60 protein-coding genes (2 of these 60 cut by a window edge) are annotated in these 57,671 nt (G+C 36.5%); 33 read left to right on the forward strand and 27 right to left on the reverse strand.

What is annotated here, in order from left to right; genetic code table 11:
• A protein-coding gene (locus tag BAZ10_RS07965; protein WP_078771601.1) for a metallophosphoesterase crosses the window boundary here: on the reverse strand, positions 1-991 show its beginning. Its footprint begins 2,723 nt before the window's first position; only the first 991 of its 3,714 coding nucleotides appear in the window; the start codon lies at positions 989-991; its stop codon lies beyond the left edge, outside the window.
• A 26-nt stretch (positions 992-1,017) separates the two neighbouring features.
• Here BAZ10_RS07965 and BAZ10_RS07970 point away from each other — a divergent pair, with 26 nt between their 5' ends.
• A complete protein-coding gene (locus BAZ10_RS07970; protein WP_078771602.1) occupies positions 1,018-2,184 on the forward strand; it encodes a Pycsar system effector family protein in 1,167 nt (388 codons plus the stop codon).
• Here BAZ10_RS07970 and BAZ10_RS07975 read toward each other — a convergent pair.
• Positions 2,181-3,407 (reverse strand): tyrosine-type recombinase/integrase, encoded by a 1,227-nt coding sequence (locus BAZ10_RS07975; protein ID WP_078771603.1) that lies wholly within the window; start codon positions 3,405-3,407, stop codon positions 2,181-2,183. The two genes, BAZ10_RS07970 and BAZ10_RS07975, sit on opposite strands and share 4 nt — an antisense overlap.
• Positions 3,408-3,889: 482 nt before the next feature.
• On the opposite strand from BAZ10_RS07975, the gene BAZ10_RS07980 reads away from it, so the two are divergent.
• Both BAZ10_RS07980 and BAZ10_RS07985 read left to right on the forward strand, forming a co-directional pair.
• Positions 3,890-4,075 (forward strand): hypothetical protein, encoded by a 186-nt coding sequence (locus BAZ10_RS07980; RefSeq protein ID WP_078771604.1) that lies wholly within the window; start codon positions 3,890-3,892, stop codon positions 4,073-4,075.
• Positions 4,076-4,088: 13 nt separating this feature from the next.
• Entirely contained in the window at positions 4,089-6,110 is a 2,022-nt protein-coding gene (locus BAZ10_RS07985) for a hypothetical protein (RefSeq protein ID WP_078771605.1), read from the forward strand.
• A gap of 129 nt (positions 6,111-6,239) precedes the next feature.
• On the opposite strand, the gene BAZ10_RS07990 is transcribed toward BAZ10_RS07985, so the two are convergent.
• Positions 6,240-8,561 (reverse strand): GAF domain-containing protein, encoded by a 2,322-nt coding sequence (locus tag BAZ10_RS07990; protein WP_078771606.1) that lies wholly within the window; start codon positions 8,559-8,561, stop codon positions 6,240-6,242.
• 489 nt (positions 8,562-9,050) lie between these two features.
• On the opposite strand from BAZ10_RS07990, the gene BAZ10_RS07995 reads away from it, so the two are divergent.
• Together BAZ10_RS07995 and endOF3 are read left to right on the forward strand one after the other, a co-directional pair.
• Positions 9,051-10,058 carry an endo-beta-N-acetylglucosaminidase family protein gene (locus tag BAZ10_RS07995; RefSeq protein ID WP_078771607.1) on the forward strand — a complete coding sequence of 336 codons (1,008 nt, stop codon included), beginning with the start codon at positions 9,051-9,053 and terminating at the stop codon, positions 10,056-10,058.
• Positions 10,059-10,174: 116 nt separating this feature from the next.
• Positions 10,175-11,164, forward strand: coding sequence for an endo-beta-N-acetylglucosaminidase F3 (gene endOF3 / locus BAZ10_RS08000; RefSeq protein ID WP_078771608.1), 990 nt, complete (start codon positions 10,175-10,177; stop codon positions 11,162-11,164).
• A gap of 190 nt (positions 11,165-11,354) precedes the next feature.
• On the opposite strand, the gene BAZ10_RS08005 is transcribed toward endOF3, so the two are convergent.
• The 17 genes from BAZ10_RS08005 to BAZ10_RS08085 form a co-directional block, all read right to left on the reverse strand.
• The gene (locus BAZ10_RS08005) at positions 11,355-12,734 is read right to left on the reverse strand and encodes an NADH-quinone oxidoreductase subunit N (RefSeq protein ID WP_078771609.1); all 1,380 of its coding nucleotides are present in this window, start codon (positions 12,732-12,734) and stop codon (positions 11,355-11,357) included.
• Between the two features lie 11 nt (positions 12,735-12,745).
• A complete protein-coding gene (locus BAZ10_RS08010) occupies positions 12,746-14,233 on the reverse strand; it encodes a complex I subunit 4 family protein (RefSeq protein WP_078771610.1) in 1,488 nt (495 codons plus the stop codon).
• Position 14,234: 1 nt separating this feature from the next.
• Entirely contained in the window at positions 14,235-16,133 is a 1,899-nt protein-coding gene (gene nuoL / locus BAZ10_RS08015; protein WP_078771846.1) for an NADH-quinone oxidoreductase subunit L, read from the reverse strand.
• Between the two features lie 6 nt (positions 16,134-16,139).
• A complete protein-coding gene (nuoK, locus tag BAZ10_RS08020; RefSeq protein ID WP_009087746.1) occupies positions 16,140-16,472 on the reverse strand; it encodes an NADH-quinone oxidoreductase subunit NuoK in 333 nt (110 codons plus the stop codon).
• A 1-nt stretch (position 16,473) separates the two neighbouring features.
• Positions 16,474-16,968, reverse strand: a complete 495-nt coding sequence (locus BAZ10_RS08025; protein ID WP_034868780.1) for an NADH-quinone oxidoreductase subunit J family protein — start codon at positions 16,966-16,968, stop codon at positions 16,474-16,476.
• Positions 16,968-17,507: a NuoI/complex I 23 kDa subunit family protein gene (locus BAZ10_RS08030; RefSeq protein ID WP_034868781.1), complete on the reverse strand. Its 540-nt coding sequence runs from the start codon at positions 17,505-17,507 to the stop codon at positions 16,968-16,970. Before BAZ10_RS08030 ends, BAZ10_RS08025 begins: the two co-directional genes overlap by 1 nt.
• Before the next feature lie 121 nt (positions 17,508-17,628).
• Positions 17,629-18,660 (reverse strand): NADH-quinone oxidoreductase subunit NuoH, encoded by a 1,032-nt coding sequence (nuoH, locus tag BAZ10_RS08035; RefSeq protein WP_078771611.1) that lies wholly within the window; start codon positions 18,658-18,660, stop codon positions 17,629-17,631.
• 3 nt (positions 18,661-18,663) lie between these two features.
• Complete coding sequence (locus BAZ10_RS08040) at positions 18,664-19,662, reverse strand: 2Fe-2S iron-sulfur cluster-binding protein (RefSeq protein WP_078771612.1); 999 nt, start codon at positions 19,660-19,662, stop codon at positions 18,664-18,666.
• A gap of 41 nt (positions 19,663-19,703) precedes the next feature.
• The gene (locus BAZ10_RS08045; RefSeq protein ID WP_078771613.1) at positions 19,704-20,552 is read right to left on the reverse strand and encodes a hypothetical protein; all 849 of its coding nucleotides are present in this window, start codon (positions 20,550-20,552) and stop codon (positions 19,704-19,706) included.
• Positions 20,553-20,570: 18 nt separating this feature from the next.
• Positions 20,571-21,929, reverse strand: coding sequence for an NADH-quinone oxidoreductase subunit NuoF (gene nuoF / locus BAZ10_RS08050; protein WP_024568348.1), 1,359 nt, complete (start codon positions 21,927-21,929; stop codon positions 20,571-20,573).
• A gap of 10 nt (positions 21,930-21,939) precedes the next feature.
• Entirely contained in the window at positions 21,940-22,449 is a 510-nt protein-coding gene (locus BAZ10_RS08055; RefSeq protein WP_078771614.1) for an NADH-quinone oxidoreductase subunit NuoE family protein, read from the reverse strand.
• Positions 22,450-22,543: 94 nt separating this feature from the next.
• Complete coding sequence (locus BAZ10_RS08060) at positions 22,544-23,767, reverse strand: NADH-quinone oxidoreductase subunit D (protein ID WP_059154209.1); 1,224 nt, start codon at positions 23,765-23,767, stop codon at positions 22,544-22,546.
• 75 nt (positions 23,768-23,842) lie between these two features.
• Positions 23,843-24,343 (reverse strand): NADH-quinone oxidoreductase subunit C, encoded by a 501-nt coding sequence (locus BAZ10_RS08065; RefSeq protein ID WP_078771615.1) that lies wholly within the window; start codon positions 24,341-24,343, stop codon positions 23,843-23,845.
• Between the two features lie 4 nt (positions 24,344-24,347).
• Positions 24,348-24,896 carry an NADH-quinone oxidoreductase subunit B gene (locus BAZ10_RS08070; RefSeq protein WP_009087725.1) on the reverse strand — a complete coding sequence of 183 codons (549 nt, stop codon included), beginning with the start codon at positions 24,894-24,896 and terminating at the stop codon, positions 24,348-24,350.
• Between the two features lie 36 nt (positions 24,897-24,932).
• Positions 24,933-25,298 carry an NADH-quinone oxidoreductase subunit A gene (locus BAZ10_RS08075; protein ID WP_078771616.1) on the reverse strand — a complete coding sequence of 122 codons (366 nt, stop codon included), beginning with the start codon at positions 25,296-25,298 and terminating at the stop codon, positions 24,933-24,935.
• 118 nt (positions 25,299-25,416) lie between these two features.
• Entirely contained in the window at positions 25,417-25,599 is a 183-nt protein-coding gene (locus BAZ10_RS19255) for a hypothetical protein (RefSeq protein ID WP_078771617.1), read from the reverse strand.
• A 26-nt stretch (positions 25,600-25,625) separates the two neighbouring features.
• Positions 25,626-26,750, reverse strand: a complete 1,125-nt coding sequence (locus BAZ10_RS08085) for a GNAT family N-acetyltransferase (RefSeq protein ID WP_078771618.1) — start codon at positions 26,748-26,750, stop codon at positions 25,626-25,628.
• Positions 26,751-26,855: 105 nt separating this feature from the next.
• On the opposite strand from BAZ10_RS08085, the gene BAZ10_RS08090 reads away from it, so the two are divergent.
• The 11 genes from BAZ10_RS08090 to BAZ10_RS08140 all read left to right on the forward strand — a co-directional run bounded on the left by BAZ10_RS08090 (position 26,856) and on the right by BAZ10_RS08140 (position 35,449).
• Complete coding sequence (locus tag BAZ10_RS08090) at positions 26,856-27,545, forward strand: zinc metallopeptidase (protein WP_078771619.1); 690 nt, start codon at positions 26,856-26,858, stop codon at positions 27,543-27,545.
• A gap of 244 nt (positions 27,546-27,789) precedes the next feature.
• On the forward strand, positions 27,790-28,188 hold the full coding sequence (locus BAZ10_RS08095; RefSeq protein ID WP_078771620.1) for a hypothetical protein: 399 nt from the start codon (positions 27,790-27,792) through the stop codon (positions 28,186-28,188).
• A 46-nt stretch (positions 28,189-28,234) separates the two neighbouring features.
• Positions 28,235-29,302 (forward strand): F0F1 ATP synthase subunit A, encoded by a 1,068-nt coding sequence (gene atpB / locus BAZ10_RS08100; RefSeq protein WP_078771621.1) that lies wholly within the window; start codon positions 28,235-28,237, stop codon positions 29,300-29,302.
• Between the two features lie 52 nt (positions 29,303-29,354).
• Positions 29,355-29,564 carry an ATP synthase F0 subunit C gene (atpE, locus tag BAZ10_RS08105; protein ID WP_009087709.1) on the forward strand — a complete coding sequence of 70 codons (210 nt, stop codon included), beginning with the start codon at positions 29,355-29,357 and terminating at the stop codon, positions 29,562-29,564.
• An 88-nt stretch (positions 29,565-29,652) separates the two neighbouring features.
• The gene (locus tag BAZ10_RS08110; protein WP_009087706.1) at positions 29,653-30,147 is read left to right on the forward strand and encodes a F0F1 ATP synthase subunit B; all 495 of its coding nucleotides are present in this window, start codon (positions 29,653-29,655) and stop codon (positions 30,145-30,147) included.
• Between the two features lies 1 nt (position 30,148).
• The gene (gene atpH / locus BAZ10_RS08115; RefSeq protein WP_078771622.1) at positions 30,149-30,688 is read left to right on the forward strand and encodes an ATP synthase F1 subunit delta; all 540 of its coding nucleotides are present in this window, start codon (positions 30,149-30,151) and stop codon (positions 30,686-30,688) included.
• A gap of 15 nt (positions 30,689-30,703) precedes the next feature.
• On the forward strand, positions 30,704-32,281 hold the full coding sequence (gene atpA / locus BAZ10_RS08120) for a F0F1 ATP synthase subunit alpha (RefSeq protein WP_009087699.1): 1,578 nt from the start codon (positions 30,704-30,706) through the stop codon (positions 32,279-32,281).
• A gap of 77 nt (positions 32,282-32,358) precedes the next feature.
• On the forward strand, positions 32,359-33,231 hold the full coding sequence (gene atpG / locus BAZ10_RS08125) for an ATP synthase F1 subunit gamma (protein ID WP_059343729.1): 873 nt from the start codon (positions 32,359-32,361) through the stop codon (positions 33,229-33,231).
• Positions 33,232-33,296: 65 nt separating this feature from the next.
• The gene (locus tag BAZ10_RS08130; protein WP_078771623.1) at positions 33,297-33,707 is read left to right on the forward strand and encodes a GNAT family N-acetyltransferase; all 411 of its coding nucleotides are present in this window, start codon (positions 33,297-33,299) and stop codon (positions 33,705-33,707) included.
• Between the two features lie 94 nt (positions 33,708-33,801).
• Entirely contained in the window at positions 33,802-35,160 is a 1,359-nt protein-coding gene (locus BAZ10_RS08135) for a hemolysin family protein (protein WP_078771624.1), read from the forward strand.
• Positions 35,141-35,449, forward strand: coding sequence for an ATP-dependent Clp protease adaptor ClpS (locus tag BAZ10_RS08140; RefSeq protein ID WP_034868812.1), 309 nt, complete (start codon positions 35,141-35,143; stop codon positions 35,447-35,449). The genes BAZ10_RS08135 and BAZ10_RS08140 overlap by 20 nt, the downstream gene beginning before the upstream one ends.
• A gap of 40 nt (positions 35,450-35,489) precedes the next feature.
• Here the strand turns inward: BAZ10_RS08140 and BAZ10_RS08145 are convergent, their stop codons facing one another.
• Together BAZ10_RS08145 and tamL are read right to left on the reverse strand one after the other, a co-directional pair.
• Positions 35,490-37,673, reverse strand: a complete 2,184-nt coding sequence (locus BAZ10_RS08145) for a glycosyl hydrolase family 95 catalytic domain-containing protein (RefSeq protein ID WP_078771625.1) — start codon at positions 37,671-37,673, stop codon at positions 35,490-35,492.
• Between the two features lie 24 nt (positions 37,674-37,697).
• Entirely contained in the window at positions 37,698-40,295 is a 2,598-nt protein-coding gene (gene tamL / locus BAZ10_RS08150) for a translocation and assembly module lipoprotein TamL (RefSeq protein WP_078771626.1), read from the reverse strand.
• On the opposite strand from tamL, the gene BAZ10_RS08155 reads away from it, so the two are divergent.
• On the forward strand, positions 40,284-41,012 hold the full coding sequence (locus BAZ10_RS08155; protein WP_165689709.1) for a TrmH family RNA methyltransferase: 729 nt from the start codon (positions 40,284-40,286) through the stop codon (positions 41,010-41,012). The genes tamL and BAZ10_RS08155 overlap by 12 nt on opposite strands.
• A gap of 136 nt (positions 41,013-41,148) precedes the next feature.
• Here BAZ10_RS08155 and BAZ10_RS08160 read toward each other — a convergent pair whose 3' ends face one another.
• The 4 genes from BAZ10_RS08160 to cmk form a co-directional block, all read right to left on the reverse strand.
• On the reverse strand, positions 41,149-41,595 hold the full coding sequence (locus BAZ10_RS08160; protein ID WP_078771627.1) for a hypothetical protein: 447 nt from the start codon (positions 41,593-41,595) through the stop codon (positions 41,149-41,151).
• A gap of 3 nt (positions 41,596-41,598) precedes the next feature.
• Positions 41,599-41,907, reverse strand: a complete 309-nt coding sequence (locus tag BAZ10_RS08165; RefSeq protein ID WP_059323502.1) for a phage holin family protein — start codon at positions 41,905-41,907, stop codon at positions 41,599-41,601.
• Positions 41,908-41,987: 80 nt separating this feature from the next.
• On the reverse strand, positions 41,988-42,332 hold the full coding sequence (locus BAZ10_RS08170; RefSeq protein WP_009087681.1) for a YtxH domain-containing protein: 345 nt from the start codon (positions 42,330-42,332) through the stop codon (positions 41,988-41,990).
• Between the two features lie 163 nt (positions 42,333-42,495).
• Positions 42,496-43,164, reverse strand: coding sequence for a (d)CMP kinase (gene cmk, locus BAZ10_RS08175; RefSeq protein ID WP_078771628.1), 669 nt, complete (start codon positions 43,162-43,164; stop codon positions 42,496-42,498).
• A 255-nt stretch (positions 43,165-43,419) separates the two neighbouring features.
• Here cmk and pyrH point away from each other — a divergent pair, with 255 nt between their 5' ends.
• The 3 genes from pyrH to BAZ10_RS08190 all read left to right on the forward strand — a co-directional run bounded on the left by pyrH (position 43,420) and on the right by BAZ10_RS08190 (position 46,421).
• The gene (pyrH, locus tag BAZ10_RS08180; protein ID WP_009087679.1) at positions 43,420-44,124 is read left to right on the forward strand and encodes a UMP kinase; all 705 of its coding nucleotides are present in this window, start codon (positions 43,420-43,422) and stop codon (positions 44,122-44,124) included.
• Positions 44,125-44,192: 68 nt separating this feature from the next.
• On the forward strand, positions 44,193-44,747 hold the full coding sequence (gene frr / locus BAZ10_RS08185) for a ribosome recycling factor (RefSeq protein WP_078771629.1): 555 nt from the start codon (positions 44,193-44,195) through the stop codon (positions 44,745-44,747).
• A 90-nt stretch (positions 44,748-44,837) separates the two neighbouring features.
• Positions 44,838-46,421 carry a sulfatase family protein gene (locus BAZ10_RS08190; RefSeq protein WP_078771630.1) on the forward strand — a complete coding sequence of 528 codons (1,584 nt, stop codon included), beginning with the start codon at positions 44,838-44,840 and terminating at the stop codon, positions 46,419-46,421.
• A gap of 13 nt (positions 46,422-46,434) precedes the next feature.
• On the opposite strand, the gene BAZ10_RS08195 is transcribed toward BAZ10_RS08190, so the two are convergent.
• Entirely contained in the window at positions 46,435-46,665 is a 231-nt protein-coding gene (locus BAZ10_RS08195) for a hypothetical protein (RefSeq protein ID WP_078771631.1), read from the reverse strand.
• Positions 46,666-46,765: 100 nt separating this feature from the next.
• Here BAZ10_RS08195 and BAZ10_RS08200 point away from each other — a divergent pair, with 100 nt between their 5' ends.
• From BAZ10_RS08200 to BAZ10_RS08260, 13 genes are all read left to right on the forward strand, one after another.
• On the forward strand, positions 46,766-47,647 hold the full coding sequence (locus BAZ10_RS08200; protein ID WP_078771632.1) for a WYL domain-containing protein: 882 nt from the start codon (positions 46,766-46,768) through the stop codon (positions 47,645-47,647).
• A gap of 227 nt (positions 47,648-47,874) precedes the next feature.
• Positions 47,875-48,192 carry a hypothetical protein gene (locus tag BAZ10_RS08205; protein WP_078771633.1) on the forward strand — a complete coding sequence of 106 codons (318 nt, stop codon included), beginning with the start codon at positions 47,875-47,877 and terminating at the stop codon, positions 48,190-48,192.
• A 162-nt stretch (positions 48,193-48,354) separates the two neighbouring features.
• A complete protein-coding gene (ureA, locus tag BAZ10_RS08210; RefSeq protein WP_034868837.1) occupies positions 48,355-48,657 on the forward strand; it encodes an urease subunit gamma in 303 nt (100 codons plus the stop codon).
• 11 nt (positions 48,658-48,668) lie between these two features.
• Positions 48,669-49,037: an urease subunit beta gene (ureB, locus tag BAZ10_RS08215; protein ID WP_078771634.1), complete on the forward strand. Its 369-nt coding sequence runs from the start codon at positions 48,669-48,671 to the stop codon at positions 49,035-49,037.
• Positions 49,038-49,039: 2 nt separating this feature from the next.
• Entirely contained in the window at positions 49,040-50,761 is a 1,722-nt protein-coding gene (gene ureC / locus BAZ10_RS08220; protein ID WP_059323496.1) for an urease subunit alpha, read from the forward strand.
• Positions 50,762-50,851: 90 nt separating this feature from the next.
• Positions 50,852-51,526: a hypothetical protein gene (locus BAZ10_RS08225; RefSeq protein WP_078405361.1), complete on the forward strand. Its 675-nt coding sequence runs from the start codon at positions 50,852-50,854 to the stop codon at positions 51,524-51,526.
• A complete protein-coding gene (gene ureE / locus BAZ10_RS08230; RefSeq protein WP_078403614.1) occupies positions 51,516-52,028 on the forward strand; it encodes an urease accessory protein UreE in 513 nt (170 codons plus the stop codon). Before BAZ10_RS08225 ends, ureE begins: the two co-directional genes overlap by 11 nt.
• Entirely contained in the window at positions 52,021-52,719 is a 699-nt protein-coding gene (locus tag BAZ10_RS08235; RefSeq protein WP_034868847.1) for an urease accessory protein UreF, read from the forward strand. Before ureE ends, BAZ10_RS08235 begins: the two co-directional genes overlap by 8 nt.
• A gap of 31 nt (positions 52,720-52,750) precedes the next feature.
• The gene (gene ureG / locus BAZ10_RS08240; protein ID WP_034868849.1) at positions 52,751-53,389 is read left to right on the forward strand and encodes an urease accessory protein UreG; all 639 of its coding nucleotides are present in this window, start codon (positions 52,751-52,753) and stop codon (positions 53,387-53,389) included.
• Positions 53,390-54,178: an urease accessory protein UreD gene (locus tag BAZ10_RS08245; RefSeq protein ID WP_078771635.1), complete on the forward strand. Its 789-nt coding sequence runs from the start codon at positions 53,390-53,392 to the stop codon at positions 54,176-54,178.
• A gap of 12 nt (positions 54,179-54,190) precedes the next feature.
• Complete coding sequence (locus BAZ10_RS08250; RefSeq protein ID WP_078771636.1) at positions 54,191-54,892, forward strand: hypothetical protein; 702 nt, start codon at positions 54,191-54,193, stop codon at positions 54,890-54,892.
• Between the two features lie 20 nt (positions 54,893-54,912).
• Positions 54,913-55,800 carry an urea transporter gene (locus BAZ10_RS08255; RefSeq protein ID WP_078771637.1) on the forward strand — a complete coding sequence of 296 codons (888 nt, stop codon included), beginning with the start codon at positions 54,913-54,915 and terminating at the stop codon, positions 55,798-55,800.
• Positions 55,801-55,868: 68 nt separating this feature from the next.
• A protein-coding gene (locus tag BAZ10_RS08260; protein WP_078771638.1) for a TonB-dependent receptor crosses the window boundary here: on the forward strand, positions 55,869-57,671 show its 5' portion. The gene runs 450 nt beyond the window's last position; 1,803 of the gene's 2,253 nt are visible here — the first part of the coding sequence; it begins with the start codon at positions 55,869-55,871; its stop codon lies off the right edge, out of view.

A 57,671-nucleotide genomic window follows, 5' to 3' on the forward strand; every position in this document is an offset into this window, starting at 1 on the left:
TAGAACCTGATCCACTGATAATCTGACGGATATTTCTTTCCTCAAGGTATTGCAGATTATGATCGTGACCGGATACAAAAATTATATTTTGATTATCTTGTGCAAGACTTTTCAGCCGCTTTACCAACGCTGTATATCTGGCATTATTAAGATCCTGAGGGCTCATACCCGATGTCGCACGAATTACATTGATGAATGAGCCTATAACAGGAAGCGGAACTTTATCACCAATAGGATAAAGCTGCTTTTTTAATGAAAAATATCCGGCATGGCTACCACTACTGATTAGAGGGTGGTGTAATGCAACCACAATAGGTTTATTCTGATTTTTATTCAGTAAACTTTCGAATTCATCAAAAAAATCATCCCGCGTTTTTATGCTGCAATCTGCATTTATCCCCGGGTTTTCATCCCAGTTTTGAAGATACCATTCACTGTCAATAGTAATAAGGGTAAGATCATTATTTAGCTTTACCTTGTCTATAGGGCATCCCTTCTTAGGTAGAAAAGCTTTTTTATCATCTAAATATTTTGTAACCGCTTTTTCCTGAGCTTTTAAGCCATTCAAGCCATGATGCCAGTCATGATTTCCGGGTATTACAATTGTATTCCCTTTGTAATCTTTAGCTATTTTTAGCTGATTTTCCAGTTTAAGCTTTGCCAGGTCATAACCCGGATCTTTTTCATCGGGCATTCCCAAAGGATAAATATTGTCTCCAAGAAATAAGAGCGTAGAATTAGGAGAAGCCTCTTTAAGCCTTTTCTGAAGAATATTTAATGTATTCTGTGCCTGAGGCTCGTCTGCATTTCCAGCATCACCAATCAGGAAAAACCGGTGGGCAACTTTAGAAGAATCCTGTACAGGTATCTCGGCAAGATTTTTCCCCTTTTGTACAGTGTATGTGGCACATGACTGCAGTGTAATTCCAAAGATTGAAACTTTTAAAAAATTGGAAAGCGTATTTTTTAGCATATAAACTTTGAAATGCATAATTTTATCTAATCAAATTCGACAAAATGACTCTAGTTCAAAAAGCAGGTTTCTTTATCGAAAACTTATTCAAAGATAAGTTATCTCCGGCATTTCTATATCATAATTATAAGCATACGCAGGAAGTTGTTGCAAATGCTGAAATTCTTGCCAATGCGGATAATCTGAATGAGGAAGAGAAAGAAATATTGCTGGTTGCGTGTTGGTTTCACGACAGTGGGTATACAGAAGATATTATGCTGCATGAAGAGAAAAGTTGTGAGATTGCAGCAGAATTTTTAAAAAAAGAAGGTGTAAACGATGACTTTATCCGGAGGGTAAAGGAATTGATTATGTCCACAAAAGTCTGTTGTAAACCGGATAACCGAATTGAAAATATTATCCGTGATGCAGACAGTAGTCATCTGGCAAGTGAAGATTATTTCACTTACTCGGATAATCTGAGAAAAGAGTGGGAGCAAACGCTGGGGAAAGACTTCAGTAAAAAGAAATGGAATTTAGATAATTTACGTTTTTTCAGGTTTCATCAGTTCAATACAGATTATGCAAAGCAGAATTGGAACCCTATAAAAGAAAAAAACCTTCAGAAGATTGAAAATATGTTACAGGAGCAGGAAAATATAAAGAAAGATAAAAATAAAAAAGAACCTAAAAAGGAAGCTAAAGCAGACAGAAGTATAGATACAATGTTCAGGATTACACTGAGCAATCATACAAGGCTAAGTGATATTGCGGACAGTAAAGCCAATATATTACTTTCGGTAAATGCTATTATTATTTCTATTGCATTATCTACACTCTTACCCAAACTGGGATCTGAGAAGAATGAGTATTTAGTAATGCCAACTTTTATTATGCTGCTGTTTAGTGTTATCACAATTATATTCGCAATACTTTCCACAAAACCTAAAGTTACCAGTGGTGAGTTTACGAAGGAAGATCTGAAAAACAGAAAGGTGAATCTTCTATTCTTTGGTAACTTCTACAAAATGAATCTGGACGATTATACACCAGCTGTACGGGAGATGATGGAGGACCGCGATTATCTGTATGATTCTATGATCAGAGATTTATATTATCTTGGAGTTGTTTTAAACAGAAAATACAGATTGCTTAGTATTACCTACCAGATCTTCATGGTTGGAATTATTATTTCTGTAATCGCTTTTGTTTTGGCTTTCTGGACGAGTTAATGTATTATGGCATGCTTATTAAAATATGATGCGAGGCTAACCGCTCGCTCTTTATCCATATGATTGATGTATTGAAGAAAAATTTGTTCTGAAGAATGGCCAGTGGCTCCCATTAATAAAGGGGTAGGTATTTTTCCGTAAAAATTAGTTGCAAAACTTCTTCTACCTATATGACTGGATATAGCTTGCCATTTTTCTAGGAATAATTGTTTTGTTCTGAAGCCAATTCTTTTTTTTACATTTAGTATAGTATTAATGCCAGCATATTTGGCAATTAACCGAATATCTCTGTTGTAATCTCCAATATTCATATGTCTGGGGAAACAATTTCCGTTTTGTTGCAGAATATTAATAATTGCAGGATGAAGAGGAAGTAAGATTTCTTTTTTTGTTTTTTGCTGTATAAATTTAATACATATTATATCCTCTATTTTGGTTATTTTCTCCTTTGAAAAAGCCATGAAGTCAGAAAATCTTTGTCCGGAATAACAACTGATTATAAGCCAGTTTCTGGCTGGTATTAAAGCATCAGGGAGTGTTGTTTGTTTTATTTTTTTAATTTCTTGTTCTGTAAGGAACAGTACTTCTTTAGATACTTTTTTTTGTTTCAATTCAAGCTCTCTTACAGCAGTTTTTATTCCCTTTTTTTCTACAAAATTCAGAATAGTTTTTACAAAATTTAATGTTCTTAAAATAGTACTTTCACTATAGGCTTCATTTCTTCCATATATAATGAATCTGTTAATGAATTCCGGATTTATATCTTCAATGGATTGTTGTTTAATAATAAAACCTTCAAACTTGCGGATTAGATTAAAAAAGACCATGTATCGTTTATAAGTGGAATGACTTATAGATACTTTCTTGTTTTGAATATAAATCAACATAAAGTATAATAATGAGTTTTCAGGATAATGAGTATGGTTTTCCGAACAAATATTCAAAACTATTTTAGAAATGCTATACTTACTAAATGATTTTTTATTTTGAATTCTTTCATTTAGATATTTTGAAAGCTCAATTTTCAAAAAGTCAAGTTTATAGTTAAGTTCTTTATATTTCTTTATGTAAATATTTTTGGGGCGGGATTTATCATGATTCCATTCTTCTTTACAAATACTGAATGGTGTTCTCAGTTTAAAAAATTGGTTATTGAAGGTAGTGATTGTTAAGTTTATATTTTTAACTAATCCTGTATTTGTTAATTGAAAATTAAATTCCATTAGTGTGAGTTTTAGTTTTATTCGGAATTAATTTACAACTAATAAATTAAAAAAAAGTAGTCTTTATTAGACTACCTTATACTGTAAATATAAATCTTTTTTATCAATATACAAGTAAATGATTAAAAATTGTAAATCAGTATGATACTGCTTTTTGAAGTTTCATTTTTTATGATATCAATAATATTTGGAATAAAGTATTATTCTTGGTGCTTTCTAATATTTTCTTGAATTAATTTATTGTATTGCAAATCAATAAATTATAAAAGTAGTCTAATAAAGACTACTTGTAAAACACAAATATAATCTGTTGAATTAAGGACTTGGTGAAAAAGCGATATAGAATAATAAATACTATATAAAATAAAATCATCATTTGTTTATGTTAAAAATTGCTATGGCAATTTTTAGGCGGGTAATTAATTTTTGCCCGCTTTTTTCAGATTATATGTAAGCAAGAAAACCAATTAAAATTAAATACTATGATTGAAAAAAAAGAAATTGTAAAGAAAGATTATGTACCACCAGAAATTCTTGAAATTAGATTTATAGAGACAGAACAAGGTGTAGCCAATAGTTCCTCACAAATAATTCCGGGAGGTTCGGGTAATCAGCCTGCTGTTACAGATTGGGTCGAAAAAAAAGATGAAGAAAGCTGGGAATTTTAAAAATTAATTAATTATGGAAAAAAATTATATTAATAAAGGAATATTATCAATACTTTCTATGGGTTTGTTGTTCTCAGTGCTGATTGTATTTGTCAGATGTTCAGCAGACAACAGTATAGTTCCTAATGAAGGAGTTGGTATGAAGATGGTAATAAAAGTAGATGGCGTAACAGGAGATGTGATTCAGCCATTGGGTAAATCTGCAGTGGCTTCTGCTACTAGCTCTTTAAGCATTGTAAAAAACATTAACATGTCTGGTACATCGGGCAATAATATTGGTTTTGTAACAGAAGTACAGGCACAGCAATCTCCAATGGTAGCTAATGATAATTCTAGACTTATGCAATCGGCAATAGCTACGGATGGTAAACTTATCAGTAACCTTATTGCAGCTACACAAAACATGACGACTACCTATACTTACCGTATACTTATTTATGATAATAATACTGGTGAGCTATGGAATACTGTACAAGCCACGGTAGGTACGGAGATAAGACTAGATGTTGCAAAGGGAGGATCTTATACATGGTATGCATATTCTTATAATGATACAAGTAATATTCCTGCACCGGCAAATACCGCAAACCCTACAATAGATACGGCAATAGACAAAGATCTGTTGTATGCTACAGGGAGCATTAATATACCTGTTACCCCTTCGGGGCAATATCAGGCATATCCTGTAAATATTCTTTTTAATCATAAAGTAGCACAGGTAAAAGTAAGAATAGACGCTACTGTATTAGCTCAATATGCTACGATAAACGGTATTAAAGCAAGCTTCGTAGAGAATAATTACATAAAAACAGGAACATTTGATATCAAAGGAAACAGTATGGGCAATTTACAGGTTGTTCCTACGACAGATATTTTTACAACGACATCCCCAACTAATATTTGGGAGGCTGTTTATTATACAGCAGATCCGGTATCTCTAGCATCATATAAAATAAATATCACGGATTTGCCCGTTACTTTTAAAGATGTTGATGCCAGTATGGCAAACAGAAATCTTGCAACCTATAACGGAAATGGTCCAGCGGTTACGCCTACTTTTACCTTTAATTTTACAGGTCCCACAGCCGGACAAACCCTGCTGGGAGTTGCCAATCTTAAGTATACTCCAACTCTGAAAAGAATTGTACACTATTCAGGGGGATCAGCAGCGGTTGGCTATGCTAGTCAATCGGGTACCGGTTGGAAGTTTTTACAATCAGACTATAACTTCGGTACTTCTGCTAATAGTTTAGTTAATGTAGCAAAACCATGGCCTGGAACAACAGCTAGTTCCACTACGGCTGCGCCGGCTAACTATACTTCTTCTGAGACTACTTTTAGAGGATATTTAACGGCTGCGAATAAACCAGATATTGTAATAATGGGTGTTTTAGGAGATATAACATTGGCCAGTACACGGACAGCTCTAGTAAATTATATTAATGGTGGTGGTGTAGTTATAATGCTGTACGAAAATACTAGTTACGCGAGTAGTTTTCTAAATGAACTTTTAGGAGTAACTAATATTACTCAGAGAACTTTATCTGGAGCGGGTTCTATGTATCCTACTAATAATACAAATGATGAAATACTGAATGGTATATTTGGAGATGCACGCTTACAATATTGGGGAGAAGATGCCAATTTTTCACAAGGAATATTAAATCTGCCTACCACCGAAGCTACAATTTATGCCTATGGTCAGGCTATTAACGCTACTTCGAATGCGAATAATGCTAATGCTGTTAGTATGTTTAAGTTAAAGAATAAAAGTCTGTTTTTTGTAGGCGATGGTGGCTTCACTTCTAATATAGAGGGAAATGCTAGCTCCATTATTTGTCCGTTCAGAACCGATTATACCAATACTTACCGACCCGTACCTAAGCCTTATGGTGGTGCCGGAGCTGGTTATACAGCACAAAGTAAAAGTGCTTATAATAGCATCATATTTGGTAATGTAATGCAATGGGCTATAAAGCGAGCCGAATACTATGGGTACAATCAGTGGAAATATAAAAATCCACCAACACCATGATATTAAGAAAATGAATTTATAATATTTTCTAAACAATCATCATCATTTTGTTTTTCCAAAACTACAATGTTTTGCAGGATATCTGAAAAGGTATCCTGTTTTTATTTATAAAATCTATATGTGGACGAGTTAATCCGGAAGCTGACAAGTCATTTCTACAACCTTATTTCTATTAATACCTACCCGTATCGCTTTTAATCCACTTGCTCCTGGTAATTCTTCTACTTCCAGTTTTTCAACCTGGGAAGTCAGGTATCCTTTTTCCTGTAGTCTTTGTATATAGGAATAGTATTCCTTTTCATCCTCGTTAGAAGAATATACAATACAGATTTTTCCGGGTTGTGTAATTCTTTCGGTTGTATTTTTAATATAAGCTTTGTCAATACGTTTCTTGATGACTTCGTAACGCGAATTGTATGCGCCGTCTACATCAAAACGTTTTTCATCCATACGGAAGCGTATAGATAGTGAAACGTTGAATACCAATATAAGAGAATGCACATCCAGATTATAAGGCAGACAGGATTTTATGGATTCATGGGATAATTCCATTTCACATAATGTTTCCAGTTGCCAGAATCTTAACTGATGCAAAATTTCTTTGGAGTAATGCTGGGTAGGATGTATGGATTGGCCTACATATATATTATGCTCTACACCATCGGTTTTGAAAAGTTCAAAATAATGCGGGAAAATAAGCTGAGCTTCCTGTTCTCTTTTTTCCAGAAGACTGGCGAAATTTTTATTAACAGCACTAACTGTTTCATCAAAAGCCTTTCTTCTTTTATAAAGAAGTTGTCCGTTTGAATCCATCAGGCTGAAATAATTTTTTATTTCAGGGGAATCATTTCCTTCCAGTTCAGGATGTACTTTATTGGCCAGAAAGCGTATAACCCTCTGCTCTGTATCTGTTTTTAAACCTATTTCAACCTCTTCTGCAAGAATTTTCAGTCCAAATGAGATTTTCTCATTGACTGCTTTTTCATCTTTCAGATTTTCATAAATAGAGATAAGTCTGTTCAGCTGCTCCAGGAGATCTTCCTGCTGTGCCTTGTTTCGTATGCTGGAAGAAGATTTGATGTCAGTTTGTCCGTATAAAGGATAAACATGATCGAAAGATATTTCTTTCAGACTATATTCCTCATTTCGTAAGTTTCCAAAGAATGCATTTTGTGCTTCATCACGGAATTTCCAGGCAACACTAGGGTGAAGGGAAGTATATTCCTGCTGAATGATAGCATCCAGTTTTGTTTGCCATTCATAATGGAACCTACTGATAGAAAATAGCAAGAAAGGAGTAATAAAGTCCAGCTTTTTTACTTTCAGACTGTTAAATGCACCTTTAATACCTGATGACATTTCCAGAATGGCAAGTAGCTGATTGTCCTTTACCACAGGGATCATAATGAAGCTATGTACATTATGCTCTATAAAATAACTGGAGATAAACTGAAATTTTTCTGAATCGGCGTATTTGTAAACATCAGAAACAACAATAGGTTTGTTGCTTTGTGCTAAAGCCTCATAAGCTTCTTTACCAATTGCATCGAAGCCTAGTTTATCGTAAAGAAACTCTAAAATGGAGCTGGAGAAAAGAGCACGATTATTTTGCAGTTTTTCCAGTCTGTTTTGTTCATGATTAAAGAACATAAATCCGGTACGAAGATCCGGAATCTCGAAATAAGAACGCAGGATAGGCTCGAAGCTATTGTCCAGAGCTCCTGTTTCTGGATCTATACTTAGCAGATTCGACTTTAATTCGGAAAGAGAAAAATCTGGTGTTACATCTGTCAGGCTGATAATAAAGAAGCCTTTTAGTATCCAGCTTCCGGGTGGGAATTTGGTTTTCCAGAGATCTGTATTTTCATAATTGTCCAGAAGAAGTTCAATTTCATCATCATTCAGAAAATGCGCTTTTTCTGTAGGAATAGTCTCCGTGAAATCAGCATTTATGGTTAGACGATAGTGTCTTACAATTCCCAATTTATCCGGGATATCGAAATACAGAGGAGTTGTAGTCTTTATTTCTTTTTTGAAGTATGTATGAATAATTACAACACAATTCATAATGTAGAAATAATCATCATCCAAATCCCGAATTTTGATTTCGAAACTCTGGCCGGCATCTGATAATAGTGTTTTAAACCTTTCTGTGTAGTTAAATGTAAGATTGAAGAAAGGAATACTGGCTGCTTTTATTTCATTGTTGGTTAAAGCAGTTGGAAATAGATTGGCAAGGAGTTGGTGTATAAGTTCTTCATTATTACGAATAACATTTACATCATCGAAGCCTTCTCTTAGTTCAGGAACCTTATCTACCTTTTCTAAAAGCGCACGGGCGTATTCGGATCTGTAAGATTCCGGATCCTGATCCCGTATTTTTTCAAGCACCTCAATATATTTATGAAATGCAATACGCAGTATAAAAGGTGATTCTTTCTCCTGAAACATAGCATGCAAATTTAAACAATAATAGGTAATTTAGGAACTAAACGGTTGTTTAATTTTGGGAATTATGTTATAGATAAAAGCATTTGCAATTCAATTACAAACCCTGTAGGTATCAGGGATTTATAGGCTATTTGGTCTTGTTTGAAACCCTGGTAATCAAGTATAATTCAGGAAAATAATCTGGAATTATAATTAGTCTGAAGAGAAAATAACCAATCTCCGGACTTGTTTTATATATTTTTTGGATTTTATGTTATAAAAATATTTTAAATCGGGAAATATCTTATTGTTTGATAATATTTTGCATTGATTTTTTCTGCCCGGAATCCTTTCATAAAAATATTTATTATATTAATACTAGGTGAAAAGTCTTTTGTTGTGCGGTTTTACAAATATTTGTATTGATTAATAATGAAAAGAATAAAAAATATTTGTTTTTAATAATTTTTATTTAATTTTATATAAAACTAAATCACAAAAATTAATTAGATGAAAACCGCAAATTTTTCTTTTGCATTATGCCTTTCTGTGGTTATAATGTTATTTATCAAATGTACAAGAAGCGAACAAGATCTGTCAGTAACTAAGGATGCCTCTGCGCAGAAATCAGGAGTTACAGTATCAGCACTTAATCTAAGCAATCTTATTGCTTACAAAAACAGTGATCACCAGATTTCGGCTGGTTATTACAGAACATGGAGAGACAGCGCTACAGCAAGTGGAAATCTCCCGAGTATGAGATGGTTGCCGGATAGCCTGGATATGGTAATGGTATTTCCGGATTATACACCTCCGGAAAATGCATACTGGAATACTTTGAAAACTAATTACGTTCCTTATCTTCATAAACGGGGAACTAAAGTTATTATAACATTGGGAGACCTGAACAGTGCAACAACTACGGGTGGGCAAGACTCTATAGGCTATTCTTCATGGGCTAAAGGAATTTATGATAAATGGGTTGGAGAGTATAACCTGGATGGAATCGATATTGATATAGAAAGTAGCCCAAGCGGAGCAACGCTGACTAAATTTGTTGCGGCAACCAAAGCATTGTCTAAATATTTCGGTCCTAAATCGGGTACAGGAAAAACATTTGTATACGATACCAATCAGAATCCTACTAACTTCTTTATTCAGACTGCTCCGCGATACAACTATGTATTCCTTCAGGCATACGGTAGAAGCACAACTAACCTTACAACAGTTTCCGGACTTTATGCACCATACATCAGCATGAAACAATTTTTACCTGGTTTCTCTTTCTATGAAGAAAATGGATATCCTGGAAATTACTGGAATGATGTAAGGTATCCTCAGAACGGAACTGGCCGTGCATACGGTTATGCCCGTTGGCAGCCTGCAACAGGTAAGAAAGGTGGAGTATTCTCTTATGCTATAGAAAGAGATGCACCACTAATGTCTTCCAACGACAACACTCTCCGTGCACCAAACTTCCGAGTGACAAAGGATCTGATCAAAATTATGAATCCTTAATAAGTTTTATACGAACCCCGGAACAATACTGATTTCATAAATTTTGCATTGAATTATTTTCATTGCAGTATGGGATGGTTTCTATTGTAACACTAATTATTAAATAAAAACAGACTATGAAAAAAATCTTTTTTACCCAGTGCTCAATACTTCTATTGATACTGGGATCATGTTCCAAGATGACAGAGGATATGACACCTGAGTCAGTTAATAAAGAAGCATCGGTTAAAAATGCTGCTGCTTTGGCGGGCTCTAATGGTGTCTGTATTGCTTATTATATTACTGATGGAAGAAATCCGACATTCAAACTGAAAGATATACCGGATAAAGTAGATATGGTAATACTTTTTGGACTGAAGTACTGGAGCCTGCAGGATACTACCAAACTACCGGCAGGTACTGGAATGATGGGTAGTTTTAAATCTTATAAAGACTTGGAAACTCAGATACGTTCTCTTCAAAGCAGAGGTATTAAAGTATTACAGAATATAGATGATGATGTAAGCTGGCAGTCTACTAAGCCGGGAGGTTTTGCCTCCGCTGCTGCATACGGAGATGCTATAAAATCAATTGTTATTGACAAGTGGAAACTGGACGGGATAAGCCTGGATGTAGAACATACCGGAGCAAAGCCTAATCCAATACCAGCATTTCCGGGTTATGCAGCAACAGGTTATAACGGCTGGTATTCCGGAAGTATGGCAGCAACACCTGCATTTCTGAATGTAATAAGTGAACTGACTAAATATTTCGGTACTACTGCACCAAATAATAAACAATTACAAATCGCTTCAGGTATCGATGTATATGCATGGAATAAGATTATGGAAAATTTCCGCAATAATTTTAATTATATTCAGCTACAATCTTATGGTGCTAACGTAAGCAGAACACAGCTAATGATGAATTATGCTACCGGTACCAATAAAATCCCGGCCAGTAAAATGGTTTTTGGCGCTTATGCTGAAGGCGGAACAAATCTGGCTGCTGATGTTGAGGTTGCTAAATGGACACCTACGCAGGGAGCTAAAGGTGGAATGATGATTTATACTTATAATTCTAATGTTAGCTATGCCAATGCTGTAAAAGATGCAGTGAAGAACTAATGCCCATAAATAAAACTGGTTAACCAAACAGGTTAACACATAGAGCCAATACAATAATTCGTGAGTTTGTTAATAGAGTGGGGCTTCAGAATTTCTGAAGCCTTACTTGTTTATAATTATTAAGAAGAGGCTAATAAAAAAGGCTGTCTTATTATAAGACAGCCTTTTTTATTAGATAAGAATGGATTGATTATCCTCCAAACTGTATATTAAAAAGATCAGGATAAACTCCTAATACGATAATTGCAATTGTAATAACTACTGCCAGGATGTTGTAAGTAAGACTTACTTTTTCGCTGGTTTTGAAAGTTGTTTCTTTAAAGAAGAACATCGCAATAATAGGTCTCAGGTAGTAAGCGATACTTAACGCAGAACCCAGGATTGCTACTAATACTAAGAATGCAGCACCATTCATTGCCTGACTGAATAAACTGAATTTCCCAACGAAACCTGCCGTTAATGGAATACCAGCCATAGATAATAATGAAACTGTAGCTACAATAGCCAGTAAAGGTTCTGTTTTAGCAAGACCTTTGAATGCATTGTAAGATACTTCTCTTTTTACTTTTTCTACCCAGATTAGTGTTAAGAAAGCACCAATAGTAGATAGAGAATATGCTAAAAGATAGAAAGCCATTTTCTCTAAAGAGTTTTCATTCATTCCGAAGAATATCAAACCGATATATCCGGCATGCGAAACACTGGAGTAAGCAAGCATTCTCTTCATGTTAGTCTGAGCAAGTCCCATACAGTTAGCCAATAGCAATGTAATGATTACAAAGCTTCCCATAATGTTTAACCAGTTACCATAGGTTCCTGCGAAACCAATAACCATTAACTTGAATAGTGCACCGAAAGCTGAAATTTTAACTACGGTTGCCATAAAAGAGGTAATGATAGATGGTGCTCCCTGATATACATCCGGGCTCCACATATGGAATGGTGCCAAAGAAGTTTTAAACGCCATTGCACAAAGCATAAGGATAAAACCTAAAATAAACATTGGGTTTTTCCCGGACTGAAGGCTGAATTTGTGAATCTCTGTAAGATCAAATGATCCAGTACTTCCGTAGATCATAGCAATACCGAAAAGTAAGAATCCGGTAGCAAATGCACCTGTTAAGAAATACTTCATAGAAGCTTCAATAGAGCGAAGATCTGTTTTATTAGCTCCTGCCATTACATATAAAGGAATAGAAAGAATCTCAATTCCTAAGAATAATGTAACAAGGTTTTTGAATCCAAATAATGTAATACCTCCACATAATGATAAAAGCATTAATGCATATAATTCGGACTGGTGACTTCTGTGATTGTTGAATGCAAATCCTCCAAGAAAGAAGATAAGCAGTGTAACAACAATAGAAATCTGTGTTAATAGTCTTGCAGGTTTATCATACAAGTACATGTTATCGTACTTCAGGAAAAAGCTACAGTCTGGCATATAGCTTACATAGAAAGCTATTAAAAGCCCTAAAATACCAATATATCTTGAGAATTTGCTTTGGTTGAATACCCCGGCAAAAAGCGATAATACTGCTGTTATGAAAATTATAATAAATACCGTCATTTTCCTTTCAATTAATTATTCATTGATTTGAAGATAAACTCCAACGAACTATGTACCATCTCCAGAATACTATTTGGGAAGATCCCGAAAAGTATTACAAATACAACCAGCGAAGCCAGTACAGAGAATTCTACTCCCGAAACATCTTTCATGTTAGCAAGAAGAACTTCGTCTCCTTTTCCAAACATTGCTTTTCCGTACATTCTAAGCATATATACAGCACAAAGTATAACAGTAAGACCTGATATAATAACCGCTGTTGTATTATAATCTGAAATAGACTTTAATAAGATAAATTCACCGATGAAACCATTAGTTAACGGAACTGCCATAGATCCGAATACAATGATCAGGAACAGAACTGCAAACTTAGGTGCTACCTTAGCAAGTCCACCCATTTGTCTGATATCTCTTGTTTTGAATCTTCTGTATAAGATATCCGCACAGTAGAATAAACCAACGATATTTATACCGTGGGCGAAAGCTTGTATAACAGCACCTTCAGCACCTTCGGTAGTGAAGCGTCCGTTAAGGGTAAGAATTGCAGAAGCAAAAATACCCGCTACAATTAGTCCAATGTGAGAAAGAGAAGAATAAGTGATGATTCTTTTAATATCGTTTTTAACAATAGCGATTAATGCACCGTAAACGATACCTATAATAGCCAATGTTAATACAATCTGACCTGAAATTCCCAGAATAGCTCCAGGTGCAATCGGAAGAAGATATCTTAAAACTCCGAAGATTGCCATTTTCAGCATGATACCGGAAAGAAGCATTGTTCCTTCGGTAGGAGAGTAAGTATAAGTATCCGGCTGCCATGTATGGAACGGAAATACGGGTAATTTTACAGCGAATGCTACAAAAATAAACCAGAAAACTATAGTTTGTTGGGTAACGTTAAGATCTGAGTTATACATATCCAGTAGTGCAAAAGATGCAGAGTGGTTGTATACGTAGATAAGACCACCTAACATGAATAATGAACCGATAAATGTATACACGAAGAACTTAGTCGTGAAACGAAGCTTCTGATCTTCCTGACCCCATAGTCCACAAATGAACCAAATCGGGATAAGAGTTACTTCCCAGAAAGCATAGAACATTAAACCATCTAACGAAGTAAATACTCCGATAAGACCGAACTGCATTAATAAGATTAATCCGTAGAAAGAATTCTTATATTTTACAGTCTGACTAAAAGAAGACAGTATAATTAATGAAGTTAATATAGTGGTTAATAAAATAAACAGCATTGATAAACCATCAACACCCAAATGTAAAGAAGTCTTCAGGAATGAAGATTCCGGGGTGTTGATTTGATACTGTAAGTTCTGGCTGTCTATAGTTGCTGCAAAGTCTAGTCCTGAAAGCATATAGAATGACAAAGCCATTTCTAAAAATGCCAGTACTAAAGCTATGTACTTAGCGCTTGGACTTTTCCATGCAAAAACCAGAGCAGATCCAATAACTGGTATTAGTAATAGTGCTAATAACATCTTATGAATTCAATAAAAAGTTAACAATTAATATAATCCCTACTGCCAATGACATAATCAGCACATAAGTTTCTACATTTCCATTCTGAAGGCGCTTGAAAGATTTTCCAGAATCTTCAGCTCCGTTTGCAATAAAGTTTACAATACGATCGAGTACAGCTTTATCAAACATTGATGCTGCTTTACCCATTCCTTCAATAGGCTTTACAATCATTGCATTATAAATCTCATCAATTTTTAACTTCTGAGCAGAAAGTCTTTCCCATCCAACATATTTGCTGTCTGGTAATGCCATTTTCTTTTTGTTTACATAAGTATTTCTTACAATAAACCATACAATAAAGAACATGGCAACAGTAATGGCTAATAAAATCCATTCTGTAGCTACGCTTACTTCCGGTAATTCGATCGGAGAGATGATTATTTTGTTTAGCCAGTGTGCCAGTTTTTGGGAATGGTCATGGGAAACAAAGTGCGGAAGGTTGAAGAAACCACCAACAACTGAAAGAATAGCCAGTACAATTAGTGGTAAAGTCATATTCAGCGGACTTTCATGTAAATGATGTTCTTGTTCTTTTGATCCTCTGAACTCTCCAAAGAAAGTAAGGTATAAAAGACGGAACATATAGATAGCAGTCATGGCAGCACTTACAAAAGTAAAGAACCATACTACAGGGTTTTTAGCAAATGCAGTTACAAGGATTTCATCTTTAGAAATCATCCCCGATAAGAATGGGAAACCTGTAATAGCAAGGGTACCGATAAGGAATGTCCAGTAAGTTACCGGGATTTTCTTTCTCAGTCCACCCATATGTCTCATATCCTGCTCTCCGCTCATGGCGTGGATTACAGAACCCGATCCTAAGAATAATAAAGCTTTGAAGAAAGCATGTGTCATCAGATGGAACATTGCCGTTGTATAAGATCCGGCACCTAAAGCGATGAACATAAAACCTAACTGTGATACAGTAGAGTATGCCAATACCTTTTTAATGTCGTTCTGTCTTAGCGCAATGAACGATGCAATTAAAGAAGTTGCTAAACCGATGTACATAATGAACTCCATTGTACTAGGTGCCAACGTATATAAGAAGTTAGAACGTACAACCAAGTAGATACCAGCTGTAACCATAGTTGCAGCGTGGATTAGTGCAGATACCGGTGTTGGACCTGCCATTGCATCCGGTAACCATGTGAATAACGGAATCTGTGCAGATTTACCCATTGCTCCGATAAACAGAGATACAGTGATGAAAAGAATAATACCACCATTATACTCGAACTTAGAAGCATTCTGAGCAACTGTCAGATAATCGATTGCGTTAAGCTGGTAAGCGATAGCGAAGATACCAATTAGTAAACCAAGGTCACCAATACGGTTCATGATGAAAGCTTTTCTTGCAGCTTTTCCATATTCTACGTTATCATACCAGAAACCGATTAGTAAGTAAGAACAAACTCCTACACCTTCCCATCCTATGAAAAGGATTAGATAGTTACTTCCCATTACTAATAAAAGCATGGAGAAGATAAACAGGTTAAGGTAAGTGAAGAATTTGTAGAAACCTGCATCATGGCTCATATAACCGATAGAGTACAGGTGTATTAAAGAACCAATTCCGGTGATGATTAATACCATCATCAGTGATAACTGGTCTATTTGTAATGAAAAGTTAATTGGAACTCCGTCAATCTGAAACCACTTGAACAAACGTACAATAGTAACAGAAGAGTCCGCAGTGTAATCGGAGAAAATTGAAGCAGCCAGAACAAACGAAACAAAAACAACAAGAGTTGCTAGTCCGCCTACTACTACTTTAGGCAAATGCTTTCCGAATAAGCCGTTAATCAGAAACCCTATTAACGGTAAAATAAGTATAGCTATAATCAAATTATCCATCAGCAATTATCCTTTTAATTTGTTAAATACACTTACATCCACAGAGCGGGTATTTCTGTACATCATCGTTAAGATTGCCAATCCTACAGCAACTTCGGCTGCAGCAACCACCATGATGAAGAATACCAGTACCTGAGCATGTCCATCTCCTTTGTATGCTGAAAAAGCAGCTAACAGTAGGTTTACCGAGTTCAGCATTAGCTCAACACATCCAAGAATAATAATCGCATTTTTACGGATTAATACTCCTAAAACACCTAAACTGAACAACAGACTGCATAGAATAATATAATGTTCTATCGGAACAGCCTGTAACATCGAATTAGTTACTTCTCCCATTTTATATATCTTTTTTACCGATTAATACTGCACTGATAATTGCGGTAAGAATTAATACACTCGCAAGCTCAAATGGCAATACATACTCGTTAAACAATAATTTTCCTAGGTTTTTGGTAAGACCTACACCATTGTCGGAAACAGCTACTTTAGCAGTCCCCTGGATACCTCTGTAGGCTCCTAATAATCCTGTTAATAATATTCCTGCGGAAATAATTCCGATGAATTTCATATAGTTCTTCTTGCTGGATTCGTCTTTTGCATTCAGATTCAACATCATCAGGATGTATAAGAAAAGTACCATGATGGCACCTGCATATACAATGATCTGTACAATTCCTAAAAACTGGGCATTCAACAAAATATACATTCCTGCAATAGAGAAGAATGTAATAACAAGAGATAAGATGCTATATAACGGGTTTCTTGCAAAAACCATATAAACAGCGCTGGCTAACGCTAACAGTGCTACAAAATAAAAAATATACTGCTCCATTATTCCGGTTGGTTATAAGATTTCTTTTGACGATCAGAAATATCGATACGGTTGTTCATATCTTCTACCAATTTGTCCTTTCCGTATACAAAAGAACCTCTGTTAGTTTCTACATCTACCAATCTGTCTGTTAAATAAATTGCTGATTTTGGACATGCATCTTCACACAACCCACAGAAAATACATCTCAGCATATTGATTTCGTATACTGAAGCATATTTTTCCTCGCGGTATAGATGCTTTTCCTCTTTTGTTCTTTCTGCAGCAGTCATTGTAATGGCTTCTGCAGGGCAAGCTACAGCACAAAGACCGCAGGCCGTACAACGTTCTCTGCCTTCATCGTCTCTTTTCAGGACATGCTGACCACGCCATACTTTTGCAAAAATCCTTCTTTCTTCAGGATAGCTGAAAGTATTATTTTTCTGGAAAGCGTGCTTCAGCGTAATCCCCATACCTTTGAAAATGGCAGGCAGATAGCTTCTTTCGGCTAAAGTCATCTCTTTATTGGAGACTACTTTTGATCTGTTCGTTAGTTTCATCTTATTGTAATTATCAGATGTCAGAGATTAATTTTCAGAGTTCAGAGCTGAGTCTGCTTTCTTTCTATTTATTTCCTTCACCACTAATTCAAAATTTAATAATTCAAAATCCAAAATTGTTTTATACAAACAATAATATTGCACCAGTTACCAATAAGTTAATTAGCGCTAACGGGATAAAAGATTTCCATCCTAAGTGCATTAACTGGTCGTAACGGAACCTTGGTAAAGTCCATCTTATCCACATAAAAATGAATACAAATAAGAAAGCTTTTGCTAAGAAGGCTACGATACTGATAATTCCGGCAGCATTTTCTCCCCAGTTTTCACCAACCCACTGAATTCCCGGATAGTTATAGCCACCAAAGAAAAGGGTAGTAATAAGTGCTGAAGAAATAAACATGTTAACATATTCCGCAAAAAGGAATAATCCAAATTTCATAGAAGAATATTCTGTGTGGAATCCGTTAATAAGCTCTGATTCACATTCTGCTAAGTCAAAAGGTGCACGGTTACATTCTGCAAGAGAGCAAACAAAGAAAATTAGGAATGCTACAGGTTGAAGAACAATATTCCACTTCATACCTCCCCATCCGGCTTGGTTTTCTGTAATAACACGAAGATCCAGAGATCCATTCATTAATACAATAGAAAGAAGTGAAAGACCCATTGCCAATTCGTAAGAAATCATCTGTGAAGATGCCCTTACCGCAGAGATCAATGAAAATTTGTTATTGGAAGCCCATCCACCAATCATAATTGCATACACACTGGTAGATGCCATACCGATAAGGAAAAGAACACCAACATCTATATTTGCTACCTGTACAGGCAAAGATTCACCTCCGATGTTTAACGTTTTCCCCCATGGAATAACAGCTCCTGTAAGTAGAGAAATAAACATCAGGATACCCGGTGCAAGGATAAATAAAAATTTCTCGGCATTTTTAGGAATAAACTCTTCCTTGAAGAAAAGTTTACCACCATCTGCCAATGGCTGCAAAAGACCAAATGGTCCTGCACGGTTAGGTCCGATTCTGTCCTGCATAATTGCGGCAACTTTACGCTCTGCCCATGTTGAGTAAGCAGCAACTGCGATGCATAACACAAACAGGATAACGATAAGTATTGTTGTAAAAAGAATATTTGTCATGATCTATTTTTCGTGTTTGCTATCTATCTCGATTACAGTTTCAGAATCAATGCGCTTATATGAATTTTGCAATGTTCCGTACTTGTTTGTTGAAATTACAGAATGACGGTCGATATGTCTAGGTCCTTCTATAGTCCAATCCTTGGTGTCTTTTCTTTCGAAACGACAGTCGTTACATATAAATTCTTCTACTTCTCCGTAGATATCTTTTCTTGCTGTAACACGAAGAATTTCGTCTCCTTTCATCCAAAGAACAGCTTTTCCGCTACATTTCTCACACTTACAAGTTGCGTTTATCGGTTTGGTGTACCATACACGGCTTGCAAAACGGAACGTTCTGTCTGTTAATGCTCCTACAGGACATACATCGATAACGTTTCCGATAAAGTCATTGTCCAAAGCTTTGTTCAGGTAAGTAGAGATCTCAGCATGGTCTCCTCTGAAGAGGATTCCGTGTTCTCTTTCCGGAGTTAACTGATCAGCTAACAGAACGCAACGTGCACAAAGAATGCAACGGTTCATATTCAGCTTTATATATGGGCCGATATCATCGGCGTCAAAAGTTCTTCTTTCAAACTCAGTACGAGTTTGCTGAAGACCATTTTCGTAACTTAAATCCTGTAAATGACATTCTCCTGCCTGATCACAGATAGGGCAGTCTAATGGGTGATTTACCAATAAAAATTCGGTTACAGCATGTCTTGCTTCCTGTGTTTTAGGAGATTCAAGATTCTTCACTTCCATACCATCCATTACAGTTGTACGGCAGCTTGCTACTAGCTTAGGCATCGGTCTTGGATCTGCTTCAGAACCTTTAGATACCTCTACAAGACAAGTTCTGCAACGTCCACCACTTTTTTCCAGTTTGCTGTAATAGCACATTGCTGGCGGAACAGACTTTCCTCCGATTTGTCTGGCCGCTTCCAAAATAGTAGTGCCCGGAGCAACCTCAGTCGTTTGTCCGTCGATGGTTATTTTGAATTTTTTTATTTCTTCGCTCATATTATATGCTTTAAGCTATATGCATGAAGCAATAGGCTTTGTTATTTATTCTTCTTTGTATTAAATGTATAACCTATTCCGGCAAGAACCTGTCCGAAAACAAAATCCTGTTGAGCCTTGTCTGGTTTATTATTTAATGTTGTCTTAATATCCCACATGTTGATATAACCGGCTTTTCCTTCTAAACGAAGCATCCAGTGTTTAGCAAAAACAAGGTTAATACTCGCTCTGGCATCTGTACCTATCCCTGCTACATGGAAACGGTCACTTCTCTCATTTCCGAATAGTTTTACATTACTTTTCGGGAACATAAAACCTGCTCCAACTCCATAAGACCATACGATATCCCAGTTTTTGCTGGTACTTATCTTTTGGTATTTCTCAATACCTAAGTTTTCGTAATTAAGACCATCTGTATGTTCAAAAGTCAGGAATTGTTCATCCTGTAAATTTACTTGTCCGTTTTGTACCATTCCTGCATATTTCGGATCGGAAATGTGTCCGGAGAAATTTACAGTTTGGTTTTGGTCCATCACATATTTCATGTGATCAATTCCTAAAACAATCGCTAAATTGTCTTTAATAAAATAACCTGCTCTGAAATTATACTGTACTACAGTAAACCATCCCGGGTTAAAATAAACGATTCCGAATTTAGTTGGTCTATCCTGTGCTGATACATTGTTCAGTTGGAAATTATAACCATTTCCTGAAAAATGAATATCAGAATTACTAAAAGCAGCTCTGTTCCATCCAAAGAAAACAAACATTTGTCCTTTCTTTGTTAGTGGAGTGGGCTTTTCTACAATACCTGTATTGCTGTCAAGACTTTGAGCAAAACCCAAACCCGTTCCTAAAAATAGTACTGCAAGCGCAAAAAACTTCTTCATTATCTTTCTAGCAATTTATTAATTTGTAACAGCTGGTGCTGGTAACGGATCAGCATAATGTGCAAGTCCGTAGTTTTGGGTTAAACAAAGTTCAGGGTTTTTCACATGCCATTCGAATTCGTCTCTGAAGTGACGAATAGCTGCTGCTACAGGCCAAGCTGCTGCATCTCCTAACGGACAAATAGTGTTTCCTTCAATCTTACGTTGGATATCCCAAAGCAGATCGATATCTTCCATTGTTCCTTTTCCGCTGTCAATTTTCTTTAATATTCTGTACATCCAGCCAGTTCCTTCACGGCAAGGTGTACATTGTCCACAACTTTCGTGGTTATAGAATCTTGCTAATGTAAGGGTATGTTTTACAACGCACTGATCTTCATCCAGTACAATAAAACCACCAGACCCCATCATTGTTCCTGTTGCAAAACCTCCGTCAGCTAAACTCTCGTAATTCATATAACGAGGTTCACCGTTGATGGTTTTTAATAAAAGATTTGCCGGAACAATTGGAACTGATGATCCTCCGGGAATACAAGCCTTAAGCTTTTTTCCGTTTGGAATACCACCACAGTATTCGTCAGAGTAAATAAATTCTTCTACTGTAATGGTCATATCAATTTCGTAAACACCAGGTTTGTTGATATTACCACATGCAGAAATTAGTTTTGTACCTGTAGAACGGCCAACACCAATTTTAGAATATTCTGCTCCGCTGATATTGATAATTGGAACGATTGCTGCGATAGATTCCACATTGTTCACCACTGTTGGTCTTTCCCACAGACCTTTTACAGCCGGGAATGGTGGTTTCAAACGAGGATTTCCACGCTTACCTTCAAGAGATTCAAGAAGAGCAGTCTCTTCTCCGCAGATATATGCACCTGCACCTCTTTGTACATAGATTTCTAAATCGTAACCTGTTCCTAAAATATTTTTACCTAAGAATCCTTCTTTTTTAGCTTCCTCGATTGCCTCTTCAAGAATATCAGGAATCCATGAATATTCTCCACGGATATAGATATAAGAAGCATTGGAACCTAAACAGAAAGATGAAATAATCATACCCTCTATTAATAAGTGAGGAATGAATTCCATTAAATAACGGTCCTTGAAAGTTCCCGGTTCAGATTCGTCAGCATTTACAACTAAGTGTCTAGGAACACCATCTGGCTTAGCCAGGAAGCTCCACTTCATCCCTGTAGGGAAACCTGCTCCACCACGACCTCTAAGTCCGGAAGCTTTTACTTCCTCCAGAATTTCGTCCGGTGTCATTTTTAAGGCTTTTTCTACTGCATCGTAACCACCTTGCTTTCTGTAGGTGTCGAAGTAGCGAATACCTTCTATATGAGCGTCTTTAAGTAAAAGTTTCTTACTCATTTTATTATTTTTAATCTAAGGCAACAGCTCCCTGACGGCAAAGTTCAAGAATTTCGTCTACCTTTTCTTTTGTTAAATTTTCATGATAAAATTTCCCTAACTGCATCATTGGCGCATAACCACAAGCCCCCAGACATTCTGCCGGCTTTAAGGTAAACAGACCGTCTTCGGTTGTTTCTCCGTCCTTTATGTTCAGTGTTGTACGGATATGATCTAATATATCATCACTTCCTTTCAACATACAAGGACCTGTTCTGCATACTTCCAGTACATATTTACCAACAGGCTTCATATTGAACATTGTATAGAAAGTTGCTACTTCGTAAACCTCGATTGGTCTTATATTAAGCAGCTCTGCAACGTAATCCATTACCGGTACATCCAGCCAGCCGCCAAACTCTTTTTGTGCAACATGCAACAAAGGAATAAGAGCTGATTTTTGTCTGCCCTCCGGATATCTTGCGATAATTTTATTTACCTGTTCTATAACTTCAGGTTTAAAAGCAATTGTTTCGCTCATTTTTGAAATTTTAGATTTTAGATTTTAAATTCTGAAATGAATTCAGCAGTCTAAAAATCAATTTATAATTTATAATTCAAAATTTATAATTCTTCTATGCATCCAATTCTCCTGCAATTACATTAAGGCTACTTAATGTTACAACTGCGTCAGAAATTAAAGAGCCACGTATCATTTCAGGGTATGCCTGGTAATAAATGAAACATGGTCTTCTAAAGTGTAATCTGTAAGGTGTACGGCCTCCGTCGCTAATCATATAGAAACCAAGTTCTCCGTTTCCACCTTCTACACTGTGGTATACTTCTCCTACAGGAATATCCTGCTCACCCATAACAATCTTGAAGTGATAAATAAGAGCTTCCATCTTGGTGTACACATCTGCCTTTTCTGGTAAGTAGAAATCTGGTACATCTGCGTGGTAAGATCCCTGAGGAAGATTTTCATAAGCGTTTTTAATAAGCTTATAACTTTCCATAATCTCAGTCTGGCGAACCATGAATCTGTCGTATGTATCTCCGGCAGTACCAATTGGTACGATGAAGTCGAAGTCGTCATATGAAGAATATGGTTGTGCTACTCTTACATCATAGTCAACACCTGCAGCACGTAAGTTTGGTCCTGTGAAGCTGTAGCTTAGTGCTCTTTCTGCACTAATTGCTCCTGTACCAATAGTACGATCCATGAAAATTCTGTTTCTTTCCATTAAGCTCTGATATTCACCAAATTTCTTAGGGAAAGTTTTAAGGAAATCTCTTAGCAGTTCATGGAATTTTGGACTGAAGTCTCTTTCGAAACCTCCAATTCTTCCCATGTTAGTTGTCATTCTGGCACCGCAGATCTGCTCGTATATATCATAAATTTGTTCACGTACCTGGAACAAATAAGTAAATCCTGTTAAAGCACCGGTATCTACACCAATAACACCGTTACATACCATGTGGTCTGCAATTCTGGAAAGTTCCATCATAATAATACGCATATAGTCTACACGCTTAGGAACTTCGCAACCGATTAATTTCTCAACTGTCATATGCCATCCAAAATTATTGATGGGAGCAGAACAGTAATTTAATCTGTCTGTTAGAGTTGTGATCTGGCCATAAGGTCTTCTTTCAGCAATTTTTTCAAAAGCTCTGTGAATATAACCAACAGTCTGCTCTGAATGAAGAATTCTTTCTCCGTCCATAGTCAGTACGTTTTGGAAAATACCGTGTGTCGCCGGGTGGGTTGGTCCCAGGTTTAGCGTATAAAGCTGTTGGTCGATTTGCTCTTTCGACTCGTATTGGCTAAGTATATTTGATAAATTGTTATCTTTCATTTCGCTATAATTGATGGGCGATAATTGATAATTGATTTTTGGATCAGCAATCAATCATCATTAATCATTTATAAATTATCTTCCGAACATTGAATCGTTCTTGTCTGTACGTGTTCCGTCTTCAAGGCGATATTCTTTCAGCATAGGGTGATAACCCAGATCTTCCATATTTAGAATAGGACGCATATCGGGATGTCCTTTAAAGTCTATTCCATAGAAATCAAAAGTTTCTCTTTCCATCCAGTTGGCTCCGGAATAAAGATCGCTGATGGTTTCTATAGTAGCACTTTCTCTTGGCATGAAAGTTTTCAGTCTCAATCTGAAGTTATTTACCAAACTGTGTAGGTGGTAAACTACTCCTAATTCTTTTTCCTGATTATCCGGGTAATGAACTCCACAGATATCGGTAAGGAATATAAATTCGTATGAAGATTCTTTAAGATAGTGGATAACCTTTTTAGTCTCTTCTTTCTTTAGCTCGATTGTCAGAAGCCCGTAAGGTTCTGATGAGTTTAGAACAGCTTCAGGAAACTCTCTTGAAATGGCTTCAAGTACTAATTCATTTGTTAGTTCCATGGGCTTATTTAATGTTATAAGATTCTAATAGTTCTTTGTACTCCGGAAGATCACGTCTTCTAAGGCTTTCGCTTTTGGCAATTGCCTGTACCTGCATAAAGCCTTCTAAGATCTGTTCAGGTCTTGGAGGACATCCAGGAACATAAACATCTACAGGTATTACTTTGTCGATTCCCTGAAGAACAGAATAAGTATCGAATATCCCACCACTTGAAGCACAAGCGCCTACAGCTACTACCCAACGAGGCTCTGCCATCTGGCTGTAAACTGTTTTTAAAATTGGAGCCAATTTTTTTGAAATGGTTCCGCATACCAATAATATGTCAGCCTGACGAGGGGAGAATACCATACGCTCACCACCAAAACGGGCAAGGTCATAAGTGGGGTTCATCATCGCCATAAACTCGATTCCGCAACAAGATGTAGCAAACGGAAGCGGCCAAAGAGAATTTGCTCTGGCCATACCAATAAGGCTGTCTAGTTTCGTTGCAAAAAAACCTTCTCCGGCATGACCTGGAGGAGGAGTTTCTAATATTTTAACTTCTTTTGACATCTCTTTTTTGTTTTAATCTTCTGATTAAAAATTTAATTATTTATCCCAGTCCAATGCGCCTCTTTTCAATACATAGAAAAATGCAATGAAGAAGATCGCCACAAACGTTACAATGGCCATAAAGCCTTCCACGCCAAACTCTCTGAAATTAACGGCATAAGGATAGAAGAATACTATCTCGATATCGAATAGTACGAAAAGGATTGCAGTAAGAAAATATTTTACAGAAAAAGGCGTTCTTGCATCACCTACAGACGTATAACCACTTTCAAAAGCTTTATCTTTTACTTCTCCTTTTACTTTAGGTCCCAATAAGCTGGATGCGATAATGGTAACTATCACAAAGCCAAGTGCTACAGCAGCTTGTATTAATATTGGGATATAATTTTCTGGCAAGTTCATAATATCTTAATTACTAACTTGCAATAATACTAAAATTATAGGTAAAATTGAAATTACAAAGGCAATGTTTCTCGCTGAAAGCCAGAGGAAAAGGTAATTTAGAATGATTAAAAATAAATTATTTTTTACCTTTTAATCGCTTCAAAATCACAAAGGCAATATATGCGATGTATAGGAATAAAAAACTGGAAAAAACAATATTAATTAAATCATTAAGCTGATCGTCTTTTACACGGAAAAATTGGTTGTAAGCAAAGAAGATAACAATAAGTATAGCGTATATGATAAGTTGCTTTTTCATGTCTTTTGTCTTGTAAGATTAATAGATTAAAATTCTTTGCTGTAAGTTCTTCTTCTTTTATGATTTACTGGACTGTAATCCTGCCATAGAAGTTGGATGTTTTTGTTCTCTTCAAGTTCGGGATTTGTTTCCAGAAACTTCACACCTTTTTTCTTGAAAATTTCATAAATTTCTTTGAAGATAATAGCAGTTACTCCGCGGCGTTGATATTCCGGGTGTATGCCTATCAGGTAGAAATTGGCACGGTCATTTTTTTTGCCTGCCTGTAAAAAATGCCACCATCCAAAAGGGAATAGCTTTCCGTTGGCTTTTTGTAAGGCCTTTGAATATGAAGGCATAGTGATAGCAAAAGAAATAAGTTTGTCATTGGCATCGGTAATGCAAACAATGAAATCTTTATCTATGAAACCAAAATATTTCTCCTTATACGTTTGGATCTGTTGCTGGGTGATAGGGGTATAGGTAGATAGTCCTTTGTAGGTTTCGTCCAGAAGTTGGAACATAGGTTCTACTAAAGGAAGTATTTCTTTTTTGTTATTAAATTTCAGAACCTTTAGCTGATATTTTTCTTTAATGAGATCGTTGAACTTAATCACCTTTTCGCTCAAAACTTCAGGGAAAGCAAGTTCAAATTCAACCCATTCTTTCTCTTTTACCAGTCCCAGCTGCTCCAGATGTTGTGGGTAATAATCGAAGTTATAGATGCCAATCATAGTGGCTAGTTTGTCAAAACCCATTGTCAGCATTCCCGCTTTATCCAGATTGGTAAAGCCCATAGGGCCTTCAATTTTATTTATATTGTGCTGCTTGGCATATTCTATAGCTTTTTCTATAAGCGCTTTTGAAACATTGATATCGTCAATAAAGTCTATCCATCCAAAGCGTACTTTATGAATATCCAGCTCTTTGCCTTCTTTGTGGTTAATCATCACGGCTATTCTACCAACAACCTGATTGTTTTTGTATGCAAGATATAGCTCGGCTTCACTATAAGCGAGTGCCGGGTTTTCTTTTGGATCCCATATTTGTTTCTCATCATTTATTAATGCAGGAACATAATTTGGGTTGTTTTTGTATAGTGTCATCGGAAACTGAATAAAATCTGTAAGCATTTTATCATTAATGACTTTTCTAAGGGAGATTTCCGACATGTTTATTTTAATTTTCTGCAAATATAAAGAATTGCATTTTTTTACCTTGTTTTTGGCATGGTTTTTTCCTTCATAGGATGTAAGATTTAGACAGAAATTACACAAATGTTTAGTTATTATTTTATATTATTAATCATATTTATAGCCAGCGTAATTGTGCAAAACAGGCTCAGATCGAAGTTTGATTATTATTCAAAACTGAGATTGCGCAATCATATGTCGGGCAAAGAAATTGCTGAAAAAATGCTGGCGGAGAATGGGATTCGGGATGTCGTTGTAACTTCGGTTCCCGGACAGTTGACGGATCACTATGATCCCACTAATAAAACAGTAAATTTATCAGAAGCGGTATACATGCAGAGAAATGCAGCAGCGGCAGCTGTAGCAGCTCATGAATGTGGGCATGCAATACAACATGCGGAGGGTTACTCCATGTTGAGGCTGCGGTCCAAACTTGTTCCTGTAGTGAATATTAGTTCCAGATTATTACAGTTTGTTTTATTTGCAGGGATTATTGTAATGGCTTCCAGTGGGAACAAAACATTGTTAGCGCTGGGTGTTATATTATTTGCTGTAACAACGATGTTTGCATTTGTTACATTGCCAGTAGAGTATGACGCAAGTAACAGAGCTTTGAAATGGCTTGAAAAGAGTGGAACAGTAACTGTAGATGAACAGGATGCTGCTCAGGATTCTTTAAAATGGGCAGCAAGAACTTATGTGGTTGCAGCTTTGGGATCTCTGGCTCAGTTGCTGTACTTTGCTTCTATGCTTTCGGGTGGACGAAGAGATTAAAATCATATTTATCAATACAATAAAGAAAAGACTGTTTCAGAAGAAGCAGTCTTTTCTTTATTGTAAATCTTAATTTTATTTTCGGTGGGTAAACCTTTTCGTGATTCCTAATTAAGCCTTATGGTAATTTTGATAAGGTTGCATTGTGTTTTTAGTATCTCTTTTTGATAATATAAAATATGATTTTCTTCTGTCTTTTTTATCAGAATAGGAAGTTAAAAAATAAAATAGCATCTTTGCGGCTATGAAAAATAAGGTTTCGCAAAGCTTATTGTTATTTGTTTTGTTTTTAGTTTTTAGTGCGGCTGCTTTTGGTGTTAATTTTTTGTTGATACAACAAGGTATAACTGTATCTTATAAACTGCATTTCCTGTTTTTCTTTCTTCATTTTCTTAGTTTGGCTAGTATTATAGGTGTTAGCCTTATTAAAAAAGAGCTTATTGCTTATGTGTATGTAGCTTTTCTTATTGTGAAAATGGGTGGAGTTATATTTTTAGCATACAAGTTTCCGGAGATGAAGCAAAACCTGATGTTGTATTTTGGTTTTTACTGGTATTATCTGCTTGTAGAAACAGCTTTGGTTGTTGCTTTAATCAGAATACAGGATAAAAATCATAAAATAAATAAATCTGACACGCTTTGATATGTCATTTAAATCCTTATTTTTGCAAAAAATTTAGAATTCTGGTATGAATGTAAAGAAGATCCTTTATTTGCTTACGTTTTTAGTCGCAGGACTTGTATTTGCCTCTTCCACAGAGGGTCAGCAAAAGCCTGAGAAGTATAACCCTGTGCCAGATATTATGCACCATATCTCGGATTCTCACTCTTGGCATTTCTGGGGAGAAGGTGAAAAATCAGTAAGCCTTTCGCTTCCGATAATTTTGTTAGATAACGGACTAAAAGTCTTCTCTTCTGCAAAATTCGGTCATCATGAAGATGAAGTAGCTGAAGTAGATGGTAACTATTATAAGCTTTACCATAATAAAATTTATAAAACTGATGCTGCGGGGACGCTTAACATGCATGAAGACCACCCTACAAATGCAAAACCTCTGGATTTTTCAATCACAAAAGTTGTTGCGCAGATGTTATTAGCGGCAGTTATCCTTATATTGATTGCATTTGCAACAAGAGGTAGTTATAAGAAGTCTCAGGTTCCTTCAGGAATTGCAAGATTTATTGAGCCACTTATTATTTTTGTACGTGATGAAATCGCTTTACAAAACATTGGTTCTGTTAAATATAAGAGATTTGTTCCTTATTTAGTTACGCTTTTCCTTTTCATCTGGCTGATGAATATCTTAGGATTACTTCCGGGATCAGCTAACGTAACAGGGAATATCGCTTTCACTATGGTAATGGCAGTTCTTACTTTCATTATAGTGAATGTTAACGGTAGAAAAACTTACTGGTCTCACATCTTTGACCCGTTAGGGAATAATATGCCATGGGCAGGTAAGTTATTAGTATATGTAATTCTTGTTCCTGTGGAGATCTTAGGTATGTTTACTAAGCCGATTGCACTAATGATTCGTCTTTTTGCTAACATGACTGCAGGGCACATTGTAATCCTGAGTTTAGTATCATTAATCTTCATTATGCAGTCTTACGCTGTAGCTCCGGTATCAGTAGCACTAACATTGTTCATCAACGTACTGGAAGTATTAGTAGCAGCATTACAGGCTTACATCTTTACATTGTTAACAGCATTGTTTATCGGTATGGCAGTTGAAGAGCCTCACCACGCACACTAAGATTTTAGAAATAAGAAATAAATTATAAAACAACCATTTTAATTATAAAGTTATGACAGGTAGTATCGCAGCAATCGGAGCTGGATTAGCAGTTCTAGGAGTTGGATTAGGTATTGGTAAAATCGGTGGTCACGCAATGGACGCTATTGCAAGACAGCCAGAACAATCAGGAAAAATCCAAACTGCAATGATTATCGCAGCAGCTCTTATCGAGGGTGCTGGTCTATTCGGTATCGTAGTAGCAATGCTAGGTAACGGATAAGAAAAATCTAGAAATTCTGTAAACGGTTGGTTTGCAGAATTTCTTTTACTTTTGAAAAATTAAACTGAATAGTATAAAAATATTATAAATGGATTTATTAACTCCTTCAATCGGTAACATATTCTGGACTACAGTAGTTTTCTTAATTTTAGTAATCTTACTAGGTAAGTTTGCATGGAAGCCAATTCTTTCTGCAATCAATACAAGAGAAACGAATATCGTAGATGCTCTTAACCAGGTTAAATTAGCTAAGGCTGAAATGGAAAACCTAAAAGCAGACAACGAAAGAATTATTCGTGAAGCTAAAATCGAAAGAGACGCTATCCTTAAAGAAGCAAGAGAGATTAAAGACAAAATCGTTGGTGAAGCCAAGGATGCTGCAAAAACTGAAGGTGATAAAATGATTGAGCAGGCTAGACAAACCATTACTGCTGAGAAAAATGCTGCTATGGCAGATATCAAATCTCAGATTGGTGAACTTTCTGTAAATATTGCTGAGTCTATCCTTAAGCAAAAGCTTGATAACAATGATGCTCAGAACCAATTAGTAGAAAATATTCTTAATAAATCTAACTTAAACTAAGATGCGTATATCCAAAGTAGCAAAGAGATACGCAAAAGGTCTGTTAGACTTTACTCAGGAAACAGGAAATACAGCTTCTGTTTTTGCTGAAATGAAGGATGTTGTGAAAATTTTAGATGCTTCTTCGGAACTTAATAAATTCTTCGCAAGCCCTTTTATCGAGGCAAAAAAGAAAATTAGTATTACTGAACAGATTTTTGCACAGTTTTCTCAAACCAGCAGAAATATTATTGCATTAGCTATTAAGCAAGGCAGAGAAAGCCAGATTAAAGGTATTGCACAGGAATATATAAACAATGTAGAAGATCTGAATGGTGTACAAAGAATTTCTTTGGTTACAGCAACTCAGCTTACACAACAAAATATCGAAGATATCCTGAAAGGATCTTCATTGGTAGATCACTCTAAAACTTTTGATATTGAAACAAGTATCAAACCAGAAATTCTGGGAGGTTATGTCCTAAGAGTAGGTGACCAGCAAGTAGACGCTTCTGTAAGAACGAAGCTATCTAACATTAGAAAAGAATTTGAACTTAACTAAGATAATCAGACCAAAATGGCAGAAATAAATCCGGCAGAAGTATCTGCAATCTTAAAACAACAATTGGCAAACTTTGATACTCAAAGTGATGTCCAGGAAGTAGGAACCGTACTTCAGATCGGTGACGGTATCGCACGTGTTTACGGGTTAGAAAACGTACAATATGGTGAGCTTGTAAGATTTGAAAGCGGTGTTGAAGGGATGGTACTTAACCTTGAAGAAGATAACGTTGGTGTAGCTCTTCTTGGACAATCTAAAGCAGTAAAAGAAGGTGATACTGTAAAAAGAACCAACACTATTGCTTCTATTAAAGTTGGTGAAGGTTTATTAGGTCGTGTAGTAGATACATTAGGTAATCCGGTGGACGGTAAAGGTGCTGTTGCTGGTGATCTATACGAAATGCCTTTGGAAAGAAAAGCTCCTGGAGTAATCTACCGTCAGCCTGTAACCGAGCCTTTACAAACAGGTATCGTTGCAATTGACTCTATGATCCCTGTAGGTAGAGGACAAAGAGAGCTTATTATCGGTGACCGTCAGACAGGTAAAACTACTGTGGCTATCGATACTATTCTTAACCAAAAAGAATTTTATGATGCAGGTCAGCCTGTATATTGTATATATGTTGCTGTAGGGCAAAAAGCTTCTACTGTAGCACAAATTGTAAAAACTCTTGAAGATAAAGGAGCTATGGCTTATACGGTAATCGTTACAGCTAATGCTTCCGATCCGGTTCCAATGCAGGTATATGCACCATTAGCCGGAGCTTCAATTGGTGAGTACTTCAGAGACACTGGTCGTCCTGCATTAATTATCTATGATGACCTTTCTAAGCAAGCTGTAGCATACCGTGAGCTTTCTCTACTTTTAAGAAGACCACCAGGTCGTGAAGCTTATCCAGGTGACGTATTCTACCTTCACTCAAGATTATTAGAAAGAGCTGCAAAAATTATCGGTGACGATGAAATCGCTAAGCAAATGAACGACTTACCAGAGTCTTTAAAGCCTCTAGTAAAAGGAGGAGGTTCATTAACTGCTCTTCCAATTATCGAGACTCAGGCGGGTGACGTTTCTGCATATATCCCGACTAACGTAATTTCTATTACAGACGGCCAGATTTTCTTGGAGTCTGACTTATTCAACTCTGGTGTACGTCCGGCTATTAACGTAGGTATCTCCGTATCTCGTGTAGGGGGTAACGCTCAGATCAAGTCTATGAAAAAAGTATCTGGTACCCTAAAATTAGACCAGGCACAATATAAAGAACTAGAAGCGTTTGCTAAATTCGGTTCTGACCTTGATGCTGCTACTTTAGCAGTAATCTCTAAAGGGGAAAGAAACGTAGAAGTATTGAAGCAAGGTGTTAACTCTCCGCTTCCTGTTGAAGAGCAGATTGCTATGATCTATGCTGGTACTGAAAACTTAATGAGAAAAGTGCCGATCAACAAAGTAAAAGAGTTCTTAAGAGATTACGTAGATTTCTTAAAAGCAAAACACGCTGATACTTTAGCGGCTTTAAAAGCAGGTAAATACGATAATAACCTAACTTCTGTTCTGAAGCAGGTTGCTGACGATATCGCTGCAAAATACAACTAAGATTTAGTTGATGGTTTCTGGTTGACAGTTATAAGCTGGCAACCAGAAACCAATAACCAACAACTATATAAAAGAGAATGGCAAACTTAAAAGAAATACGAGGAAGGATTTCATCCATTTCATCTACAATGCAAATTACCAGTGCTATGAAAATGGTTTCGGCAGCGAAACTAAAGAAAGCACAGGATGCTATTGTGATGCTTCGCCCTTACTCCGAAAAACTTCAGGAAATAATAGAAAACGTTAGTTCTACACTAGATCAGGAAACGCTTTCGGTTTATGCACAACCAAGAGAAGTTAAAAGAATCCTGTTCATTGCAGTTACTTCTAACAGAGGTCTTGCAGGAGCTTTCAACTCTTCTGTTATCAAAGAAGTTAATGCTCAGTATCAGCAAAATTCAGCTTTTGAAGTTGAAGTGTTGACTATTGGTAAAAAAGCGTTTGATGCTTTCAGAGCTTCTAAGAAAATCTATGATAACCACAGCGATCTTTACGATTCTTTAACTTTTGAAGGCGTAGCACATGTAGCTGAGGATATCATGAGAGATTTCCGTCAGGGAGTGTTTGATGAAGTATATCTGGTGTACAACAAATTCCTTAATGCGGCAACGCAGGAAGTACAGACAGAAAAACTTCTTCCTATTACAATGCCTGAAAAGAAAGAAGCTGAGAAGAGTGCAATCGAAACCGATTATATCTTCGAACCAAACCGCACCGAAATTCTGGAAACTTTAATTCCTAAATCTATCAAGACTCAGGTTTATAAAGCAATCCTAGATTCAGTAGCTTCTGAGCATGGTGCAAGGATGACTGCAATGCACAAAGCAACAGATAATGCACAGGCATTGAAAAATGACCTGGTTATCTTCTACAACAAAGCACGTCAGGCTGCGATTACCAACGAAATCTTGGAAATTGTATCCGGAGCAGAAGCTTTGAAAAACAGCTAAAAAATTTCAACAAAATAATTAAAAGCGCTTATCCTTTGGGTAAGCGCTTTTTTGTATTTTTATATATGTTTATTCAAATTGTTGAAAAGAAAGATAAAGACTATTCCGTTATACAGGGAATTTATAATATGGTACAGAATGAAATGCCTTTTCTTTCTGAAATACCCGACTTAAAAAATGCGTTGGCTGGTGAAGTTGTTTACGAAGCCATTGCGGAAGAAGATGTAATAGCTTTTATATCCTTGTGGGAGCCGGATAATTTTATTCATTATTTATTTGTTAACCCTTTATATCAAAGTAAAGGAATAGGTTTACAATTGATTACCCTTCTTTCAGAAGTATATGGGAGGCCTTTAGGACTAAAATGCTTGTCAGCGAATGCAAATGCAATTCGTTTCTATAAAAAAAATGGTTTTCATGAAATATACCGTGGAATATCTGCTGAAGGCGAATATATTTACTTTGAACTCCAATAATAATAAAAAGTTAACACAGGAAGTACAGGAATTAAAAATGTGTATTAAAAAATAATACATATCTTTGCATTTGATTATATTATTAACAAATTAAATGGACCCCGATAGTTTTGTCAAACTTCTTATTGCCCTTTTCCTAGTATTACTTAATGGCTTCTTCGTAGCCGCCGAATTTTCAATCGTAAAAGTAAGATATTCACAAATTCAGATAAAAGCTGCAGAAGGCAATGCACTTGCTAAGAAAGCAGAATACATTATTAAGCATCTTGATGCATACCTTTCCGCTACACAGTTAGGGATTACCCTTGCCAGTCTTGCTTTAGGTTGGGTTGGTGAAAGCGCATTACATCATGTTTTCGAAGATCTGTTTCACCGCTTTGGTTTTGCCGTTGCAGACTCTACCATTACTACTGTTTCTGTAGTATGTAGTTTTCTGATCATTACAATTATGCACATTGTATTTGGTGAATTAGTTCCCAAATCTATTGCAATACGTAAATCGGAATCCACAACTTTCTTTGTGGCTTACCCGATGATTTTATTCTATAATGTTTTTAGACCATTTATTTGGTTAATGAATTCTATTTCCAACGCGTTTTTAAGGCTAATTAAAATTAATCCGGCTTCTGAAAATGAAATCCACTCTACAGAAGAACTACAACTTTTAGTAAAGCAGAGTGCAGATAGTGGGGAAATTGAAGAAGAGAACTACGAGATCATTAAAAACGCATTTGACTTTACAGATCATAATGCAAAACAGATTATGGTACCGCGCCAGAATATCTTTTCTATAAACATCAATGATGATAAGAAGGATATTGTCGAAAAAATGCTGGAAAGTGGTTACTCCAGAATACCTGTATATGATGGATCTATAGACAATGTTGTTGGTATTTTTTATACCAAAGAATTTATCCGGGAATACATTAAGAATTTTGATGAATGGGATGAGTTCGATATCAGAACACTTTTACATGAGCCTACGTTTGTTGTTGGAAGTAAAAAGATATCAGATCTTATGAAGGTTTTCCAGACTAAAAAGCAGCATTTAGCTATCGTTATCGATGAGTTTGGTGGTACTGAAGGTATTATTTCTCTAGAAGATATTCTTGAAGAACTTGTAGGAGAAATCCAGGATGAGGAAGACGAGGAAGAAAAGATTGTAGAGAAAGTAGGGGAGAATGTTTATTGGGTACAGGCATCTCAGCCACTGGAAGAAATAAATGAGCACCTTCCGGTAGACTTGCCAGAAAATCCGGAACAATATAACACACTGGCTGGTTTTATTTTACATGAGCTTAGTGATATTCCTGAAGAAAATCAAGAGTTTGACCTCAACGGCTATCATTTTAAAATTCTTAAAATGCAGAACCGTGGTGTAGAGATGGTGGAGATGATATATTTGGAACCTGTAATTGAAGAAAGACTTGCAGATGAAATGGGAGAAGCTTAATTCACAGAATTATGACAGTCCAAAACGAGAGTACGAAGAAGAAGTATTGGTTTTGGATCAGACGGATGATGTATATAAATTAGTTCTGCATAATGATGATGTCAATACTTTTGACTTTGTTATTGAATGCTTGATAGAGATTTGTAAACATACGCCGGAACAGGCAGAACAATGTACCCTTTTGGTACATTATAAAGGTAAATGTACCGTAAAAACAGGTGCAATGGATTTACTGAAGCCTATGCATCAGAAATTATTATCCAGAGGTCTGACTTCTGAGATTGTATAAAATAAAAAAGAAAGGCTTTCCCAACGGAAAGCTTTTCTTTTTAGTTCGCTTTTAAAGTCAATGTTTTTCCTTTCGGAACTTCATAAACATAGACAGAATTATTTTGTTGGATGAGATTGCCAGATCCTGATGTAGTAAACAACCCTTCAAAATTTGGTTTTATTTTTATTTGACCACCTTTTTCACTGTATATACTTACTTCGGTATTTTTACCATTCTTTCTTATAGCAGAAATTAGAAATGCACCGCTGGTTCTAAGATTTTTAAAGGATATATCTTTCCAATCTTCCGGTACTGCAGGAAATACGCGGGTAATTCCATTCCAATATTGTAGATAAAGCTCCTGGATACTCTGCATTCCCGCAAGAGGTGTTTCTATTACAGGACCGCTTTCTGCATATAATGTATTAGGTTTTACAAACTTTTGGATAAATGTTTTCATAATATCCCGGGATTCATTTCCACGTCCCATCATGGCTTTCATAGAGGCATGTCCTGTCAACGAATATCCTTGTAATGCTTCTGGCTTGCTTTGCCATGTATTAATGGATTTTTCAATGATATTATGATTTTCTGTCTGATCCCAGTTGATTTCGTAAAAAGGATATATCATCAATAAATGTGAATAATGACGATGAGATTCGGTATAAGGTACATCCTGAGCGATCATATAACCGCCTTCATTTACCGGGAAAGGAATAAGGTTTTGTAATATGTCCTGCCACTGTGGGTGAAGCTTATCTTTTTTCCCTTTTTTATCATCCATTTCGATAAGAGTCTTTAATCCCCACCGAAGTATAGAAAGATCATAATTAGTATTGAAGGCATATCCTCTAGAATATTCAGGAGAGTAAGTCCTGGCTTCCAGTTGGTATTTTCCATTTTTATTTTTTCCAAGAAGATGAAGGTAATAGTTAATGCTCTTTTTCAGCAAATCATATACTTTATTTCCCAATGCTTCATCTCGGGTAAAATCATAATGTTGATAATAATAGTATAAAAGCCACGTAAGATTTCCTGTCTCTGCTTCGGAATTGGTAATGGATTCATTACTGCCTTTTATGACGTTGACAGGAGCATACATATCAGGACCTCCGCTTCTCCCCAATGCTATAGAATTATATTGGTATTCTTTAGGAACATTTTTTATCAGGCTATTGTAATTCCGGTCTATTGCTTTGACCAAAGATTCTGCTAATTCCAGATGGTTGGCCATATAAAGAGAGGAATATGTCAGCTGCATATTGAGGTTATACCAATACCCCGGCCACGGTGTTTTATCGGTCCACGGACCTTGTAGATCTATTACCGGTTTATTTGCTCTGGTTGCTGATGCCAGTTTATAGAGCTGATAGTTGTAAAAATCCTGTAGCTCCTGATCTGGAATATTGAAAGATGACTTCGTATAATATTGATGCCACCAGGTCTGATGATTTTTTAATTTAGAAGAAAGTTTGTCCCATTTAAAGGTGGCTAATCTCTTTTCAGCATTTCTTCCTGCTTCATTATTATTGAGCTGATAATCGGTAGCAATCAAGATATACTTTAGATTATTCAATCTCCTTTCTGTATAAGCTACACTGTAGCCACCGCCGGCTAGCATAGGCTGGTAACTGGTAATTATACTATTGTGATTGGTTATCTTTGCTGTTGGATTAGGTAAGTAATTTTCAGGTTGTTTTGCGTAGGAGAAATTCTTTCTCGGGCTTTCAGATTTTTCAGGAACCCAGATAATTTCATATTTATTTTTATAATTCTGGTCGTCAACCTGCAATAAGATATAATCCTCTTCAGAAAAAGTAATAGCATTGATACGGATAATCCCTGAATTGGTTTTTATTTCTGCAGAGCTTTCAGCATTGTATAAATCGATATTGCCTACCGCATCAGTAATATTGTCCGAAAGTTTTACTTCAAAATATCCTAACGGAATACGGGGTCTTTCAAACAGATTTTCTTCACCATTGCGGTGGTCATATACATCCGTTCTTCCAATATTAATTTTGCATGAGGAAGAATCTTTCAGATAAGTCATTGTTCCCAACAGACCATTTCCGGTAAATACTCCCTGATAAATGGTCTTGCCTAAAGGAATAGTTTTATGGGCACTGGTATTCCGGATACTTTGAATAAATAGCTCCTGTGGAGAATTGTTATTTGTGGTCTGACTGTTATAGGTTGTAATGAAGCATAAAAATAAGATGAGTTTTAGACATTTGATCATGGTTATATAGTTATGGTAGTTTTTCTAGAACGGATAACCAAATGCAAAGTTAAAGGTTGGTTGTAGCGGTTTTATCCTTTTGAAATTCCAACGATCTCCTTCGGGCATATTGGGATCAAATATTTTATAAGCAAGATCCAGCCTCAGGGTAACATAAGCAATATTAAATCTGAATCCGAATCCGGATCCAATACCCAATTGCTTATAAAACTTATTGAACTTGAATTCATCCCCAATTCCTGTATTCTTCAAACTCCAGATATTTCCGGCATCGGTAAATAGTGCACCTTCTACAATTTTGGAAATAGGAAAACGATATTCGATATTTGTGGTTAGTTTTACATTATCCAGCATATAAGAACGTACATTCTGGTCAACCTGAATATCTGCAGGACCTAGTCCTCCAAATGCAAGCCAAGCTCTGATATCACTGGATCCTCCATTGAAATAAGATCTCATATAAGGCATAACATGAGAGTTTCCATATGGAATGCCAACTCCGATGAATTGTCTGAAAACTAATGTCCTTCTGCTATTAGAGAAACTAAAATATTTTCGGGCATCTATATCAAACTTCATGAACTGTGCATAAGGTACTCCAAATAGTCCTTTTTCTGAATTTTCACCTGCTATACCAGTAGTAAAGCTTTTGAAACTCTTATCTATAAGACTTAAGAAATTACCTGCTGTTTCAAATTTGAAACTAAAATAAGACGGATTAGGATATGCCTTGTTACCAATCTCATTATAGGTGAAATTATAGATCATGGAATTGATCACTACATCCTGAGTCTGTCGCTCTTTGTTAAGCAATGATTGCTGAAAGTTTGTGAAAATAGGATCGTTTTTAGCATCAATAGAATTCTGATAAGCGACATCACTCATAATAATTTTACTTACCTCATCCGTTGTTATTCTTCCGGTAGAATATTGCTCAGCAAGTGCCAGATTTTGCGCAAAGTATTTTCCGAACATTAAAGATCTATAGACATCATCCCTCGGGAACAGTTCGTAATATTTATCTTTATTACGGGTAAAGTTAAACTGGGTGTTGAAAAGTGTTAAACGATGTGTAATAATATCATTAACTGCAGCATTGTAGTTAAGCCCCATATTAAAGCTTATTCTGCCCAGACCAATATTGTTTTGTATAGAGGATCCTACAACAATAGATGAAGTCGGAGTGTATCTCTTGGGAATAAATTTGTAGTATTTAAACGGAACCAATAACCTTGGAACATTCAGAGCAACCTGTGCAGAAAGTTCGTAAGCATTAAAATAGGTGTTTGGGTTTGTAGCATTGTTGGTGGTTCCTATAATTCCTGAAAAACTTGTACTAAGGTTTTCTGCTCCGCCAAATATATTACGTGTAGTAAGTTCTACACTCGGAGAGAAACCTAAGTTAAGAATCTGAGAATAGTGAACATCCGTTGCAATTTTAAACTCATATTTTGGTAGCGGTGTTAGGTAGATATCGGTTTTTAATAAACTATCCTGTTCCTGTACAATCTCGAACCTGTTGATGTTGAAGTTATTCATCCCCACAAGATTCCTTTTTGTAAGGTCTATCTCCCTCTGGTTATATTTATCTCCTTCCCTTAGGACAACAGCAGTCCACAAGGCTCTGTTTTTATATTTTTTATCAGGATTGTAGAAATTTATCTTTCTCAGCGTTTCGTAATTTTCAGGTTTCAGCTCACCTTTATTTACCTGATCATCGGAGATATAAACATTAACATCTGAAAATTTGCTGATTACGTAAGGATTTTTTTGTTTTCCATCCTGTGCACTGTCTCTTTTGAATTCCAGAGTAAGAGGGACTTCTTTTCTGCTTTTCAGTGAATCCGCCGTAAAGAAGATCTCTTCATTAGAACCATTAAAATTATAATAGCCATTACTCCGCATAATATCGTTAATACGGGCAACTTCTTTTTCCAGATCTTCCTGATCCAGTACCTTGCCTGTTTTTATAAAACTCTTGGAATAATTTTGTTCATAAAGCAAACGTATAGGCTCTTCCGGAATATTATAATAGTAATCCTTAATCAGAGTAGGATCTTTATGTTCTATCTGATAGAGTGCAGATGCTTTTTTTCCTGTAGAATCTATTTTGTTAGTTCCGGTTACTTTAGCATCCCAATAGCCTTTATATACAAAGAATTTTCTGATTTTATCAGCACTTTTTTCTGTCGCAGCCTCATTTAATATAACAGGTTGCTGTCCTACATTATGCAGGAACCTATCCCAGAAAAGATTTTTACCAACAAGATTAGGGCGATTGTATTTTAAGGCAATAGAGTCCCTCAGTTTTTGTGTCCTCATTTGGCTAGGGTAGGTCATATACTCATTGAGTATAGTGTCCAGCTTCGGGTTAGCCATATTGTAAGCCCATAAACCAATAGGAGCGACAAAAAGAAATTTTTTATTAGGTTTCTGATTGACAAAATCCGGAACCTTATCCTCGAATAATTTTCCGTCTTTGTACTGAAATTTATTAGAGGTCAGTAAATAGGAGTCTTCAGGTACTTTTCGGGTAGAACATGCGTTGAGCAAAAAAAATGCAATTGCAGGTGCCGAAAATAAGTAATATTTTTGAAAATATTTTGAAGAATGCTTACCCATAATACCATTAAAACTTTACAATCTCTAGATAAAAAGAAATTCAGACAAAAATACAATTTGTTTTTAGTTGAAGGTAATAAAATCATTAGAGAATTACCAAATTCAGCATTCAAAATTCAGACCGTTTACTCCGTAAATCCCAATGAATTAGCTTTTAAAGATGTAGAGGTTTATCAAATTACTGAACCTGAGTTAAAAAAAATAAGTTTCCTTCAACATCCGAAAGACTCTGTAGCAGTGTGTATTCCTGTAGAACAAAAACTAAATAAGGAAAAGAAAATACGCCTGGTTTTAGATGGTATTCAGGATCCCGGAAATATGGGAACTATTATTCGTCTTGCTGACTGGTTCGGGATTGAAGAGATTGTGTGCAGCGATGATACGGTAGATTTTTATAATCCGAAAGTAATACAAGCCTCCATGGGATCGTTTACCCGAGTAAATATTGTATATACAACTCTTTCAGAGTTTTTACAAGATAAAAGTATACCTAATTATATTACTGATATGGATGGAGAAAATGTTTTCCAATCAGATTTTCCGGAAGCATTTAATCTTATTTTAGGAAATGAAGGAAACGGAATCCGTCCTGTAACAGAAGAACTCGCTGATAAAAAGATTAGCATTCCGCGTTTTGGCAGCAAACAGAATACTGAAAGTTTAAATGTAGCAATGGCTACAGGGATTATATTGGGTCAGATTTTTGGAGCAAAGTAAGGTGAATTCAACAAAAGTTCATTCAAATATTGGTCAACATATTTAAAATAGGCCCCCCCCCAAAAAAAAACATATACATTGTATTGTTTTTTCTTTTCAGTTAGTTTATGCCAAGTTCACGTTAAAATAGAAGACCCTAAATCAGAGAATCCTTACTGCCTTCTTGCTGCTGAGCTTCTTTTTCCTGCCAGTCCTCTATTAAAGAAGTTACTTTTCTCAATAAAATAGGAGCTCCATAGATAATAGCAAGTCCCAGAACTTTCTTCTTCCAACTGCTGTGGTAAAGGTTTTTCTTTGCAAAATTAGTAACCAAAGCAACTGTTCCAAGACGTATTGCATTGTCAACCATCGAATCTTTAATCGATTCGGCGTTTAGCTTGATACCTGTTTTTTGAGTGGTTTCTCCTTTAGAGTTTATGATAGGTTTTTCAATAAGAAATTTATCGGTAATACCACCAGTAATTACACTAAGTGATTCTTTTACATTATTAAAGCGGAGAAGATTTTCCATGTCTTTTATCTCTCCCCTCATAATTGCTTTTTTCTTTGCTAATTCATCAAGACTGTTATACTTAGCTCCCATTTTTTAATCGTTAAAAGATTTTAAAATAAAATTGGCAACGGTTCTTTTTATATTGTTTCTGAAGATGACAATTAATATAAGGCATAGCAGATAAAAACCAGAAACAGCAAAAAAGCCGTAAGAATAATTTCCCATCATTTTGCCCAGCCAGAAGGCCAGCCCAATGTTAAACAGAACCACGAAGAAGATAAGAGCGATCAGAGCACATGTCAGAAAGGTTAGAAAGCCTGCCGAAATGACTGTTTTTTCACTTACTTCTAACTTTAAGAGGTCAATTTTTTTCTCTATATAGTCGAAAATAATGTCGAACATAAGGAAGTGTTTTGTGTAAATATACAAAAAGATAATAAAAAAGGGACTTGAAAAAGTCCCTTTATATTTTAAAATTCAGGTTATTTCAGACCATCTAATTCAGTTTCAATGTCTTTTGCTACTTCTTTAGCTTTATCTGCAGCCTGAGTTTTGTATTTATCTAAACCCTCTTTTACGCTTTCTGTTACTTTGTTATAAGTATCTTTAGCCTGAGAAGCGAAAGTATTGTACTGATCTTTTACTTTCTCAGATACATCTCCGTATTTATCTTTAGCCTGATCTTTCAGATCGTTTGCTTTAGATCTTATTTTTTTACGTGTTGCTTTTCCTTCTTCTGGTGCGTATAGCATGCCTAAAACAACTCCTGCTGCTGCACCTGCTAATAATCCTGCTAATATTCCTGCTGTGTTCTTTCCTTTTGCCATTTTAAATAATTTTTAGAGTTAGTATTTTGTTGTATGGTTGAAAAATTAATTTGATAAAGATATTTAAACAATTAATATACCAAAGAAAGTATTGGGATCTTAAATTTTGTTAAATGTTATTAATAAGTCAAATAAATAATCTTTCTGTTTAAAGGTAAGAAATTTATCGGATATAAGATAATATTAAAGCAATAGTTTCTTCTTTGTTCAAATAGGTGTTATCTATAAGAATAGCATCGTCAGCCTGCTTCAATGGTGAAGTTTCGCGTTCACTGTCAATTTTGTCACGCATCAGCAAATTAGCTTTTACTTCTTCCAGGTGGGCTTCTGTCCCACCTGCCAATAATTCCTTATATCTGCGCATGGCACGTTCGTCTGGACTTGCTGTCATAAAAAATTTGTAATCAGCATCAGGCAATACCACAGTACCAATATCTCTTCCATCCATTACAATTCCGCCATTTTCGGCCATTTGTCTTTGCATCGACAACAAGAAAGCTCTTATTTCAGGCTGTTTTGCAACCTCACTTACATAATCGGATACTTTCGGATCTCTTATTTCAGCGTCAATATTCTTGTTGTTTAAGAATAACTGAAGATTTCCGTCGATATTTCTGAACTCTAAGCTGATATCATTAAGATGACTGATAAGTAAAGGAATATTAATGTTGTTGTTTTCCAGATAATGCTGAATAGCGAATACTGTAATACCACGATAAAGAGCGCCGGTATCCATGTGGATAATTCCTAATTCTCTGGCGATAATTTTGGAAATTGAACTTTTTCCGGTGGATGAAAATCCGTCTATGGCAATTACAGGTTTCTTCGTCATAAGTTTGTGTAAATATTAATAAAAGAACTTTAAAAGTTCTCAGACAATCCTTTTCTCTGGTACAAAAATAAATTATTTTGAAGCTTCTTCAAATAAATAATTTTACCTGTTGCATTTCGTGAGATTTCATTAAATTTGCTACCGAAAAAATAAAAATGAAATTTCTGTGTTTTTATTTATAGTAATGATCCGCACAGGGGTTACATTTTAATGAAATACAGGCTGCTAAAGAGCAGTAAAATAAAATCTTAACGAATGAAATATAAAAGAATTCTCCTAAAACTAAGCGGCGAAGCCCTTATGGGAAATCAGGAATATGGTATCGATAGCCAGAGACTGAAAGATTACGCAACGGAAATTAAGAAAGTAGTAGATTTAGGTTGCGAGGTTGCAATTGTAATAGGAGGAGGAAATATTTTCAGAGGTGTATCTGGTGCGGCAGCAGGAATGGACAGAGTACAAGGTGACTATATGGGAATGCTGGCAACTGTTATCAACGGAATGGCGTTACAGGGAGCTTTGGAAGACCAGGGGATTAAAACACGTCTTCAGTCTGCTATTGAGATGGATAAGGTTGCAGAACCATTCATCAAAAGAAGAGCAGTAAGACACCTTGAAAAAGGAAGAGTTGTAATCTTCGGTGCCGGAACTGGTAACCCTTACTTTACAACTGATACAGCTGCAACATTGCGTGCTATCGAAATCAATGCAGATGTTATTCTTAAAGGTACACGTGTAGATGGTATCTACGATAAGGATCCTGAGAAAAATGAAAACGCTGTTAAATTTGAAAACCTTAGCTTCGAAGAAGTTTTTGCAAAAAATCTTAAAGTAATGGATATGACAGCATTTACTTTAAGCCATGAAAATAAATTGCCTATCATTGTATTCGATATGAATAAAGAAGGTAACCTTACACGTTTGGTAGAAGGTGAAAATGTAGGAACACTAGTAAACTAAACAAATCGGATATTAAAATTATTAGCGGTTAGTGATTACCGTAAACTATTAAACTAAATAATAATATTATGGAAGAATTAGAACTCATCGTAGCATCGGTAAAGCAGGAAATGGATGCTGCAATCAAGCACTTGGACTATGCTTTTCAGAAAATCAGAGCGGGTAGAGCTTCTACTGCTATGGTACAGGATGTTATGGTAGAGTACTATGGTGCTCCGACTCCTCTTAATCAGGTTGCTAACGTTTCTGTTCCGGATGCAATGACTATTGCAATCCAGCCTTGGGACAGAACAGCAATTAATGCTATTGAAAAAGGAATCATTGTTTCCAACTTAGGTTTTGCACCTTCTAACAATGGTGAAATGATTATCCTGAATGTTCCGCCTTTAACAGAGGAAAGAAGAAAGGAACTTGCAAAGCAGGCTAAATCTGAAATGGAGTCTACAAAAGTTACTATCCGTAATGCACGTCAGGACGGAAATAAAGAACTAAAAAGACTTGAAGGTGTTTCTGAAGATATTATTAAGAGTACTGAAGCTGAAATTCAGGATCTTACTGATGCCTACATTAAAAAAGCTGAAGAGTTATTAAAAGTGAAAGAAGCTGAAATTATGAAAGTATAATCATAATTGCTATTCTTATAAAATAAAACCTTCCATCCGGAAGGTTTTTTTATTGCTTTTGATTTACTTATTTTGTTAAAAATTATAACCATGAATATAAATGTTAATCGGATCATACTGGGACTTGTGCTCTTTGCCGCAAGTGTACACGGGCAGGATAAGAATAATGTAGGCAGTAAGGAACAGAAACCGAATATTATTTTTATAATGACAGATGATCATTCTAAAAGAGCTATGAGTGCTTATTCACATGATCTTATAGAGACACCTCATCTGGATAAGATAGCAGAGAAGGGAATCAAATTTAACAATGCATTTGTAACCAATTCTATATGCGGACCATCAAGAGCTGTTTTTTTAACTGGAAAATTCAGCCATATCAATGGCTTTAAGTCCAATGATGAGGATGTCTTCGACGGAAGCCAGCCAACGCTGCCGAAATACCTGAAAGAAGCCGGTTATTATACTTCAATTATTGGAAAATGGCATTTGGGATCAGTACCTCAGGGATTTGATAAGTTTGATATACTTATTGATCAGGGAGAATATTATTCGCCACGTTTCTTTAACGGAAAAGATACAGTGGCCGTTCCGGGCTATGCAACTGAGTTGATTACTGAAAAGGCAATTCAGCTTTTTGAAGAACAAAAGAATTCAGGTAAGCCTATATTTTTGATGTTACATGAAAAAGCACCACACCGCAACTGGTTGCCTAATACAAAAGATCTGAACAATGTAAAAGATAAGGAATTTCCTTTGCCAGAAACTTTTTTTGATGATTACAGAACACGTTCTCAGGCTGCATTTAAGCAGGATATGAGAATTGAAAATATGTTTTTGGGATACGACCTTAAAGTTTATTTGAAACAGGCAAAAGATGAAACCGGAACGGGCGGAGATTCGCGTAATAATTCTTTTACATGGTTGGGAGCGGATTTATCCAGAATGAACAAAGAACAACGAGCAGCGTGGGATCAGTATTATAAGCCAATTTCAGATGCTTATTACAGTAATAAACCTATTGGAACAGATTTACTCAAATGGAAATACAACAGGTATATGAATGATTATTTGAAAACTGTGAAATCTGTTGATGACAATGTAGGGGAGCTAATGGAGTATCTGAAAAAGAATGGATTGGATAAAAATACATTGATTATTTATACATCAGACCAGGGCTTTTTCCTTGGGGAACATGGTTGGTATGATAAACGATTTATGTACGAACCTTCGCTTCAGATTCCTTTGGTGATGAGCTATCCTGGGCACATTAAAGAAAATATAACAGAAAATGCTTTGGTACAGAATGTAGATCTGGCGCCCACTATACTGAAGGCTGCAGGTTTACCTGTTCCGAATGATATGCAGGGAAACTCCCTGACGCCATTCTTTTCAGGACAGAAAGTAAAGAAGTGGAAAGATAAACTGTATTACCACTATTACGAGAATACGGTTCATCATGTTGAAAAGCATCTTGGAATCCGGACAAAACAATATAAACTTATCTATTTTTATGATATTAAAGACTGGGAGCTTTATGACCTGAGTAAAGATCCTAATGAGGTTAAAAACCTGTATCATGATCCGCAATATAAAAAGACTGCAGATAAGCTAAAGCTGGAATTAAAGGAACTAATCAAAAAGTATAAGGACACTACAGCTGTTGAGTTTTAATCAGTAATATCTGTTATAGCGGAATATGGGTTCCGCCATTAGGATTATGGCTGCATTTGCCTACGCATAAAACCGTTAAACTGGAGGATTTTGCACTACAGTATTCGCAATGGTACTGGGTTTTCTGTCCGCCTTCATAAAGCAAATGTCTTTTTTCTGAAGGATTGCTGTCGCAACGTCTGGAAAGCAGAGATGATATACTATTGGCTTTGGTACCGCAACATTTACAAAAATAATTTGCCATAACTGATTTAGATTTGGGTGTTGATTTATACGAGCAAAAATATTAGCGATGAACGACAAAACATGTCGTTCATTTTTTTATTTTTGGTTTTTATAAAAAAATGGCAAAACGGGAACAAATGCTTCGGCTGAAGCTGATAGAAGAATTTATACGAAGGAAGAAGGGAGCTTCTTTCCAGGATATTTATGAATTTCTGAATGAAAAGTTTCAGGAAAAGGATTTGGAACTAAGTTTTACCGAGCGTACTTTTCAGCGGGATAAAAAACTTATTGGTGAGATATCCGGAAAGGAAATACGCTATAATAAGGCTCGTAATATTTATTTTCTGGAAGATTCGTCCGAAGAAGATATATTCGATACCATATTGCTGATGGAAGCTTATCGGGAAACAGAAGGGAAAGCAGATATCATGTTGTTCGAGAAAAGAAAATCCCGTGGGCTGCATAATCTTCAGGACCTGGTACAGGCTATAAAGCTGCATAAATGTGTAAGCTTTACTTATCGGAAGTTCAATGATGATAAAGGAACTAAAAAGCTGGTCCAGCCTTATGCACTGAAAGAATTTAAAAACCGTTGGTATCTTCTGGGAAATGAAACCAGTGGAAAAAACTTTTTTATAAAAACATATGGTCTGGACAGGATGACAGACCTGCAAATTACCTCAACGGGCTTCAGTAAGAAGGACTGCGATCTTGAGGCAGCCTTTGAGAATTCGTTTGGCATTATCTCCAGTCTGGGAAAAGAGCCTGAAAATATTATTTTGTCTATGGATGCTGTTCAGGGAAATTTTCTAAAATCATTGCCTATACACCATTCCCAGAAAATAATTTTGGATAATCGTGAAGAAGTAAGAATAAGTCTTACGCTTGTTCCCAGCTATGATTTCATTCAGGAGCTTCTTACACTTACAGGATTAGTGAAAATACTAGAACCTGAGAGTTTAAAGGTGAAGATGAATGAATTATTGAAAACGGATTTTTAAATATTCTAAATAGTGGCATTGTTTGTACTTATATATATGATAATTAATTATATATAGTATCTGATTGCTTGCGTGATAAAGAATTAATTATGTTTTTTGTCACGATTTTGAACATTTTAAATCTATTTTTTGATATATAAAACGTTAGATTTCTTTCTACTTTTACATCGCTAATGAAGAGCCTTAAAAAATTACATTTATCCTTTTTTATCGTGTTTTTTTTCACGATGCTGTGTTCCGGTCAGGTACATAAGGGGAATGCTCTTGTTCATTTCAAAACTTCTGGTAAAAACTTCCAGAAAACAGACAAAATCTCTCAAAGTTCATTTGATCTTTATAACTTATCAGATGATGATCATGATGAATCATTACTGGATGAAGTAGAGAAAGTAAAATTAGATCTTGACCATGTAGTCGAAAACTGGATCAGCATCCTTTACAATACTTTTTATACTTCTGATAAACCGGTAGTAGCCCATCACCATCCGTATATAGATATACCAAAGTATATCCTATATCATTCTTTGCAGATTGCATACTGCTAATAATTTTCATTTTACAGATTTCCTGAAGAACCCTGATTTGTATTTATAATCTATGGGGTTCCGGCGGAATAATTTCCGGAATTTAAATTTCGTATAAGACAATATTTGCCCTTCGGGAAAGGGCAGGTTATAGATCTATGTCTAATTTTTAACAAGAAAACAATGCATTTAACACCGAGAGAAACCGAGAAGCTTATGCTGTTCATGGCAGGAGAGCTTGCACTAAAAAGAAAGGCCAGAGGCCTGAAACTAAATTATCCAGAATCAATAGCTCTTATCAGCCATTTCTTACTGGAGGGAGCACGAGATGGGAAAAAAGTAGCTGAACTGATGCAGGAAGGAGCACAGATTCTTACCAAAGATGATGTGATGCCAGGAGTGGCCGAAATGATCCACGATGTGCAGATCGAAGCAACATTCCCGGACGGGACAAAGTTGGTAACCGTACATAATCCAATCCGTTAAAAACCAGTATCATGATACCAGGAGAAATTTTTGTAAAAGAAGGGACTATCATCTGCAATGAAGGCAGAGAGACCGTAAAAATAAAAGTGATCAACACAGGTGACCGACCTATACAGGTTGGTTCTCATTACCATTTTTTTGAAGTAAATAAAGCGATGAGCTTCGATCGTGAAAATGCTTTTGGCAAAAGACTAAACATTGTGGCCAGCACAGCTGTTCGTTTTGAACCGGGAGAAGAAAAAGAAGTAGAGCTTGTAGAAATCGGCGGAACCAAAAAAGCGATGGGCTTCAATAACCTTGTAGACGGTTCTGTAGATTCAGCAACTCAGAAAGAAGAAAGCTTAGCTAAAGCAAGTCAATTAAATTTTAAAAACCTGTAACAATGAGCTTAAACGTAGACAGAAAGCAATATGCTAATATATTAGGCCCTACAACCGGAGACAGAATCCGTTTAGGGGATACAGAAATGATCATTGAGATCGAAAAAGATTTTACCCATTATGGAGACGAAGCCGTATTTGGCGGTGGTAAAACCGTACGTGATGGTATGGGGCAAAATGTAACCAATAAAAGAGATGAGGGTGTACTGGATCTTTGTATTACCGGAGCAACAATCATCGATCACTGGGGAATTGTAAAAGCAGATATCGGTATTAAAGATGGTAAAATCGTAGGCATTGGTAAAGCCGGAAACCCGGATACAATGGACGGTGTAACACCAAATTTAATTATCGGAGCTTCTACCGAAGTCCATGGAGGAAAAGGATATATTGTAACTGCAGGAGGTATTGATACACACATCCACTATATCTGCCCACAGCAAATAGAAACTGCTTTGTATAGTGGTGTTACAACAATGATTGGTGGCGGAACGGGTCCTAATGACGGAACCAATGCAACAACGGTTACTCCGGGGAAATTCAATATTCAGAAAATGCTGGAAGCTGCTGAGGAATATCCAATGAATTTAGGATTCTTTGGTAAAGGAAACTGCTCTGCAGAAGATCCAATTGCAGAACAAGTAGAAGCAGGTGCATTAGGAGTGAAGATTCATGAAGACTGGGGTGCAACACCGGCAACTATAGATGCAGCACTTAAAGTAGCAGACAAATATGATGTACAGGTAGCAATCCACACAGATACATTAAATGAAGCTGGTTTCCTGGAAGATACCATGAGAGCTATTGACGGAAGAGTTATCCACACTTTCCATACAGAAGGTGCAGGAGGTGGACACGCTCCGGATATTATAAAAGCAGCGATGTATCCTAATGTATTGCCAGCATCTACTAACCCAACGCGTCCATATACCATTAATACAATTGATGAGCACCTGGATATGTTGATGGTTTGCCACCACCTTAGCAAAAATATTCCTGAAGATGTGGCGTTCGCAGATTCACGTATCCGTCCGGAAACTATTGCTGCAGAAGATATTCTGCACGATATGGGCGTATTCAGTATCATGAGTTCCGACTCTCAGGCGATGGGAAGAGTAGGTGAAGTAATCACCAGAACATGGCAGACTGCCAGCAAAATGAAGGATCAGAGAGGTCAGCTGGAAGAAGATAAAAATACAGAAAGCGATAACTACCGTGCGAAGCGTTATGTAGCAAAATATACGATTAATCCTGCAATCGCACATGGTATTTCTGAATATGTAGGATCTATTGAAGAAGGGAAATTAGCCGATTTAGTAATCTGGAAGCCTGCATTATTCGGTGTTAAGCCAGAAATGATTTTCAAAGGCGGAATGGTAGTTGCAAGTAAAATGGGAGATGCTAATGCCTCTATCCCTACACCTCAGCCTATTATTTACAAAAATATGTTTGGGTCTCACGGTCGTGCAAAATTTGGTACTTGTGCAACTTTTGTTTCTCAGGCTTCTATTGAAAACGGATCTATCGCTGAATATAAACTAGAGAAAATAATTCTTCCGGTGAAAAACTGCCGTAACATTTCCAAGGCAGATCTTATTCATAATAATAAGACTCCAGTTATTGAAGTAAACCCTGAAAACTATAAAGTAACAGTAGACGGTGTGCATGTAACCTGCGAACCAGCAGAAAAACTTCCTTTAACACAGTTGTATTATCTGTTTTAATCCGTGAGGATCAATTTTTCATCAATTCTATATAGTGTTAATGAAGAGCCTGGTGAAGGCCAGGCTCTTTTAAAAAAAGTAAAGTTTAAAATGAAATTTCTGAATAAAATAATTTTCCCTTTAGCTGTCGCTGGTGCTTCCTTGTTTTCTACAATGGCACATGCACAATTTCTAGGAGGAAGAAGATTAAAAAATGATGAAGACGGTCCAAAAGGACAATGGATGATTTATGGTTCACTGGATTATTCTAAAACAAACAGTCCCACGGGTAGCACCAGTTCTTTCGGAACAAGCTCTAATGCAGGAGTGCCGATAGGAGTGGGATATTTTATTAACAATAACGATGTAATTGGAGTTAACTATGCTTATGCCAGCGATCGTGTAAACGGAAATACCGTATACAAACAAAACGAAACCGGTTTATGGTACAGTCCTTCTGTAACCTTGGGGAAATATTTTGCTCTTATAGCACAGGTAGATGCCCACTATGTATGGGGACAGAAGATGGCAGAAAACGGAATGGCAAATCCCGGGATGGAAGCCTTTAACGGATTTCGTCTGAGAGCTTATCCTATGCTTGCGATCTTCTTAGGCGGTGGCTGGGCACTGAAATTCAAGTTTGCTGAACTGTCTATGCTGCAGACAAAAGCTAAAGGCGAAGGTTGGACAAAGAGCTATGTTACGGGAATCAGCGGTTCTACATTTGGCGTAGGTATTTCCAAGAACATCGATTTTAGAAAAAAAGCACCTAAAGATGATAATTAATGAATGTGTAGGAAATATTAAAGATATTTCTGTTGCCGGTAAAACAATTGACTATCTGGATCTGGAATGGTTTGAAACGACTAAAAGGATTCAGCGCAAAAAAACCAGACAAGGAGTTGATGTTGCGATCAAATTTCTTCGTGAAGGACAAAGACTTCGTGAAGGAGATATCTTATATGAAGATAGTGAAAAGGCAATTGTAGTAAATGTACTGGAAACTGAAGCTATCGTTATTACTCCTACGTCCATGCTGGAAATGGGGACCGTATGCTATGAAATTGGTAATAAGCATATCCCGTTATTTATTCAGGAAGATAAAGTACTACTGCCTTTTGAAATGCCAATGTACAGATGGCTGGAAGCAAGTAATTTCCGTCCGGAGAGACAAACCGTGAAATTGCTGAACCTTCTGAAATCTAATGTAGAGCCACACGGACATGGCAGTATAGGATCTTCTTTATTTACTAAAATTTTAAAAATGGCAGCCCCAAAAGATGAATAATAAGAATCTTAGCTACTTAGCCAGTTTACTGCATATTGCAGATCCTACATTGCCTATCGGTGGTTATACCCATTCCAACGGGCTGGAAACTTATGTGCAAAACAGAATTGTGCATAACGTGACAACAGCACGGGAGTTTGTGGAAAACATGCTGAAATATAATCTGAAATACAATGACGGAGCATTTGTGAAACTGGCTTATGAAGCAACTCAGAAAGAAGATCTGGATGCTTTATTGCAACTGGATCAGGAGTGTAATGCACTGAAGTGTCCTAAAGAGATTCGGCAGGCAAGCCAAAAACTTGGATTACGTCTTATTAAGATTTTCAAAAGAAAAAAACAGTCTTCTTTTATGGAAGCTTATGAAGAAGCAATCCGAAACCGTAAGGCAACCTCACACTACAGCTTAGTATTCGGGATTTATACTTGCCTTTTGGATATTCCGCTATACGAAGCCCTTTTCGGGTTTTATTATACTTCTGTTGCAGGGATGATTACCAATGCCGTGAAGCTGGTTCCGCTGGGTCAGTTGGACGGACAGGATATACTATTCGATCTTTATCCTGTAATAGACAAAACAGTTCAGGAAACTATAGAACTGGAAAGAGACTATGTCGGGCTGTGCAATACCTCATTCGATATCAGATGTATGCAGCATGAAAGACTTTATTCCAGACTTTATATGTCTTAACTCAATTCTCAATATTTAAAATTATACAAAAATGGAAAACAGAAAATATATCAAAGTAGGAGTTGCAGGACCTGTAGGTTCTGGTAAAACTGCTTTATTAGAACGTTTAAGCAGAAAATTATATGGTACTTATGATCTTGGTGTAATTACCAATGATATTTATACCAAGGAAGATGCCGAATTTATGGCTAAAAACAGCCTTCTTCCTAATGACAGAATTATTGGTGTGGAAACCGGAGGATGCCCGCATACAGCTATCCGTGAGGATGCAAGTATGAATCTGGAAGCCGTAGATGAATTGGCAGCACGTTTTCCGGATATCGAACTGGTACTAATCGAAAGTGGAGGTGATAACCTTTCAGCGACTTTCAGCCCGGATCTTGCGGATGTTACGATCTTTATTATCGACGTAGCAGAAGGAGAAAAGATTCCAAGAAAAGGAGGACCTGGTATTACAAGATCCGATTTGTTAATCATCAACAAAATAGATCTTGCTCCGCATGTAGGTGCAAGTCTTGAGGTAATGGAAAGAGATGCCAGAAGAATGAGAAACGGAAATCCTTTCGTATTTACAAACCTGAAAACAGATGAAGGTCTGGATAAAGTAATCGGCTGGATTAAAAAATATGCATTACTGGAAGAGTGCGAAGAACCGAACCTGGTAAGATAAATGGATAGTAGTTTAAGCATTATTGCAGGATACAAGCAGGGCGCTTCTTATGTAAAAGACCTCTATGTGTCACTCCCTTTTCGGGTAGTGTCTGTGGGGCAACGTAAGAATGATAACAAGCTTTACCAGATGGTAATGTCCTCTTCACCCGGAATTCTGGATGGAGACCGTTACCATTTGGAAATCTCCCTGGAAGAGGGCGCCGCTTTACAGCTTCAGTCGCAGTCTTATCAGAGACTCTTCAATATGGAAGATAAAGCGACCCAGCAGCTGAATATCACTATGCAGAATAATACCTCTTTCGCTTATGTACCTCATCCTGTTGTACCTCATGAAGATTCCAATTTTCAGAGCAAGGCAAATATCCGTATCGGTAAGAACAGTCAGGTTATTATCAGTGAAATTATTACCTGCGGAAGGAAACATTACGGAGAAGTTTTCAAACTGAAACGCTTCCAGAACCTCACCGAAATCTATCATGAAGATAAACTGGTTGTAAAGGATAATGTACTGATCCAGCCGGATCTTATTCCGATTAACAGTATCGGAAATCTGGAGCAGTATACCCATCAGGGAACACTGATCTTTTACAGTACAAAAGAAAATACAGACAGAGACGGACTGTTAGAAACTGTTGTAGAACTTGCTGAAGGCAAAAAAGAGGATTTGGAAATTGGCGTATCGGCAATGGAAGGCAACGGGTTTATTGTAAGAGCATTAGGCCATGGCGGAGAGTCGATGTATAATTTCTTTCTCAGCGTTCAGGACTTACTCTGGGAATCAGAATAAAAAAGTAATAAAATGAATACCACTATTTGGGCACTTATGCTAAGTGCTGTATCTATAAGTTTTATCCATACAGCTTCGGGACCAGATCATTATCTTCCCTTTATTGTGCTGTCAAAATCCAAACGATGGAGCAGAGGTAAAACCATTATGCTGACGATTGCCTGCGGATTTGGACATGTTCTGAGCTCTCTGGCTATTGGTGCTGCCGGTGTTTTTTTAGGATGGCAGCTTAATAGATTTTCCTGGTTTCAGGAGTTAAGGGGCAATATTTCCGGATGGGCGTTACTTATTTTTGGATGTGCATATCTTATTTATGGACTGATACAGGCTGTAAGAAATAAACCACACAAGCATTTTGATGTGATGGGTGATGATGTCTATGTTTATGAGCATAATCACACCGAAGTGGTGATGCCACAGACCCGTATAAAAGTAACGCCCTTCGTGTTGTTTATGATTTTTGTAATGGGGCCTAGTGAGCCACTAACGCCATTACTTTTCTATTCCGGACTGAACAGGTCTGTTGCCGAAATCCTGGCTCTTGTTGTTCCGTTTACGCTTACAACAGTAGCTACAATGCTGGGAATGGTACTATTGGGACGTTATGGATATTCAACTTTATTCAATACCGAAAAACTGGAGCGCTATATGGGCGTAGTAAGTGGTGCGGTTGTAACAGTATGTGGTATTGGAATGGTGTTTTTAGGATGGTAAAATAATTAAACTGTTAATTTATGGATAAACTTTTTGCAAAAATTCCTTTTGTAGACAATATATTAAAAGGAGTAGGGCAGATTATGCTTCAGGAGAACCGCTGGACAGGACTTCTGTTTCTTGTTGGACTTTTTCTTGGAAGCTGGCAATGCGGAGTTGCTGCTATTCTGGCAACGGCAGCCGGTACCTTTACTGCCATGAAATTAAATTATGATAAATCGCAGATTAATGCAGGGTTATATGGCTTTAGCGCTGCTTTAGTAGGAGTTGCATTGACCTTTATATTTCAGGCAACGATTCTTATATGGGTTCTGATTATACTGGGAGGTGCATTAGCCGGCATTATCCAGCATTTCTTTATTCAGAAAAAAATCCCGGTATTTACCTTTCCATTTATTATCATTACCTGGGTACTGGTATTTCTATTACATCAGTTTACTCATATTCAGCCATCGGATCTTATCAGTGCAGAAATTGTACATACGGATTATGATGACTTCTTAACCTGTACCAATGGTTTCGGGGAGGTCATTTTTCAAGGAGGTGTACTTTCCGGTATTATTTTCTTTGTGGCTGTATTTATAAGTTCACCTGTTGCAGCCTTATACGGGCTTACAGCTTCTATTTTGGGAGCCGGATTATCACAGCTGAATGGAGAGCCTATTCAGGAAGTACATATGGGGCTATTCGGTTTTAACGCAGTTCTTTCTGCAATTGTTTTTTCCGGTGTTAAAAAAACGGACGGATTATGGGTGCTGATAGCTGTTGTACTAACCGTAGTTATCGATGATATCCTTGTAGATAATAATATACTTAATGTTGTAGGCGGGGTATTTACATTCCCTTTTGTAGTCGGTACGTGGATAACTTTACTTATCCAAAAAATATTTGTAAAGAAGGCTCAGTAATTTTCTCTGAGCCTGCTAATTGTAATAAATGCTCTGTACTTCTACAGAGCCAGAGAATATATTAAAAAATGAAGAAATCGAAAATGATGGTTGCCCTACTGGCAATGGTAGTCAGCGGACTAGCCCATGCACAGGAGACGGCAACCGAAAAAAAGATGCTTGTAAAAGATGTAGACGATAAATATCCTATCAGAGATGCATTGATTAAGTTTAACAGAGGTGAAAGTCATACTCATTCCAGCGCAGACGGTTCTTTTGTAGTAGGGATAAAATCTTATCCTGACACACTGAGTATAAGCCATAATGGGTATGATGAAGTGAAGTTTGTAATCAACGGAACAGAAGATAAAAACAATATTATCCTGCTTCAGCACAAGCCATTACAGATTTCGGAAGTTGCTATTAATCATAGTTCTTTCCTTTCGGCAATGACAAAAGTAGACCTGAATAAATTTCCGGTTAACTCTGCTCAGGATTTGCTGCGCAAAGTTCCGGGCTTATTTATTGCCCAGCATGCTGGTGGCGGAAAGGCTGAACAATTGTTTTTAAGAGGCTTTGATGCGGATCATGGTACAGATGTAAGTGTAAATGTAGACGGAATGCCGGTGAACATTGTTTCCCATGCCCATGGACAGGGATATTCGGATCTGCATTTTGTGATTCCGGAAACGGTGAATAATATCGACTTTGGTAAGGGAGCTTATTATATTGACAGAGGTGATTTTAATACAGCAGGATATGTTGATTTTAAGACCTTTGATCATCTTAATAACAGCATGATAAAGCTGGAAGGAGGCTCTTTCAATACCAAAAGGATTATGGGGATGTTCAACATTATCAATGACCCTACCAACCGTAAAAATGCATATGTAGCAGCAGAATATAACTACACAGACGGGCCTTTTGATGTAAAGCAGAACTTTAACAGAGTTAATATTTTTGCGAAATACAATCAGTGGTTAACGGATAACGATTATTTCAATATTCAGTTTTCAACATTTAATTCTTCATGGAATGCGTCCGGACAAATTCCTGAGCGGGCAGTAGATGAAGGAATTATCGGACGTTGGGGGAGTATAGATCCTACCGAAGGTGGTAAGACTTCCAGAACGAATCTTCAGATGAATTATAAGCATATTATTTCCTCTTCGGAGCAAATTGATGCTATGGCCTGGTATTCCCGTTATAACTTCAACTTATATTCGGACTTTACATTCTATCTGAAAGATAAGGATCATGGTGATGAAATCCAGCAGAAAGATGGCAGAAATGTTTATGGTACCGAAATTAAATATACCAAGACATTCAGTTTGCCAAACGGAACAATGGATTGGATTTCGGGAATAGGCTTCCGTAATGACGATATAGGAACATTGCAGCTAAATCATGTATATCACAGAGATTTGCTTTTGAATCAGTTATCCGATGTTACCGGTACAGAAACAAATCTTCACGCATATTCCGGTTTGGTATGGAAAACCGGAAAATGGACAATTAATCCGGGATTGAGAGTTGATCATTTTATTTTCAATATGCACAACTTACTGGATTATGAGACGCTTCCTTCCGGTCAGTCTACCGAGGCAACAAGAGTAAGTCCAAAGCTTAATTTCTCTTATGCAGCAAGTGATAAAGTAATGTGGTTCCTGAAAACCGGGATGGGCTTCCATTCCAATGATATGAGGGTAGCTGTAGTACAAAAAGGTCAGAAGACTTTACCGTATTCCATAGGCGGAGATTTGGGTGTAAGATTGCACCCTTTCAGATCATTGATTATTACCCCTACACTTTGGTATCTTCAGTTGCAACAGGAATTTGTGTATGTAGGAGATGATGCGGTAGTAGAACCTTCCGGAAAGTCCAGACGTTAC

This window comes from Elizabethkingia occulta (genome assembly GCF_002023715.1).
Classification (GTDB): domain Bacteria; phylum Bacteroidota; class Bacteroidia; order Flavobacteriales; family Weeksellaceae; genus Elizabethkingia; species Elizabethkingia occulta.

Excerpts from the sequence above, each read along its gene's own strand:
- BAZ10_RS07970 (WP_078771602.1), top strand. The coding sequence starts at position 1,018 with ATGACTCTAGTTCAAAAAGCAGGTTTCTTTATCGAAAACTTATTCAAA.
- BAZ10_RS07975 (WP_078771603.1), bottom strand. The coding sequence starts at position 3,407 with ATGGAATTTAATTTTCAATTAACAAATACAGGATTAGTTAAAAATATA.
- BAZ10_RS07980 (WP_078771604.1), top strand. The coding sequence starts at position 3,890 with ATGATTGAAAAAAAAGAAATTGTAAAGAAAGATTATGTACCACCAGAA.
- BAZ10_RS07985 (WP_078771605.1), top strand. The coding sequence starts at position 4,089 with ATGGAAAAAAATTATATTAATAAAGGAATATTATCAATACTTTCTATG.
- BAZ10_RS07990 (WP_078771606.1), bottom strand. The coding sequence starts at position 8,561 with ATGTTTCAGGAGAAAGAATCACCTTTTATACTGCGTATTGCATTTCAT.
- BAZ10_RS07995 (WP_078771607.1), top strand. The coding sequence starts at position 9,051 with ATGAAAACCGCAAATTTTTCTTTTGCATTATGCCTTTCTGTGGTTATA.
- endOF3 (WP_078771608.1), top strand. The coding sequence starts at position 10,175 with ATGAAAAAAATCTTTTTTACCCAGTGCTCAATACTTCTATTGATACTG.
- BAZ10_RS08005 (WP_078771609.1), bottom strand. The coding sequence starts at position 12,734 with ATGACGGTATTTATTATAATTTTCATAACAGCAGTATTATCGCTTTTT.
- BAZ10_RS08010 (WP_078771610.1), bottom strand. The coding sequence starts at position 14,233 with ATGTTATTAGCACTATTACTAATACCAGTTATTGGATCTGCTCTGGTT.
- nuoL (WP_078771846.1), bottom strand. The coding sequence starts at position 16,133 with ATGGATAATTTGATTATAGCTATACTTATTTTACCGTTAATAGGGTTT.
- nuoK (WP_009087746.1), bottom strand. The coding sequence starts at position 16,472 with ATGGGAGAAGTAACTAATTCGATGTTACAGGCTGTTCCGATAGAACAT.
- BAZ10_RS08025 (WP_034868780.1), bottom strand. The coding sequence starts at position 16,968 with ATGGAGCAGTATATTTTTTATTTTGTAGCACTGTTAGCGTTAGCCAGC.
- BAZ10_RS08030 (WP_034868781.1), bottom strand. The coding sequence starts at position 17,507 with ATGAAACTAACGAACAGATCAAAAGTAGTCTCCAATAAAGAGATGACT.
- nuoH (WP_078771611.1), bottom strand. The coding sequence starts at position 18,660 with ATGACAAATATTCTTTTTACAACAATACTTATCGTTATCCTGTTTGTG.
- BAZ10_RS08040 (WP_078771612.1), bottom strand. The coding sequence starts at position 19,662 with ATGAGCGAAGAAATAAAAAAATTCAAAATAACCATCGACGGACAAACG.
- BAZ10_RS08045 (WP_078771613.1), bottom strand. The coding sequence starts at position 20,552 with ATGAAGAAGTTTTTTGCGCTTGCAGTACTATTTTTAGGAACGGGTTTG.
- nuoF (WP_024568348.1), bottom strand. The coding sequence starts at position 21,929 with ATGAGTAAGAAACTTTTACTTAAAGACGCTCATATAGAAGGTATTCGC.
- BAZ10_RS08055 (WP_078771614.1), bottom strand. The coding sequence starts at position 22,449 with ATGAGCGAAACAATTGCTTTTAAACCTGAAGTTATAGAACAGGTAAAT.
- BAZ10_RS08060 (WP_059154209.1), bottom strand. The coding sequence starts at position 23,767 with ATGAAAGATAACAATTTATCAAATATACTTAGCCAATACGAGTCGAAA.
- BAZ10_RS08065 (WP_078771615.1), bottom strand. The coding sequence starts at position 24,343 with ATGGAACTAACAAATGAATTAGTACTTGAAGCCATTTCAAGAGAGTTT.
- BAZ10_RS08070 (WP_009087725.1), bottom strand. The coding sequence starts at position 24,896 with ATGTCAAAAGAAGTTAAAATATTAGAAACTCCTCCTCCAGGTCATGCC.
- BAZ10_RS08075 (WP_078771616.1), bottom strand. The coding sequence starts at position 25,298 with ATGAACTTGCCAGAAAATTATATCCCAATATTAATACAAGCTGCTGTA.
- BAZ10_RS19255 (WP_078771617.1), bottom strand. The coding sequence starts at position 25,599 with ATGAAAAAGCAACTTATCATATACGCTATACTTATTGTTATCTTCTTT.
- BAZ10_RS08085 (WP_078771618.1), bottom strand. The coding sequence starts at position 26,750 with ATGTCGGAAATCTCCCTTAGAAAAGTCATTAATGATAAAATGCTTACA.
- BAZ10_RS08090 (WP_078771619.1), top strand. The coding sequence starts at position 26,856 with ATGTTTAGTTATTATTTTATATTATTAATCATATTTATAGCCAGCGTA.
- BAZ10_RS08095 (WP_078771620.1), top strand. The coding sequence starts at position 27,790 with ATGAAAAATAAGGTTTCGCAAAGCTTATTGTTATTTGTTTTGTTTTTA.
- atpB (WP_078771621.1), top strand. The coding sequence starts at position 28,235 with ATGAATGTAAAGAAGATCCTTTATTTGCTTACGTTTTTAGTCGCAGGA.
- atpE (WP_009087709.1), top strand. The coding sequence starts at position 29,355 with ATGACAGGTAGTATCGCAGCAATCGGAGCTGGATTAGCAGTTCTAGGA.
- BAZ10_RS08110 (WP_009087706.1), top strand. The coding sequence starts at position 29,653 with ATGGATTTATTAACTCCTTCAATCGGTAACATATTCTGGACTACAGTA.
- atpH (WP_078771622.1), top strand. The coding sequence starts at position 30,149 with ATGCGTATATCCAAAGTAGCAAAGAGATACGCAAAAGGTCTGTTAGAC.
- atpA (WP_009087699.1), top strand. The coding sequence starts at position 30,704 with ATGGCAGAAATAAATCCGGCAGAAGTATCTGCAATCTTAAAACAACAA.
- atpG (WP_059343729.1), top strand. The coding sequence starts at position 32,359 with ATGGCAAACTTAAAAGAAATACGAGGAAGGATTTCATCCATTTCATCT.
- BAZ10_RS08130 (WP_078771623.1), top strand. The coding sequence starts at position 33,297 with ATGTTTATTCAAATTGTTGAAAAGAAAGATAAAGACTATTCCGTTATA.
- BAZ10_RS08135 (WP_078771624.1), top strand. The coding sequence starts at position 33,802 with ATGGACCCCGATAGTTTTGTCAAACTTCTTATTGCCCTTTTCCTAGTA.
- BAZ10_RS08140 (WP_034868812.1), top strand. The coding sequence starts at position 35,141 with ATGAAATGGGAGAAGCTTAATTCACAGAATTATGACAGTCCAAAACGA.
- BAZ10_RS08145 (WP_078771625.1), bottom strand. The coding sequence starts at position 37,673 with ATGATCAAATGTCTAAAACTCATCTTATTTTTATGCTTCATTACAACC.
- BAZ10_RS08155 (WP_165689709.1), top strand. The coding sequence starts at position 40,284 with ATGCTTACCCATAATACCATTAAAACTTTACAATCTCTAGATAAAAAG.
- tamL (WP_078771626.1), bottom strand. The coding sequence starts at position 40,295 with ATGGGTAAGCATTCTTCAAAATATTTTCAAAAATATTACTTATTTTCG.
- BAZ10_RS08160 (WP_078771627.1), bottom strand. The coding sequence starts at position 41,595 with ATGGGAGCTAAGTATAACAGTCTTGATGAATTAGCAAAGAAAAAAGCA.
- BAZ10_RS08165 (WP_059323502.1), bottom strand. The coding sequence starts at position 41,907 with ATGTTCGACATTATTTTCGACTATATAGAGAAAAAAATTGACCTCTTA.
- BAZ10_RS08170 (WP_009087681.1), bottom strand. The coding sequence starts at position 42,332 with ATGGCAAAAGGAAAGAACACAGCAGGAATATTAGCAGGATTATTAGCA.
- cmk (WP_078771628.1), bottom strand. The coding sequence starts at position 43,164 with ATGACGAAGAAACCTGTAATTGCCATAGACGGATTTTCATCCACCGGA.
- pyrH (WP_009087679.1), top strand. The coding sequence starts at position 43,420 with ATGAAATATAAAAGAATTCTCCTAAAACTAAGCGGCGAAGCCCTTATG.
- frr (WP_078771629.1), top strand. The coding sequence starts at position 44,193 with ATGGAAGAATTAGAACTCATCGTAGCATCGGTAAAGCAGGAAATGGAT.
- BAZ10_RS08190 (WP_078771630.1), top strand. The coding sequence starts at position 44,838 with ATGAATATAAATGTTAATCGGATCATACTGGGACTTGTGCTCTTTGCC.
- BAZ10_RS08195 (WP_078771631.1), bottom strand. The coding sequence starts at position 46,665 with ATGGCAAATTATTTTTGTAAATGTTGCGGTACCAAAGCCAATAGTATA.
- BAZ10_RS08200 (WP_078771632.1), top strand. The coding sequence starts at position 46,766 with ATGGCAAAACGGGAACAAATGCTTCGGCTGAAGCTGATAGAAGAATTT.
- BAZ10_RS08205 (WP_078771633.1), top strand. The coding sequence starts at position 47,875 with ATGCTGTGTTCCGGTCAGGTACATAAGGGGAATGCTCTTGTTCATTTC.
- ureA (WP_034868837.1), top strand. The coding sequence starts at position 48,355 with ATGCATTTAACACCGAGAGAAACCGAGAAGCTTATGCTGTTCATGGCA.
- ureB (WP_078771634.1), top strand. The coding sequence starts at position 48,669 with ATGATACCAGGAGAAATTTTTGTAAAAGAAGGGACTATCATCTGCAAT.
- ureC (WP_059323496.1), top strand. The coding sequence starts at position 49,040 with ATGAGCTTAAACGTAGACAGAAAGCAATATGCTAATATATTAGGCCCT.
- BAZ10_RS08225 (WP_078405361.1), top strand. The coding sequence starts at position 50,852 with ATGAAATTTCTGAATAAAATAATTTTCCCTTTAGCTGTCGCTGGTGCT.
- ureE (WP_078403614.1), top strand. The coding sequence starts at position 51,516 with ATGATAATTAATGAATGTGTAGGAAATATTAAAGATATTTCTGTTGCC.
- BAZ10_RS08235 (WP_034868847.1), top strand. The coding sequence starts at position 52,021 with ATGAATAATAAGAATCTTAGCTACTTAGCCAGTTTACTGCATATTGCA.
- ureG (WP_034868849.1), top strand. The coding sequence starts at position 52,751 with ATGGAAAACAGAAAATATATCAAAGTAGGAGTTGCAGGACCTGTAGGT.
- BAZ10_RS08245 (WP_078771635.1), top strand. The coding sequence starts at position 53,390 with ATGGATAGTAGTTTAAGCATTATTGCAGGATACAAGCAGGGCGCTTCT.
- BAZ10_RS08250 (WP_078771636.1), top strand. The coding sequence starts at position 54,191 with ATGAATACCACTATTTGGGCACTTATGCTAAGTGCTGTATCTATAAGT.
- BAZ10_RS08255 (WP_078771637.1), top strand. The coding sequence starts at position 54,913 with ATGGATAAACTTTTTGCAAAAATTCCTTTTGTAGACAATATATTAAAA.